General features: G+C 43.6%; 39 protein-coding genes and 1 other RNA gene (1 of these 40 running past the window's edge). 16 read left to right on the top strand and 24 right to left on the bottom strand.

Annotated elements, in window-relative coordinates:
* Positions 1-634: 634 nt before the first annotated feature.
* From ACTS60_RS04915 to ACTS60_RS04890, 6 genes are all read right to left on the bottom strand, one after another.
* Positions 635-2,194 carry an AbgT family transporter gene (locus ACTS60_RS04915; protein WP_440887349.1) on the bottom strand — a complete coding sequence of 520 codons (1,560 nt, stop codon included), beginning with the start codon at positions 2,192-2,194 and terminating at the stop codon, positions 635-637.
* A 78-nt stretch (positions 2,195-2,272) separates the two neighbouring features.
* On the bottom strand, positions 2,273-2,461 hold the full coding sequence (locus tag ACTS60_RS04910; protein WP_440887348.1) for a hypothetical protein: 189 nt from the start codon (positions 2,459-2,461) through the stop codon (positions 2,273-2,275).
* Positions 2,462-2,488: 27 nt separating this feature from the next.
* A complete protein-coding gene (locus ACTS60_RS04905; RefSeq protein WP_440887347.1) occupies positions 2,489-2,896 on the bottom strand; it encodes a type IV pilus modification PilV family protein in 408 nt (135 codons plus the stop codon).
* Positions 2,886-4,178 (bottom strand): hypothetical protein, encoded by a 1,293-nt coding sequence (locus tag ACTS60_RS04900; RefSeq protein WP_440887346.1) that lies wholly within the window; start codon positions 4,176-4,178, stop codon positions 2,886-2,888. The genes ACTS60_RS04905 and ACTS60_RS04900 overlap by 11 nt, the downstream gene beginning before the upstream one ends.
* Positions 4,175-4,816 carry a PilW family protein gene (locus ACTS60_RS04895; protein ID WP_440887345.1) on the bottom strand — a complete coding sequence of 214 codons (642 nt, stop codon included), beginning with the start codon at positions 4,814-4,816 and terminating at the stop codon, positions 4,175-4,177. Before ACTS60_RS04895 ends, ACTS60_RS04900 begins: the two co-directional genes overlap by 4 nt.
* Before the next feature lie 16 nt (positions 4,817-4,832).
* Positions 4,833-5,345, bottom strand: a complete 513-nt coding sequence (locus ACTS60_RS04890) for a pilus assembly FimT family protein (protein ID WP_440887344.1) — start codon at positions 5,343-5,345, stop codon at positions 4,833-4,835.
* A 102-nt stretch (positions 5,346-5,447) separates the two neighbouring features.
* On the opposite strand from ACTS60_RS04890, the gene ACTS60_RS04885 reads away from it, so the two are divergent.
* Positions 5,448-5,876, top strand: coding sequence for a type IV pilin protein (locus ACTS60_RS04885; protein ID WP_440887343.1), 429 nt, complete (start codon positions 5,448-5,450; stop codon positions 5,874-5,876).
* Positions 5,877-5,961: 85 nt separating this feature from the next.
* Here the strand turns inward: ACTS60_RS04885 and dnaJ are convergent, their stop codons facing one another.
* The 4 genes from dnaJ to grpE all read right to left on the bottom strand — a co-directional run bounded on the left by dnaJ (position 5,962) and on the right by grpE (position 11,839).
* The gene (gene dnaJ, locus ACTS60_RS04880) at positions 5,962-7,110 is read right to left on the bottom strand and encodes a molecular chaperone DnaJ (RefSeq protein ID WP_440887342.1); all 1,149 of its coding nucleotides are present in this window, start codon (positions 7,108-7,110) and stop codon (positions 5,962-5,964) included.
* A gap of 201 nt (positions 7,111-7,311) precedes the next feature.
* The gene (gene dnaK / locus ACTS60_RS04875; protein WP_440887341.1) at positions 7,312-9,228 is read right to left on the bottom strand and encodes a molecular chaperone DnaK; all 1,917 of its coding nucleotides are present in this window, start codon (positions 9,226-9,228) and stop codon (positions 7,312-7,314) included.
* Between the two features lie 318 nt (positions 9,229-9,546).
* Entirely contained in the window at positions 9,547-10,821 is a 1,275-nt protein-coding gene (locus ACTS60_RS04870) for a dicarboxylate/amino acid:cation symporter (protein WP_440887340.1), read from the bottom strand.
* A 421-nt stretch (positions 10,822-11,242) separates the two neighbouring features.
* Positions 11,243-11,839 (bottom strand): nucleotide exchange factor GrpE, encoded by a 597-nt coding sequence (gene grpE, locus ACTS60_RS04865; protein ID WP_440887339.1) that lies wholly within the window; start codon positions 11,837-11,839, stop codon positions 11,243-11,245.
* Between the two features lie 145 nt (positions 11,840-11,984).
* Here grpE and nadK point away from each other — a divergent pair, with 145 nt between their 5' ends.
* The 4 genes from nadK to bamE all read left to right on the top strand — a co-directional run bounded on the left by nadK (position 11,985) and on the right by bamE (position 16,740).
* On the top strand, positions 11,985-12,869 hold the full coding sequence (nadK, locus tag ACTS60_RS04860; RefSeq protein ID WP_440887338.1) for an NAD(+) kinase: 885 nt from the start codon (positions 11,985-11,987) through the stop codon (positions 12,867-12,869).
* Between the two features lie 246 nt (positions 12,870-13,115).
* Positions 13,116-14,297: a DUF3103 domain-containing protein gene (locus ACTS60_RS04855; RefSeq protein ID WP_440887337.1), complete on the top strand. Its 1,182-nt coding sequence runs from the start codon at positions 13,116-13,118 to the stop codon at positions 14,295-14,297.
* Positions 14,298-14,465: 168 nt separating this feature from the next.
* Positions 14,466-16,130: a DNA repair protein RecN gene (gene recN, locus ACTS60_RS04850; RefSeq protein WP_440887336.1), complete on the top strand. Its 1,665-nt coding sequence runs from the start codon at positions 14,466-14,468 to the stop codon at positions 16,128-16,130.
* Positions 16,131-16,380: 250 nt separating this feature from the next.
* Entirely contained in the window at positions 16,381-16,740 is a 360-nt protein-coding gene (gene bamE / locus ACTS60_RS04845; RefSeq protein ID WP_005391468.1) for an outer membrane protein assembly factor BamE, read from the top strand.
* Between the two features lie 60 nt (positions 16,741-16,800).
* Here the strand turns inward: bamE and ACTS60_RS04840 are convergent, their stop codons facing one another.
* Positions 16,801-17,157 carry an RnfH family protein gene (locus tag ACTS60_RS04840; protein ID WP_440887335.1) on the bottom strand — a complete coding sequence of 119 codons (357 nt, stop codon included), beginning with the start codon at positions 17,155-17,157 and terminating at the stop codon, positions 16,801-16,803.
* Positions 17,147-17,590, bottom strand: coding sequence for an SRPBCC family protein (locus ACTS60_RS04835; RefSeq protein ID WP_010446232.1), 444 nt, complete (start codon positions 17,588-17,590; stop codon positions 17,147-17,149). The genes ACTS60_RS04840 and ACTS60_RS04835 overlap by 11 nt, the downstream gene beginning before the upstream one ends.
* A 118-nt stretch (positions 17,591-17,708) precedes the next feature.
* Here ACTS60_RS04835 and smpB point away from each other — a divergent pair, with 118 nt between their 5' ends.
* The 5 genes from smpB to drt3b all read left to right on the top strand — a co-directional run bounded on the left by smpB (position 17,709) and on the right by drt3b (position 23,464).
* Positions 17,709-18,194 carry an SsrA-binding protein SmpB gene (smpB, locus tag ACTS60_RS04830; protein ID WP_005440253.1) on the top strand — a complete coding sequence of 162 codons (486 nt, stop codon included), beginning with the start codon at positions 17,709-17,711 and terminating at the stop codon, positions 18,192-18,194.
* A 68-nt stretch (positions 18,195-18,262) separates the two neighbouring features.
* Positions 18,263-18,630, top strand: a transfer-messenger RNA (tmRNA) gene (gene ssrA / locus ACTS60_RS04825).
* A gap of 190 nt (positions 18,631-18,820) precedes the next feature.
* Entirely contained in the window at positions 18,821-20,044 is a 1,224-nt protein-coding gene (locus ACTS60_RS04820) for an integrase domain-containing protein (protein WP_440887334.1), read from the top strand.
* Positions 20,045-20,349: 305 nt separating this feature from the next.
* On the top strand, positions 20,350-21,531 hold the full coding sequence (gene drt3a / locus ACTS60_RS04815) for an antiviral reverse transcriptase Drt3a (protein ID WP_440887333.1): 1,182 nt from the start codon (positions 20,350-20,352) through the stop codon (positions 21,529-21,531).
* The gene (gene drt3b, locus ACTS60_RS04810; RefSeq protein WP_440887332.1) at positions 21,524-23,464 is read left to right on the top strand and encodes an antiviral reverse transcriptase Drt3b; all 1,941 of its coding nucleotides are present in this window, start codon (positions 21,524-21,526) and stop codon (positions 23,462-23,464) included. Before drt3a ends, drt3b begins: the two co-directional genes overlap by 8 nt.
* A 1,334-nt stretch (positions 23,465-24,798) precedes the next feature.
* Here drt3b and ACTS60_RS04805 read toward each other — a convergent pair.
* Positions 24,799-25,029, bottom strand: a complete 231-nt coding sequence (locus ACTS60_RS04805; RefSeq protein WP_038890699.1) for a helix-turn-helix transcriptional regulator — start codon at positions 25,027-25,029, stop codon at positions 24,799-24,801.
* Positions 25,030-25,261: 232 nt separating this feature from the next.
* Between ACTS60_RS04805 and ACTS60_RS04800 the strand changes: the two genes are divergently transcribed.
* From ACTS60_RS04800 to ACTS60_RS04785, 4 genes are all read left to right on the top strand, one after another.
* A complete protein-coding gene (locus ACTS60_RS04800; protein WP_440887331.1) occupies positions 25,262-25,765 on the top strand; it encodes a hypothetical protein in 504 nt (167 codons plus the stop codon).
* Positions 25,766-26,063: 298 nt separating this feature from the next.
* The gene (locus tag ACTS60_RS04795; protein WP_440887330.1) at positions 26,064-26,963 is read left to right on the top strand and encodes a LysR family transcriptional regulator; all 900 of its coding nucleotides are present in this window, start codon (positions 26,064-26,066) and stop codon (positions 26,961-26,963) included.
* Between the two features lie 143 nt (positions 26,964-27,106).
* Positions 27,107-27,682: a DedA family protein gene (locus ACTS60_RS04790; protein WP_440887350.1), complete on the top strand. Its 576-nt coding sequence runs from the start codon at positions 27,107-27,109 to the stop codon at positions 27,680-27,682.
* 179 nt (positions 27,683-27,861) lie between these two features.
* Entirely contained in the window at positions 27,862-29,229 is a 1,368-nt protein-coding gene (locus ACTS60_RS04785; protein ID WP_440887329.1) for a Na+/H+ antiporter NhaC family protein, read from the top strand.
* Between the two features lie 48 nt (positions 29,230-29,277).
* Here ACTS60_RS04785 and ACTS60_RS04780 read toward each other — a convergent pair whose 3' ends face one another.
* The 6 genes from ACTS60_RS04780 to ACTS60_RS04755 form a co-directional block, all read right to left on the bottom strand.
* On the bottom strand, positions 29,278-30,114 hold the full coding sequence (locus ACTS60_RS04780; protein ID WP_440887328.1) for a 3-keto-5-aminohexanoate cleavage protein: 837 nt from the start codon (positions 30,112-30,114) through the stop codon (positions 29,278-29,280).
* Entirely contained in the window at positions 30,105-31,436 is a 1,332-nt protein-coding gene (locus ACTS60_RS04775) for an aspartate aminotransferase family protein (RefSeq protein WP_440887327.1), read from the bottom strand. Before ACTS60_RS04775 ends, ACTS60_RS04780 begins: the two co-directional genes overlap by 10 nt.
* A gap of 207 nt (positions 31,437-31,643) precedes the next feature.
* Entirely contained in the window at positions 31,644-32,912 is a 1,269-nt protein-coding gene (locus tag ACTS60_RS04770; RefSeq protein WP_440887326.1) for an O-acetylhomoserine aminocarboxypropyltransferase/cysteine synthase family protein, read from the bottom strand.
* A 165-nt stretch (positions 32,913-33,077) separates the two neighbouring features.
* Positions 33,078-34,214 (bottom strand): lipase family protein, encoded by a 1,137-nt coding sequence (locus ACTS60_RS04765; RefSeq protein WP_440887325.1) that lies wholly within the window; start codon positions 34,212-34,214, stop codon positions 33,078-33,080.
* Positions 34,214-34,801, bottom strand: coding sequence for a DUF6795 domain-containing protein (locus ACTS60_RS04760; protein WP_440887324.1), 588 nt, complete (start codon positions 34,799-34,801; stop codon positions 34,214-34,216). The genes ACTS60_RS04765 and ACTS60_RS04760 overlap by 1 nt, the downstream gene beginning before the upstream one ends.
* 164 nt (positions 34,802-34,965) lie before the next feature.
* Positions 34,966-35,868: a LysR substrate-binding domain-containing protein gene (locus ACTS60_RS04755; RefSeq protein ID WP_440887323.1), complete on the bottom strand. Its 903-nt coding sequence runs from the start codon at positions 35,866-35,868 to the stop codon at positions 34,966-34,968.
* 106 nt (positions 35,869-35,974) lie between these two features.
* On the opposite strand from ACTS60_RS04755, the gene ACTS60_RS04750 reads away from it, so the two are divergent.
* Positions 35,975-37,231, top strand: a complete 1,257-nt coding sequence (locus tag ACTS60_RS04750) for a D-amino acid dehydrogenase (protein ID WP_010446205.1) — start codon at positions 35,975-35,977, stop codon at positions 37,229-37,231.
* A 307-nt stretch (positions 37,232-37,538) separates the two neighbouring features.
* Positions 37,539-39,086 (top strand): alanine/glycine:cation symporter family protein, encoded by a 1,548-nt coding sequence (locus ACTS60_RS04745; protein WP_010446203.1) that lies wholly within the window; start codon positions 37,539-37,541, stop codon positions 39,084-39,086.
* Positions 39,087-39,214: 128 nt separating this feature from the next.
* Here the strand turns inward: ACTS60_RS04745 and ACTS60_RS04740 are convergent, their stop codons facing one another.
* From ACTS60_RS04740 to guaB, 5 genes are all read right to left on the bottom strand, one after another.
* A complete protein-coding gene (locus tag ACTS60_RS04740; RefSeq protein WP_010446201.1) occupies positions 39,215-39,808 on the bottom strand; it encodes an acetate uptake transporter in 594 nt (197 codons plus the stop codon).
* A gap of 182 nt (positions 39,809-39,990) precedes the next feature.
* The gene (locus tag ACTS60_RS04735) at positions 39,991-41,685 is read right to left on the bottom strand and encodes a chitinase (RefSeq protein WP_440887322.1); all 1,695 of its coding nucleotides are present in this window, start codon (positions 41,683-41,685) and stop codon (positions 39,991-39,993) included.
* 200 nt (positions 41,686-41,885) lie between these two features.
* Positions 41,886-43,409 (bottom strand): Na+/H+ antiporter NhaC family protein, encoded by a 1,524-nt coding sequence (locus ACTS60_RS04730; RefSeq protein WP_440887321.1) that lies wholly within the window; start codon positions 43,407-43,409, stop codon positions 41,886-41,888.
* Between the two features lie 301 nt (positions 43,410-43,710).
* Positions 43,711-45,264, bottom strand: coding sequence for a glutamine-hydrolyzing GMP synthase (gene guaA / locus ACTS60_RS04725; RefSeq protein ID WP_005447693.1), 1,554 nt, complete (start codon positions 45,262-45,264; stop codon positions 43,711-43,713).
* Between the two features lie 126 nt (positions 45,265-45,390).
* Positions 45,391-46,306, bottom strand: the 3' portion of a protein-coding gene (guaB, locus tag ACTS60_RS04720) for an IMP dehydrogenase (RefSeq protein ID WP_010446193.1). It continues 548 nt past the right edge of the window; only the last 916 of its 1,464 coding nucleotides appear in the window; the start codon falls outside the window, past its right edge; it ends in the stop codon at positions 45,391-45,393.

The following is a 46,306-nucleotide window of genomic DNA, read 5'->3' as shown; positions in this document are numbered from 1 at the left end:
AGAGACGAGAGACGAGAGACGAGAGACGAGAGACGAGAGACGAGAGACGAGAGACGAGAGACGAGAGACGAGAGACGAGAGACGAGAGACGAGAGACGAGAGACGAGAGACGAGAGACGAGAGACGAGAGACGATCTCATTATGCCTTTTAGGATACAAATTCTGTCAACGCTGTTTAATACCAATCCCATCAATTATCTGCTCATTCTTGCTGGTTATAATCACTTATAACGGTGTTAAAGATTTTGTAGATAGAGTAACTAGCTAGCTGCAATCTTTGCCTTGTTCTAAGTGATTTTACCGGCGCAATTTTTTGAACATCTAATTAACGGAATTGATATAAGCTGAGCTTCTTTTATCAACCTTCCAGCACACAGCTATCGTTTCCTAAAGCGAAGCGCACTCGAAACTCGAAGCGTTCTTTAGGACAAGGTCCGTTCCCGCCTCCCAAAACAAAAAAGCGCCAGTCTCTCGACCAGCGCTTTCGAATTACCAATACCTAAATAGTTGGTGTTGTAGCTAGGCAACAAGCAAGTTCAGCCCTATGAGCATAGAGGCTCTATGTGATTAGGGCGGCCGGCGCTCCGGTGAACTTGCGCAGTTAACAACGCTACAGCGCCAAATATGACGGTATTTACATTGTGTAAGTGTATGGCGCTTGGATACCTAGAGGAATGCCTAGCATCCAGTAAACCACTAGGAAGATAGACCAGCCGATTAGCATTGCAATCGAGAATGGCATCATTAGCGATGCTAGTGTACCGATACCTGTCGACTTCACGTAACGTTGACAGTAAACCACTACTAGAGGGAAGAATACCATCAGAGGTGAAATGATGTTCGATACAGAGTCACCTACACGGTAAGCCGCTTGAGATAGCTCAGGAGAGATACCAACAGCCATTAGCATAGGAACTAGGATTGGACCGATAAGAGCCCATTTCGCTGATGCAGAACCGATTAGAAGGTTTACAGAAGCCGTTAGAAGAATCATACCAATGATAGTCGCTTCACCTGGCAGGTTCATCGCTTTCAAACCTTCCGCACCGTATAGCGCTAGCATCGTACCGATGTTTGATTGTGCGAATGCAGATAGGAACTGTGCACAGAAGAACGACATTACGATGTATGCGCCCATAGTAGACATAGTATCCGCCATCGCTTTAATGATGTCGTTGCTCGTCTTGAACGTGCCAGAAACACGACCGTACACGTAACCCGGAATGATAAACAGGATGAAAATCAACGGAACGATAGACTTCATGATTGGCGCAGAGAACGCAGTGATTTCACCTTCAGGTGAACGCAGTGCAGAGTTTTCTGGAATAAGAGCCACAACAAGAAGAGCGATACCCGCCATCATTGCCCAACCAGCATAACGGAACGCTTTAGACTCAAGCTCAGAGAAAGAACCTAGATCTGGTGCTTTCTCTGCGTCTTCGTCGATTGGAGTGTTCTTTAGACGTGGTTCGATGATTTTCTCAGTTACGTACCAACCGATAGCAACAATGATTACTGAAGATAGACCAGTAAAGAAGATGTTCGCTAGTGGATTAACTACGTATTCAGGGTCTAGAACCTGAGCTGCTGTTTGAGTGAAACCAGCCAATAGAGGGTCGATACCTGAAGGGATAAAGTTTGCAGAGAAACCACCTGATACACCTGCGAACGCTGCCGCGATACCCGCTAGAGGGTGACGACCAGCCGCGTGGAAGATAATACCACCAAGAGGAATAACCAGAACGTAGCCCGCGTCCGCAGCAGTGTGCGATACGATTGCTACAAGAATTAGCATTGGTGTAAGAAGTTTTGCTGGCGTGAAGTTCAGCATCTTCTTCAGACCAGTAGTGATGAAGCCAGATGAATCAGCAACACCAACACCTAGCATTGCAACAAGAACGATACCAAGTGGTGCAAAGCCAGTGAACGTAGTCACCATGTTAGCAAGGAAACTTGCTAGTGCTTCGCCAGTTAGAAGGTTAGTAATAGTAAGAGCTTCGCCAGTTCGAGGGTTTAGAAGGTCGAAAGAAACATTCGACAAAAGTGCAGACGCAGCCCAAGTAATGATTAGTGCCCAGAAGAACAGAATCGCTGGATCAGGAATTTTATTACCTGCCTTTTCGATAAAGTTCAGAAAGCGATCCATACCGCTCGGCTTCGGTGACGGTGCCTTATTTACAGCTTGGTTACTCATGGTAACTCCATATGAATGATGTTGGTGTCATGGCCTATTTGAGTAATTATAATGGCCTATTTTCAACCGAGCATTCTATTAAATAGCAAATAAGAAAGCACAAGGTTCTGGCATTTTTTCCATATTTGGAGACATATTTTGCAAAATTACTATATCAATTAAACATAATAAAAACAGTTGCGCACCAGCAAAAACAACACCAACACAACATTCTATTAACCGCATGAATTTAAGATAAAAATCAGCAATTACAAGAGTTCCAAGCATTAATAACGCTAATAATTTTGCATCAAATCAGTCAAATTCACTATAACGCGAAATCATTGTTTGCAATTCAACACCTTGTGTATCTCCAGCCCTATCAAGCCAAGTTGCCTGTACCTTTACCACTTTCACATTCGCAATGGGCGCTGGTAGTAGATCCCACTGAACTGTATACGTACCATTCATTGAAGTACCTGCGATGATATCTGCATCGAAGTCAGCAACCACAATGTCAGACGAAGCGGAAGAAGCACCACGAGTTCTAAACCACTCCAGTTTCTCCTCCGCCAACTGCAAAGCCTCTAGACTGTTTAACGCGTATTCTGACTCCTTTTCCATGTAGACCTGAAGTTTGGTTAAACTCAAAACGCCACCAGCAATCAACATCACAGAGAACAGAACTTCTAACATACCCACACCACGTTGACTAAAAATCATGCCAAGATCCTTTTACCCATCGAACAGTGGTAGGAAACGAAAATGAGTTGATCACGTCTGCGTTAAATGCCAAGCGCAACGAATTATCAAATAAAGCCATTTGACCATCTGAATCAAATACTTGCCCGCCTGATAGAGAAAACGAGCCGCGCTGAAAATACGTCGCTAATAATGGAGAAACCGAGCTTGAGCTACCATACAACTTGTTGATGTAAGTCGAGAAGTTCGCATTCAAGTACGGTTTGATTTGTTTCAAGTCATTCCATTGTTCAAGTGTCGGTCTGTAGTCGTGATTCAGATGAAACAACATACCTTTGATAGTTCCGCTACCATTGATTCCTAGCACACCGTTGTTTACTAAGATGAACAAGTTCATTTTACTATTTTGGTTCTGAAGACTTTTCAACTTAGTCAATTGTGTATCGGTAATTTGGCATGAGCCATCAATCCAAATTTTATACGGCTTATTCTCTTTCAGTTTTCCGACAAATTTACTCACACAATCAATATCGCTCCCCCCTTTCATCGCAACAGGTATAAAATCATGCTCTTTGCTATCTCTGATCGACTTCCAATTGCTCTTTTCCGTTCCAAAGAAGTCATAAAATGGGTCTAGGTCGGCTTTCTGTTGAATATCCAACTTAATTGACTCTCTTTGATAAACTCCATTTTGATCATGCCAAATGCCCGCGTAAGATGAGGTTTGAGTTTGGTAGTTGCTGCCACAACTCTTTGATTGATCAAAACCGGCAGTAGGAGAAGGGATACCACCGCCTATACCTTGGTTGGTGATCCCAGAAGCGATAATCCGACGCTTCACCACAACACCAAGGCACTCATAGTAGTCTCTTTTGTTATACTTACCTGGATCTGGCGGTGCTATCAATGCCGAACCATGAGCGATCAAGTCAGCGGTTGAACGAATTGCTCCTGAGCCTCCACCTCCTAAGAACTGAATTTTCTTGGATACTTTTGCATAGCCCGTTTTTGCAACGAGGACATTGGGGTCTAAAGTTGAAGCTTTGAGTTCATCAATGGGATAAGAATGACATTGTGGCAGTAGATTAGCGGGGATGTAGTTTAAGTTAGAAGCAACAATATATGTAAAACCACATTCTAATGCCCCCTCCGCTTGCCAGTACTCTTTTCGAGCTTCAATTTGATTATTTGCTTGTTTTATTTTGAAAAACAGTGTCTTGTAACTACCCAGTATGACGATAAGAGCCGCAACTAAAAGTAAGCTAGTAATAAGAAGAGTAATCGCTCCTGAGTGCTGTCTCATTCCTGCCAATTCCTTTGTTTAATGGTGAAATCCTTAGTCACTTTCACATCAGAGTTGGACGCAAGCTCTGCACTAACATGGACGGTCAACAGAGCACTGGTAACGCCATGATTTTGAATCTTGTCCTCATGAATTTGAAACTGATTAACGTGCACCGTATTTGCATCAAAAAGGTTGTAGCACGCCCCACCAACTCGATTAGAAAAATCCTGAGCGTCTGCAATATCCATGACTCTATCAACCAATTCCTTTTCACAAACATAAAAAGAGTTGGGAAGATTGGTTGTCCGCTGATATACCACATTGTTATACGACGGGACGCCCCCGGACATGTCAGCCAGGTAGGCATAAGCAACTAGAGTTCTTGCTGCACTACTTACGGTAAATACAGTGTTAATTGCTCCTGATAACTTAATTGATCTCCCCTGCCCTCCATCAAACCCAGCCCTTTGAATATCGGCTCTCATCATTTGAACAACACTGGCCGTATTTTGTAACAGAACCAACTCTTGGGTTCTCTGCATAGCCGTTTTCTGCGCATGAATAAACACCGAAGTTATCGTACCAATGGTGATAACCCCCAACGACGAAGAGATAAGCAACTCTAAAAGGCTATTACCGGTTTGCTTTCTAAACATCATTTGCTTCCCAGCATTAGCAAGACACATAACCGAAAAACTGCTTAGTTGGATGATTACTACACACCCTGAACCGCGCAGAGCGATTAAATGACAAGACTTTTAACTCTTTACTTGAGTCTTCAATAGGGTGAAACCTTATGTGTCCGTTTGAGGGGCGGCCATGAATATCATCGAAAGAGATTTGTTGAGATGGATACTGTGGAGTTACGGTTAAGCCTGCGTATGGTTTTCCAGAAAAGGTCGCTAAAATCATCCCTATATAAGGTGTATTGCTATCCGTCAGTTCGATTTTCCACTCGCCCTGACTATTGCTGGCTCCCGACATAATGATATGAGCCCACAATCGTTGCCTTCTCAAAATAGATTCCGACTTCGCCTGTATAACAAACCCATGAAGTTCTCGCGCCAACCTCTGCATTTTGTTCGCCTGTAGCACTCCATTAAAGTTAGGAACAGCTATTGCCAACAACAAACACAAGATAAATACCGAAGCAATCAGTTCCAATAAAGTAAAGCCGCGATGCATTTCCCAAAATCCCGTGAAAGAACCAAATGTTCAAAAATCATTCTTGAACAGATGCTAACAGCTCATAAAAATAGGACGAAATGGGAGAAGGAACTACTCGTAATGATTCGTACAAATATTTGTAACAGCTACAAAATAGGATTAAAGGGGATGACATTGATCGAATTACTCATCGCGATGGGTATTGTTGCCGCCTTAACCGCAATTGCATACCCTGTTTTCACAAACCATATTTTGAAATCACACAGAACAAGCGCCATTAGCGATATTAGTCGTATTCAATTAGAACTCGAAGCAACCTATAACGGTAGCTATGATTGGAGTGGGATCATTTCTGGCGGTAGCTGCACTATTTGTGATTCTGATGCTGATAGATTTACATTCTCCGTAGCCAGTTCAGCAGTCGTGGCTTACACCATCACAGCAACAGCAAAGTTGGGACAAGATAAAGATCGCTGCTTTCCACAGGGCGTGAAAACAATTACGCTGACTTCAACCAACATCGAATCACCAAGTGCTTGTTGGGACTGAAACGCTTTTCTCCTGAAATGGACTAACAGACACAAAAAAAAGCCTGCATTAATGCAGGCTTCTGGGGATTTGATTAATTTGCTAACTAGCTAGTTAGATCATCAAAGAACTTCTTCACACCGTTGAAGAAACCTTCAGATTTTGGCTTATGTTTAGTTGCCGCATCGCCACCACAAGACTCATCAAACTCTTTAAGCAGTTCTTTTTGACGAGAGCTTAGGTTAACAGGTGTCTCAACCACTAGCTTAACAATTAGGTCACCGACACCGCCGCCGCGAACGCCTTTCACACCTTTACCACGCATACGGAACATACGACCTGTTTGCGTTTCTGTCGGTACTTTAAGGTTCACACGACCGTCTAGTGTCGGAACTTCAACTTCACCACCTAGCGCTGCCATCGCAAAGCTTACAGGTACTTCACAGTACAGGTTGTTGCCTTCACGCTCGAAGATATGGTGTTCTCTTACGTGAACTTGTACGTATAGGTCACCTGCTGGTGCGCCCATTTCTCCTGCTTCACCTTCGCCAGACAGACGGATGCGATCGCCAGTATCAACACCAGCTGGGATCTTAACGTTAAGTGTCTTAGTTTTTTGCTTGCGACCTTGACCATGACATTCGTTACATGGGTCTTTAATGATTTTGCCTTTACCATGACAGGTAGGACAGGTCTGTTGTACCGCGAAGAAGCCTTGACGCATCTGAACTTGACCGTGACCATGACACGTACCACACGTTTCAGCTGACGAGCCTTTCTTCGCGCCGCTACCATCACAGCTATCACAGTGAACAAGCGTAGGTACTTCGATCTCTTTTGATACGCCACGAACCGCCTCTTCTAGCGACAGTTCCATGTTGTAACGTAGGTCTGCGCCACGTTGCGCGCGTTGCTGACCACCGCCACGACGGCCGCCACCAAAGATATCACCAAACACATCGCCAAAGATGTCGCCGAAGTCAGCACCACCGCCACCAAAACCGCCGCCGCCGAAGCCGCCACCGCCTTGTTCAAAAGCAGCATGGCCGTACTGATCGTAAGCCGCTTTCTTTTGAGGGTCAGTTAGAATTTCGTACGCTTCTTTTACTTCTTTAAACTTGTCCGCAGCAGACTCATCACCCTGGTTACGGTCTGGGTGGAATTTCATCGCTAGACGCTTGTACGCCTTTTTGATATCGCGCTCAGAGGCATCACGGCCTACGCCTAATACTTCGTAAAAATCACGTTTTGACATGTTCTTCGTCACCAATTAATTACTGCAAACGGCATGATTTACCGCTTGGTGTTTGTATCGTTCTAGGTAAGTGCACTCATTGCAAAATACTTAACTAGAAAGACAGCTTTGACAAACAGACGGGCGTAAGAGTTACCCCAAACGCCCGCACACAAAAGTCTTATCGACTCTAGGCGACCATAAGTCGCCTAGTTAGAAATATTATTTCTTGTCGTCTTTAACTTCTTCGAACTCAGCATCAACTACGTCGTCTTCTTTAGACTGTTGAGCATCAGCGTCAGCACCTTGTGCTTGTTGCGCTTGAGCTTGTTGTTGAGCGATTTCCATTAGCTTTTGAGCTGCCGTCATTAGCGCTTGAACTTTAGCGTCGATCGCTTCTTTGTCATCGCCTTTACGTGCAGTTTCTAGCTCAGAGATAGCTGCTTCAATCTTCTCTTTCTCTTCTGCAGGTAGCGCTTCACCAGCTTCTTCTACTTGCTTACGAGTACCGTGAATCATTTGGTCAGCTTGGTTACGTGCAGTCGCTAGCTCTTCGAACTTTTTGTCCGCTTCTTTGTTAGCTTCTGCTTCTTGAACCATTTTCTCGATGTCGTCATCGCTTAGACCGCCAGAAGCTTGGATAGTGATCTTCTGCTCTTTACCAGTCTGCTTGTCTTTCGCCGAAACGTGTAGGATACCATCCGCATCTAGGTCGAAAGTAACTTCGATTTGTGGCATACCACGTGGTGCAGCTTGGATACCTTCTAGGTTGAATTGACCTAGTGATTTGTTGAAAGACGCTTGCTTACGCTCACCTTGAAGAACGTGGATAGTTACCGCGCTCTGGTTATCTTCTGCTGTAGAGAAAACTTGGTTCGCTTTAGTTGGGATAGTTGTGTTTTTCTCAACTAGCTTAGTCATTACGCCGCCCATTGTCTCGATACCTAGAGACAGTGGAGTAACGTCTAGTAGAAGTACGTCTTTCACTTCACCTGCAAGTACACCACCTTGAACTGCAGCACCCATTGCTACTGCTTCATCAGGGTTTACGTCGCGGCGAGCTTCTTTACCGAAGAACTCAGCAACTTTCGCTTGAACCATAGGCATACGAGTCTGACCACCAACTAGGATTACGTCAGTGATGTCGTTTACAGATAGGTCAGCGTCAGCTAGAGCAACTTTTAGTGGCTCAAGAGAACGTTGTACTAGGTCTTCAACTAGAGATTCTAGTTTCGCACGAGTCACTTTAACGTTCATGTGCTTAGGACCAGTCGCGTCTGCAGTAACGTAAGGTAGGTTTACGTCAGTTTGAGAAGTAGAAGAAAGCTCGATCTTCGCTTTTTCTGCTGCTTCTTTAACACGTTGCATCGCTAGTGGATCGTTCTTAAGGTTGATACCTTGCTCTTTGTTGAACTCGTCTACTAGGTAGTTGATTAGACGTGTATCAAAGTCTTCACCACCAAGGTGAGTGTCACCGTTAGTTGCTAGAACTTCGAAAGTTTTCTCGCCTTCAACTTCATCGATTTCGATGATAGAGATATCGAATGTACCACCACCAAGGTCGTATACCGCGATAGTGCGGTCGCCGCCTGACTTGTCTAGACCGTATGCTAGAGCCGCCGCTGTTGGTTCGTTGATGATACGTTTAACTTCTAGACCTGCGATACGGCCAGCGTCTTTTGTTGCTTGACGTTGAGCATCGTTAAAGTAAGCAGGAACTGTGATAACTGCGCCAGTTACTTCCTCACCTAGGAAGTCTTCAGCAGTTTTCTTCATTTTCTTCAGGATTTCAGCTGAAACTTGAGGAGCAGCCATTTTTTGGCCTTGCGCTTCTACCCAAGCATCACCGTTGTCAGCCTTAACGATTTTGTAAGGCATGATTTCGATGTCACGTTGAACTTCTTCGTCTTCAAAACGACGACCAATTAGACGCTTAATTGCAAATAGCGTGTTGGTTGGGTTTGTTACTGCTTGACGTTTAGCAGGTTGGCCTACTAGCGTTTCACCGTCTGTGTATGCAACAACAGATGCGGTTGTACGCTCGCCTTCTGCGTTTTCAATTACGCGTGGCTTGTCACCGTCTAGAACAGCAACACAAGAGTTAGTAGTACCTAAGTCAATACCAATGATTTTACCCATCAGGCTATCTCCGAATAAATTCTATTTTCGTTTTGCTATATCCCCTATGTGGGGACGTAGAATCGGGTTTCAACCCTTGCTCACAAACAAAAATAATTATGTTTGCTTCTCTTATGCCCAATAGATAAGGGCTGCAAATGGCTTTTCAAGGGAAAGAGCAAAAAAAATTGAAAAAAGTTGTGCAAAAGGCGAGATACGGGAATCTCGGAGCGCAGCGTTCCATAGGAAGAAGTCCGTTCCCGAAGCGAAGCGTCTCTAAAAAGAAAAAGCGAGGCCCTAAGACCTCACTTTGAATTCGATTAAGTGTGCAATTATCAATTATGCGCTTGCTTGTGCAGGCTCTGCGTCTACCACTTCTTCTTTGCCAATCTCGCCTTCAGACTTCGCAACAATGGTGTTTACTGCAGTATCACCAACCACGTTTGATGAAGTACAGAACATATCATTGATACGGTCTACTGCTGCGATGATTGCAAGACCTTCTGGTGGAAGCCCTAGTTGGTGCAATAGAACACCGACCATTACTACACCGCCACCTGGCACACCACCTGCACCGATAGACAGTAGCAAGATAGTCAAACCAAGAGTAAAGATATCAGCAGTATTGATCGGCTGACCAAACGCGTTTGCCACAAACATCGTTGCTAGTGCGATGTAGATAGAAACACCAGACATGTTCATTGTTGCGCCCAGTGGCACACCGAAACCAGCTACTGACTTAGAAACCTTCAGCTTATCAGTAAGCGTACGCATTGTTACAGGGATAGTTGCGTTCGAGCTTGCTGTTGATAGCGAGAATAAGATCTGCTCTCGAGTTGCACGTAGGAAAGTTTTTGGCGAAGTGCCCGTCGCAATACCTACTGCCATTGGGTAGAAGAAGAAAATCCAGAACACTAGCATTGCAACAACAAGCGCTACATAGCCAGCCACAGACATCAGTGTGTTTGCATCCAGTGTTGCACCTAGTTGAATCATCAGAGCAAATACACCGTAAGGCGCAAGGCTCATTACTAGACCTACCAGCTTCATCATGATTTCATTCGCCATCTTGAACGTACGAATGGCAGGTCCACCACGTGAGTCAAGAGCTTGAATAGCAAGACCTGTCAGGATTGCCATAAAGATGATTTGTAACATGTCGCCATTTGCAAACGCTTGTACTGGGTTGCTTGGAACAATGTTTACCACCAACGAGAAAATGTCAGGAGTTTCTGTGGTTGTTAGTTTAACGGTCTCTGAAATCGTACCCGCAAGATTTGCATCTGCCCCCGGTTGGAAAATAAGACCAACAGTAAGTGCCGCAGTAATCGCGATGATGGTGTTGATAATGTATAGAGCAAAGGTTTTACCACCAAGACGACCAAAAGCAGTGATGTCTTTCAGGTCAACGATACCGCATACGATAGATACGTAAACAAGAGGTACTACTAACAGCTTAATCAATGATACAAACATGCCACCAGCGCCTTCGGCTGCGCCAAGTAAATATGTATCAAAGAGAGCAACGCCACTAAAAAGATACTGAATTGCAGTACCAATCAGAAGACCCGCAAACAAGCCGATAAAAATCTTGCTAGAAAGCGATTTATCCATCATAAATCTCCAAAATGTTGTGTTTGCTATTTATACTTTTATAGTTACATCTGCTGATTTTTACGGCAGACCTCGCGAATAATACACGCCGCAGTTACAAAATAAAGACTTTCTTTACGAGATTGTTAATAAATAACATTAAAAGTAAATCACTGGATCCACATTCATATTCAGAATTAAATTTTGATTGCGAGTGATAACAGGCACTTATAGACACACCCATTCCATAAATAAGCAAGATAAAGAAAGGATATCCCTTATTGGAAAATTATTTACCAATAAGAAAAAATTTGAAGGGGATCAAATTTCATTTTGCACACATATTCAGAGAGATGAATATGTTGACGGTAATGTTTGAAACAAAAACGCCCGCTATTGAGTAGCGGGCGTTTTAATATATTTATATCAATGATTTAGTTAATTACTTAGCAACCATAACCATTGCAGGACGAACAACTCGACCGTTTAGCTCGTAGCCTTTTTGCATCACAAACATCACTGTGTTTGATTCGTGATCTGGGCTTTCTTGAATAGACATCGCTTGGTGGAATTCAGGGTTGAATGCTTCACCTTCTGGGTTGATCTCTTTCAAACCAAATTTCGATACTGCGTCTACAAACGTCTTGTGCGTTAGTTCAACACCTTCAAGAATTGGCTTAACTACCTCGTGCTCTGCATCTGCAGCTTGAATTGCACGCTCTAGGTTATCGATAACTGGAAGTAGTTCTTCAGCGAATTTGTTCAGAGCGTACTTACGAGCTTTATCGATTTCTTGCTCAGTACGACGACGCATGTTTTCTACTTCAGCTTTAGCGCGAAGAACCGCATCTTGCTGGTCTTTTACTTTTGTTTCGCTAGACAATAGTGCCGCTTCTAGTTGAGCAATCTTAGCGTCTTTCTCATCACCAATTTCTTCAAGTTCTGCTTCAGCCTCTTGAGCTGCCGCTTCTACTTTTTCAGCTTCTTCGATGATTTGATCTAGCTCAGCTTCTGTAACTTTGTTTTCTTCGTTGCTCATGATATCTCCAGAACTCAACTTAATGCCTTTAAAGCCATTCACATTTCGTGGGTTTCAAAGCCATAAAAATTCGCATATTTAGGTAACTTGCCATTATTATGGGGATGAAGATTCCTGATTCAAGCCTCTTTAATGCGGAAATGCTATGAAAAACCCATGTAACGTGATCGCGATTATCGGAAAACCACGAGATCAGCAGGCGATTCAAACTCATCGAGAGTTATACGAATGGCTGACATCCGAAGGTTACCAAGTGTTCATCGATGATCGCCTTGCTGCAATTTTAGACGAAATCCCGCAAAGCCAATTTGCTAGCTTAGTTGAACTAGGCAAAAACGCAGATCTTGCCATCGTTGTTGGTGGTGATGGCAACATGCTGGGTGCTGCTCGTATATTGTCACGCTTTGATGTTGCTGTGATTGGTGTAAATCGTGGCAATTTAGGTTTCCTAACCGACCTCAATCCAGACGATTTCAAAGAAGCATTAAAGGCTGTATTAAAAGGCGAATATATAGAAGAAGAGCGCTTCTTATTGGAAGCTGAGATCCATCGTCACGGTCAAATCAAGAGCCACAACGCGGCATTGAACGAAGCGGTTTTGCACCCAGGACAAGTGGCGCACATGATTGAGTTTGAAGTTTACATTGATGACAGCTTTGCGTTTTCGCTGCGTGCCGATGGTTTGATTGTTTCTACTCCGACGGGCTCTACCGCATATTCACTCTCAGGTGGTGGCCCTATTCTATCACCTAGTCTGAACGCGATTTCACTGGTACCAATGTTCCCGCATACACTTTCTAGCCGTCCTTTAGTTGTCGATGGAAAACGACGTATTAAGCTTATTGTTTCACCGGAAAATCGTGGTACCCAAGAAGTAAGCTGTGATGGACAAGTCTCCTTACCAGTATCGCCTGGTGATGAAGTACATATTTACCAGAGTCCAAATGTACTCAAGCTCATCCATCCAAAGGATTACAGCTACTATCACGTATTGCGAAACAAGCTTGGGTGGTCGAGCAAACTATTCTAAACAAAATAAAAAAGGTTGATTTTCTATCAACCTTTTTATTTTTCAGAGCACAAACTATCAACGCTAAAATCATTCACCACAATAATCACTCACCCCGCACACGTTACTAAAACAATAGAAAATTTGAAGCTCTGGGCAAAAACCACACGATTTTATAAAAGAAAATGGCTCATATGCCATTGAATGATATTCTGGTTTCGAATAGAGCAAAAACTCTACCAAATAATAATCAAAGAAGGACAAGCTATGAAAAAAACAATAATTCTGTCTGTTCTAAGTACATTAGCGATCGTTGGCTGCCAATCTGATGAGAACCAAGTGACAAGTATCTCAAACGATAAAGCGCAAGATATCAGCAACACCAAACGAGCGTTGGCTCTAGAACTTAGCCAAAACTACGCAGCATTAGAACCAATGCTACGCAAGGACATTACAGCACAACAAACCAACATTCCTGTTTCAAAGTTCATCGAACAAAACCCAACTTCTCCAATGAGCAAGCAACTGGTTCAAGCTGACGAGCAAATAAGAAACTGGAAGGGCGTATCTGAGTACTCAAATGAGTTACTTGAAGTACGTTTAGCTAACGATGCCATGTTACCGACTTGGCAAGCAGGTGATGTGAGTCCGCTATTTGCTTATGAACCTAGTGGTGATGATGAGCAGTGGCAATACATCGAAGCATTTGATGTATATGGGAATATTCACGAGTTAAACGTCTATGAACTACCTGACGTGCCTGTATTGGTGATTGACAACAACAGCACCGCAGAACTAAAAGCGGGTCTTCAGGCAATGCAAGCTGAAATGCAAAAGCTTGGTCAAGCAGCCATGATTCAACCTTACGCTGAAGGCAAAGTGCTACAAAGCATGGCACAACCGGAAGCCTCAGACGCACAACCGATCCAAACCACTCAGCTCAAAAAAATTCGTTTAGCGGATGACCAGGAACCGTGGATTTCAGGCAAAGCTGAAATTTATGCTTTGGTAACCGGCGTCAACCCAACACGAGATGAACCAACGCTGGACTTAGTTGAGATGCCATATTTGGATTACGACAACAAAGACTACTATCCGAACCAAATCATCATTCACTGGTCTCGTTACCGTTGGGGCGCAGCAGACATTGTTCTGATGGAGCAAGATGACGGTACGGATTACAAGCAGTTGGCAAAACTGTTAGTTCAAGTGGCTGAAGAGGTACTGAAGGCAATTCCAGATCCAGAGGTACAGGCATATGCCATCATTCCTCAGATCACCAACAAAATCATTGATGCAATTCCAGATGGCGTGCTCACCAATGATGATGATTTTGTCGATGTGTATTACACCCTGATGCAAGACACTTCTTATGTTGATCATCCAGGAGCTGGAGTCAATGCAGTGGTGACATTAGAGCCACTCACTATTAACCCGACACGTCCATAACTTCTTCAATTTAAATAGGTCGTTGCATTTTGCTCGGCCTATTTTTTCTTTCCCCATCACAAAAAGCCGCTTCTTTCATAAAAAGTTTTGCCTCCATCTTTACTGTATAAAGAAACAGTATATACTGTTTTCTTATACAGTATTGTTCAGTTATACAGGTAAATAAAAATGCTGGCTCATCTAAGTGTTAATAATTTTGCGATTGTTAAGTCTTTACAGCTCGAGCTTTCCAAGGGCATGACCACCATCACTGGTGAAACAGGTGCAGGTAAATCCATTGCAATTGATGCTTTAGGTCTTTGTTTAGGCGGACGAGCCGATGCAGGCATGGTACGTCAAGGCGAAGAGAAAACCGAAGTCAGCGCTGCCTTTTTACTGGAAAACAATCTACACGCAACACGCTGGCTCGAAGATAACGACCTACTGGACAGTAGTGAGTGTATCTTGCGTCGCATCATCACCAAAGAAGGCCGTTCAAGAGCCTTTATCAACGGCAGTCCTGTTCCTCTTTCACAACTCAAATCTCTTGGACAACTGTTGATCAATATCCATGGACAGCACGCACACCATCAATTGATGAAAAGCGAGTACCAAATGGCCATGCTTGACCAATATGCGGGACATCTAAACTTACTAAAGAGTACACGCAGTGCTTACCAACATTGGCGTCAGGCAGACAATAACCTTAAGCAACTAAAAGAGAACAGCCAGCAAAACCAGGCGCAAAAGCAGTTGCTTGAATACCAAATCAAAGAACTGAATGAGTTATCGCTAGGTGAAGAAGAATTCGCAGAGCTCGAGCAAGAGCACAAACGACTATCCAATAGTGGTGAACTCGCCACTACCTGTCAGCAAGCCATCGAACTTATTTACGAAGGTGAAGAAGTCAATGCGCTTGGTATTTTGCAATCGGCCAATCACTCCCTAATTCAATTAGCTGAATTAGATGAGAAGTTAGTAGAGCTACCAAACATGCTGGCTGAGGCAATGATCCAGCTAGAAGAAACCAAAAACGAACTTCGCAGCTACCTTGACGGTATTGATGTCGATCCGGGTCGCATGGCTTATGTCGAAGAACGTTTTTCTAAAGTGATGTCGATGGCTCGTAAGCATCACGTTATGCCTAATGAGTTATACCAACATCACCAAGATCTGCTGGCACAAATAGAAGCATTAGATTGCTCCGATGAACGCTTGGATGAATTAGCTCAAGAAGTCGAACAGAAATACCACAGCTTCTTAACTCAAGCGGAAAAACTGCACAAATCACGCAGTCGTTACGCCAAAGAGCTGAACAAGCTAATCACACAAAGCATGCACGAATTAAGCATGGAGAAAGCGGTATTCAGCATTGAGGTGAGCAACGAGCACACCCACCCGTCGCCATTGGGTATGGACAGCGTATGCTTCTTAGTTTCAACCAACCCTGGTCAACCGCTGCAACCTATTGCAAAAGTCGCATCGGGTGGTGAGCTATCACGTATCTCACTCGCGATCCAAGTGATCACCGCGCAGAAAGTCGATACACCAAGCTTGATCTTTGACGAAGTGGATGTAGGTATCAGTGGTCCAACAGCAGCTGTTGTCGGCAAGATGCTGCGCAAACTGGGCGAATCAACTCAAGTAATGTGTGTGACCCACTTACCTCAAGTTGCAGGTTGTGGTCACCAGCAAATGTTTGTCGCAAAACACACCAAAGGTGGTCAAACAGAAACTCAAATGCATGCATTAGATGAACAACAACGAGTAGCTGAGTTAGCACGTCTACTTGGTGGTAGCCAAATCACTGATTCAACATTAGCAAATGCCAAAGAATTACTGATTGCAGCTTAGTTAATAGTTTGGGCCACTAATAAATATCCTTCAGTGGCCTTAGCTTTCCCTACTGTTACTCATTTTTAGCCACTTATTTGATGGAATTAGTGCGTAGAGCCCGTTATTTACTACTCAAGATCAGTGAATAAATGCAACTCAACTCAAAAATCGTTGTCAGACTCCCTACCATACGACGCATAGCTTTTTACATCTGCGTCGAGCTTGTTTATTATCAGCGCAGTATTTTGAAGGTTACTAAGAAATTATTATGCAATTAAAGAAGTGGTTAGTTGCCGTACCATTAGCAATGACTTTGCTGACAGGATGTTCGGTATTGGAGAAACTGGTTTATCGCATTGATATCAACCAAGGCAACTATGTAGAACAAAGTGCGGTAGATAAATTGAAGTTTGGGATGACTAAAGCACAGGTTCGCTTCGTTCTTGGGTCACCAATGCTTATTGAAAATGGGTATCCAAACACATGGTATTATATTTACCATCACACGCCTGGACATGGTGATCCTGTACAGAAAGATCTGATCGTTAACTTTAATGATCAAGGAACACTTGCGGATATCAGTGGTGATTTTCCTAAGAGTGACGCTTTTTACGAGCAGATCCAATAATATCTTCTATAAAAAGAAAAACCTCCCAGCTGGGAGGTTTTTCTTTTTGACCATTTCAAGTTAGTCAGCAGCCTTTCGCAAGGAGTTAGGTTTACCACCTGTCACTGGATCCGCGCTACCAGAGACCTTTGCCTGCTCTGCACGTTTGCGGCGAATCTCTTTCGGGTCTGCCAATAGCGGGCGGTAAATCTCGATTCGATCTTTGTCGCGAACTGTCGCATCTAGTCGAACGTTGCGGCTGTAAACACCAACTTTGTTCTTTTTCAAGTCAATCTCAGAGTACAATTCAAGTACACCAGATTGGCGGATGATCTCTTCAACAGTCGCGTGGTTATTCACCACTAAATTGAACACTCGCTGCTCTTGAGGCAATGCATACACCACCTCAACGTGGATCATATCCGACTCAATACTCATAGCACTCGTACACCTGTTTCGCACGTTTCGTGAAAGCGTTAACCATGTTGTTGGTTAGTTCATTAAAAATCTTACCGAAAGCCATTTCGATCATCTTGCTAGAGAATTCAAACTCAAGCTTAAGCTCGACCTTACACGCCTGTTCATCTAAGGCCGTAAAAATCCAACCACCTCGTAGCGTCTTGAATGGGCCATCAACTAAGTTCATCATGATAGCTTGACCATGAACAAGCTCATTGGACGTCGTGAATGTCTTGCTGATGCCTGCTTTTGCTACATCGACAGAAGCCACCATACCACCGTCCGAAGACTCAATGACTCTTGAACCTGAACAACCAGGTAGAAACTCAGGATACTTAGAAACATCATTGACCAAGTCGAACATCTGTTCTGCACTAAAAGACACTAAAGCAGAACGGCTGATTTGCTTCATACACACTCCTATCGATACGCGTACATGTTTAAGGCTTGTGCCAATTTTACTTTTATTCCACGATAGCGCAAATAAAAGGATTTCCTAACCCATATCCAACCCGTATAATGAGGCCATTATGGTAAAGAAAAAATCAAAGCAAAAAGCGGGTAGCAATACTATCGCGCTTAATAAAAAAGCTCGCCACGAATACTTCATTGACGATGAAATTGAAGCCGGCTTGGAGCTACAAGGCTGGGAAGTAAAAGCACTTCGCCAAGGTAAAGCCAATATCGCTGAAAGCTACGTTTTCATGCGTGACGGAGAGGCTTTTGTCAGCGGAATGACCATCACTCCTCTTAATCAAGCATCAACTCATGTTGTCGCAAACCCTACACGTGTGCGCAAACTACTAATGAGTCGTCGTGAACTCGATAACCTACTTGGTCGCATTAATCGTGAAGGCATGACGCTAGCCGCGTTGTCGCTATACTGGTCTCGCTCTTGGGTGAAGATCAAAATCGGTGTTGCGAAAGGTAAAAAGCTTCACGATAAACGTACCGATCTAAAAGAAAAAGATTGGGCTCGTGAAAAAGCACGCGTAATGAAGAGCTCACTGCGCTAAACTTGACCACTTAAACGCATAGTACTGGACAGCCTAGGCTTTTCTGTTACTATGCGGATATTACCTCTGGGGCTGATTTAGGATTCGACGGGAATTCAGAAGTCTGAGGTGCATGCCGAGGTGCGGTAGGCCTCGTTAATAAACCGCAAAAAAATAGTCGCAAACGACGAAAACTACGCACTAGCAGCTTAATAACCTGCTCAGAGCTCTCTCGCCCTAGCTTCCGCACGTAAGACGGGGACCAACGAGGGATCAAACCCAAACGCGCTAGCCCGGATTCTCCCGCCTGAGAGATGAACGGCGAATTATAATTCAGGATAGTCATTTACTAGCGTGTCGGTTCGCAGGTGGGTGGTGAATTTAAAGATCGACTAAGCATGTAGTACCAATGATGAAAGGTTTTCGGACGCGGGTTCAACTCCCGCCAGCTCCACCAAACGTTTGGAAAAGGCCACCTTCGGGTGGCCTTTTTTGTATCTAAAAAACATACATTTCAATTAGTTACCTTTCTTTTCTGTCTTATTCTGTCTCATCGCGTCTCATACCTGCTCACGTTTTTAGTACCCAATAAATTACCCTATACTCGTATCCAAGATATTTTTGGGTACTAAATCGAGTATAAAGAAATGGCAAGACGCGTAGTTCCGCTAACAGATAAAAAAGTAAAAAGCCTTAAACCCGCTGGCAAAGAGACAATCGCCAGTGATGGGAAAGGACTTCAGCTTAGAATAATGCCAAATGGTACTAAGTCTTGGCGTTTTGTATACAAGAGTCCTGCTACGGGAAAACGTAGTAATATGACCTTAGGCAAATACCCAGAACTATCGATAGCTAATGCACGGAAAATAGTAGAAGGCTACCGTGAGCTCGTTGCACTAGAAATCGATCCAAAACACCACAGAAAAGAAGAGAAGGAAAAAAGCGAGGCTATACATCAGCACACACTATTCAATGTTTCACAGAAGTGGATGGAGCTGAAGAGAACAGAAGTCACCGAAGACTACGCGAAGGATATCTGGCGCTCATTTGAGCTTCATGTTTTCCCTACTTTAAGCTCAAAACCTATATCTATGATTACAGCACAGTCCGTAATCGAAACTCTAAAGGTAGTAGAAGCTAAAGGTTCACTGGAAACTGTTAAACGTCTAACACAACGCTTAAATGAAGTTATGGTCTATGCGATGAACTGCGGACTACTGCAAGCAAATCCGATTAGCAACATCCTAGCTGCTTTTAAAAAGCCCACAACGCAAAATATGAAGAAGCTCGAATCAAACGAACTTCCAGATCTAATGAATGCCCTCGCGAGCGCAAGCATTAAACGCTCTACACGTTGTCTTATTGAGTTTCAACTTCATACTATGACGAGACCAAATGAGGCAGCTGGTGCGAAATGGGACGAGTTTGACTTGCTAGAGCGCATATGGACCATTCCGAAAGAAAGAATGAAAAAACGAAAGGAGCATCGTATACCTCTAACTCAAGAAGTAGTTAACCTTTTAAAAACAATGAGATCAATGAGCGCAAATAGCGAGTATGTCTTCCCATCAATTAAAGATCCAAAAAAACCAATGCATAGCCAAACCGCAAATATGGCACTCAAACGAATGGGTTTTAAGGATCGCTTGGTATCTCACGGAATGAGAGCAATGGCTAGTACCATACTCAATGAAAATGGCCATGACTTCGTTTTGGTCGAAGCTGCGCTTGCTCATACCTTTGGTAACAAAACGCTGCGCTCATATAATCGCACGGACTATTTAGAACGACGAGTACCAATGATGGATTGGTGGAGCGAACATATTATTAAAGCTTCTAATGGCTCTCTATCGATGGCTATGGCTTCCTGACTCTCATATCATCATAGATGTCAGAAGACGCTCTTCATCTACTGAATTGAAACACCGACACATTTCTCCCCCAAAATGAGCTGTGGTTCGAGTTGGTATTTCAGTTTAACCATAAGTCCCTAACTACAAAAAGTACTGTGTAACAAAAGGCAAGACCTAATCCCGTAGGTTGTGATGTAGAGTTTGTTGAGGAGCTATATACCCAATTGCATATTCACATCAACCTTAGATATGGTATAACTTTCATAAATTTGAGTTTTCCGAGCACTCATTAGCAGTACTCTTTTTCATTTGGAAAAATACCAATGTTGAAACAAGTTTTTAGTAGAGAGCAGCTATCTAAAGTAGTTTCACCTACAGATGTACGGAGATGGAACCTGCTATCAGAGTTTGGCGATGTAGATACTGCATTGGAGCAAACGATCGGTTACTGGGAAGGTAGCGGACTCGCTCTATCACCTATCAATGCCAAACTGATAAATGGAAAAACAGTATATACACCGAGTAGAGTTGAAGATTCATTTGCAATCAAACTAGTCGATAGATTTGTACGAAGAATATACAAAGTAAGACAGTCTGATCGAAATAGAATTGTTAAGCAGGTTATTACTTTACTAAAGGACTCGGGAGATTATCACGTTCTTAGAGTAGATATAAAAAAATGTTATGAGAGCATTTTGTTCGATAATATTATTTCTAAACTCCAGAATGATCTTATCTTATCACCAGAATGCATGAATTTATTGAATGACATTAGTCGACAGCTAAAAGATAGATTTAATTTCACTGGTTTGCCTAGAGGTTTGTCAATAAGCCCAACTCTTGCAGAACTCTATCTCGAAGACTTCGATAAAAAAATAGCAGCAAGTAATGATGTTATATATAGTGCTAGGTATGTTGATGACATTATATTGATTACAACAGATAACAAAAAAAACATTGTCATAGATTTCTTAGTTGAAATTCTCTCGGAGATGGGACTAAAGCTAAATGGTGATGACAATAAAAATTTCTCAGGCTCATCTAGCAATGCTAACTTTGATTATTTGGGTTACTCAATCAGTGTAATACCTAAAAAAAACAAACCAAACCAAGTTAACGTGACAATTTCTGAATCAAAGTTAAAAAAATTAAAATCTAGAATAATAATATCTTTGCATGAGAATAGCAAAAACAAAGATATTAGTTTACTGAAAAGAAGGGTTGAATTCCTAAGCTTGTTGAAAACTGTAAAAAAAGGTAAGAATGGTAATCTATTAGCCGGAATAGCTCATAATTACCAATACACTACAGATAATTTTGAATGTTTAAAATCTATAGATGGATTTCTTATAAATCAGTTACAGAACCCGAGATTTGGACTCACTTTGCCAGAAGTTAATAAGATAAAAAGCATATCATTTTACGGAAATGCTGTTAAACGTAATATTGGCAAGTTTAGTAGAAAGAAAACAACAAAGATAATGCAGATTTGGAAAGATGTCTAAAATAATTAAAGTTAACACCAATGATAAGTATAGAGCATTATTGACGGATGTTCTTCCCTATGAACTACCACTATGGTATTCCAATTTTACGATGTATGAAAGATTCCATAATAAAACACATCGTAATTCCTATATTAATATATCTGGTCTTAATTTTGAAAATAACGCAGGCAACTATATTCCATTAGATTACTTGATCAGTCGTGGAGGAAATAAAAGCCCTCGTTCAATTTCGATAATGCACCCTGCTGCTCAATTAAAGGTATGCGAATTTTATGAGGAATATGGAGAACTGATAGAGTACTACTGTACTAAATCAAAATACTCACTAAGACACCCATATAGAAAAACCACTAAGTTTTATGGTAAAAGGCAGCAAGGTTCTAAAGTTTGCGATGGCGTAGAAGCTGAAAGTGAGGAGCGTATTGTTTCAAGCTCATATTTTAAGTATAAAACGTATCCCTTCTTATATCGATTTTTTGAATCATATGAATATCATAGACTTGAGAAAAAATTTCACAGCATGTTACAAGTTGATGTATCGAAGTGTTTTCCAAGTATATACACACACTCAATTGGCTGGGCAGTAAAAAGTAAACGATTAGCTAAATCTAAAGCTAAAGGTAGCTTCGATGGTGAATTTGATAACCTGATGCAGTTAACCAACTATCGCGAGACTAACGGTATATTGATTGGGCCAGAAGTTAGCAGAATATTTTCTGAGATCATATTACAAAAAATAGACCTTAATTTGATAGAAAAGATGCATGACAGTGGTTATACCATATCCAAAGATTATGAATTTAGGAGGTATGTTGATGATTACTTTATTTTCTATCGTTCAGATGATGTTAAAAATAGCATTATAAAAAATTTAGAGCATTGTCTGCTTGACTACAAGATGTACTTGAACGAAGCCAAAACATCAATAGCATCTAGACCATTTGCTACCAATATATCATTAACAAAATTTACACTAAGAAATACAGTAAATGATTTTTATTTTTCAAGGTATACTGAGACTTCAGAAAATAATAATGACCCAATCATAAAGTTAATGAGGCCAGATTCAAAAGCTAATAGAGCTATATCAGAAATAAAGATGGCCTTGGCTAATCATAAAGTTGAATATAGTTCTATTTCCAATTACTTGTTTAGTGCTATTACTAATAAAATTGACTCTTATATATCTCAACTATCTGATATCGATGCATTACAAAATCATCACATAAACTGGATTCTTGTTGATCTAGATGTACTATTTTTCATCCATGCTATGGACATTAGAATTAGACCTACAGATAGATTAGCAAGATTAATTAATGAGCTTATTGATAGAACTCGCGGTTGGTCACAAGAATTCCTTGACCTTATATATAAGAAAATATTTGATCATGTAAGGCAAGCTATAAATATTTACATTGATCACGCCAACGATATTATTGGCCTTGAGACTCTGAACTTATTAATGATTCTAACAATGTTACCTAAGGAATATCAGCTTCCTTCAAATAGATTAGACTCTTATATTGATTCCTTAAGTTTGAATTCAGAAACTAATGACTTTTATTTTCGCTGGATTACTTTCATGCTTTACATTGAAGAAAAACCTCAGTATCAAGGCATACATGATAAGCTAGTTGATTTAGCAGAACAATATTTACTCAATCATGATGATATGTTTATTGATACAGAGTACTTTATATTCTATTTCGATTATCTAGCATGTCCTCATATTGACGAATCTATCCGTAAGAAAATAATGGATGAAGTAAAAAAAATATCTTTTGATAGCAAGAAAAAACCTGTAACATTTGACTCGGCATATCAGGGCAGAACTGTTCTAAAGAATGATTTTTTGGTTGCTTGGCGTGACCCTGATTATTTGAAAGCTAGTCTAGAGAAAAAAGAGTATATTTTCTCATACAGTTAAATCTATGTCGCCTGCCTCCGTAGGCTTCTGCATTCACCTTAACAGTCAACCGTCTAATTCATGCCTTGGCATGCTGTTTTATGTGAGATTGTTCGGGTGTTTGTACGGACTGCAAGTAATTGTGGTCACACACACGATAGGAGGTGGGCGGCTACCCTTTGTTTAGTCCGAGATTCCGTGGCCAATTCAAGAATAAGTAGCTTCATCTAGCTGGCCAACAAGTTGAAGGAGCCAAATTTAGTACTTTGGGTACCTGTCATGAGACTTTGACCACCAAATTCGAACGTGCCGTCGAGGCTGAAGTGACTTTGTTTTTCAACATACTCGGAAAGAATGATCTGCTCCAGAAAAACTGAATATTAAGATATACGAGTGAGCCCGGTAACTAGAATGTGTACCAAACTCACTTAAGTGGAGTGCCTCATGAAATCAAGAAGCGCTCCACCCGTTAGATGTCGCACTGTAGTGTTCTTAGACAAGATACTTATATCAATATGAATGAGTTACAATGATGATAATTCAATAGGTCTATACTAAAGAGCACTTTCAAAACTCGGACACTTTGTACTACCAACCTCTCTCACCAAGACTAAATAGAAAAGCTCGTCTTCCCATTTTATCAATCCAACACAGATGCTCGCAGAACATTTTATCTAGCAGTCTTTGCTTGGTTGTTCTTCGTTTACCACTTCGAGAGCAGATGTAATCAACTACCTCCAAAGATACTAATTTGAAAGCATAGCTGGTTTGTGTAAATGGCTTCCTAAGCTTCTGAATTTTCGAGGGTCTAGCGTCTGGAGTTTTCTTAATGTGCTCCACTTGCAACCTTCTGAGTTTTCGACGCAATACGCGAACAGCTCGCTCGTTATTCTTCGTTGACTTGTAGATCAAGTGAAAATGAGGAAGCCAAAGTCCACAAATCCTGTGTCGGTCTAACTCTAGTGTTCCAAACATAGGTCCGTCAAAGCCACTTCGTCTGATCTGCTTTCTCATTCGATCTTTTGCTTTACGTAAATCAAAGTCAAAAAGGGCGTCATCATGAAATGCTCGGTTATAATCAATTATGGTAGCAGCAAACCACTGTCCTTTGTCACGTCGCATCTTAGCTACGAGTTCATCCACTCGTTTTATACGAAAATCCCGATTACAGATCTTACACGCGACACTATTGCACTTGTCTTGCAGCTCACAGCATCTAATAAGCTTGTCAGCTAAGGCGTTGTTCTCAAGACCGCCTACTCTTTGCAAGATGCTTACGCGTATATTGTTCTCCTCCAGAGCGTCATTGTACGACTCGAACTTAGGAAGATGTTTTAATGAGTAGTATCTAGCCATTACTTCAAAACCTCATTCATCAGTTTCTCGTGCTTTTTGTTTAAACCTTGAGTTCTTGGCCTAGACTTTATCCACTCTTTTATTTCATGTTCGTACCAAGCAACTCTGCCTTCCGAAACATCAATTGAGGAAGGAAAGGTGCCATCAGCCATCCAACGATAGATAGTGGCGCGCGACACACCGATGGCTTTCAAAATTTCGTTAATGCTTACCAGTTGTGGAAGAGACATCGTTTTTCTCCGTCTTGTATGAGTTCAAGACGGGATTTACAGTTTTCAATTCGTCCCTAATCTCCACAGCTACATCACATTCTTTTGTTGCAATTTCGTGAGGCTCACAAAAATTAAAACTTTATTAAAACAAGGACTTAATAATATTCTTCAGCCTTATCGTGAGCCTCACAAAACAAAATCGTTTGTCATGTTAGAATTCCAATATCAGTTTTTCATACGTAGATACGATATGGCTAAGTCACCAAAAGAAAGACAAAGAGATGTTGCATTGCGACGCAAAGAATCAGGGTTAGTACAGAAAAAATGCTATTTCACAGAGTTCACAACTGATGGTTTAGAGCAAGTTTCTGAACTACTTGGATACAGTCAGAAAGACCTTAATAGAGATGAGAATACTTCTTTCATTCTTGATTACTGCGTATCTGTAACTCTGAGTTTTCTTGAAGGCTACGATAGTGGAACTCTTCCTAAAACGAAGGAGGCACAGTATCTATTTAAGATGAAACAGATCGCTACTTTCAGACAAGACAGTGGTGACTCAGCTCAAGATGTTTTAGGGCACTTAATAAGGTGGAAATACAAAACACCTACAATAATGAAAAAAAGAAAAGACGGAAGTTATGTGCCTCGGCAGCGTATTAACTGGAGCATTGAAGGCGTAGAGCTACTCTTGAATGACAAGAAGTATGCTCGGCAAGTACAATTGTTGAATCAGCATTTTAATGTCGAGTAGTTGTGGTTCCGTCCAAGAATTGTGATGACAATCAAAACTAGAGAACAATTATGACATTTTGTTTTGTTACCCAAAGATTTACCCAAACATAACAGAACAAATCATTTAATAACTAAAAATCAATCATTTAGCTTGCAAGTTCAGATGCCGCCAGCACCAAACGTTTGGAAAGGGCCAACTCGAAAGGGTTGGCCCTTTTTGTATCTGCGATTTGTACCTCTCCCCTAAACTCACTACTTTGATTCGTAGCGAAAATCTCTTAGTCTGTGGTTAAGCATTCATCAATGGACATGAGTTTATGCTAAAAGGCAGTGAGTACCCTTCTATTCGTGCGCTTCGAACCTTTGTTGCGGTTGCCAACCATCTAAGTTTTTCTAAAGCAGCAGAGAGTTTGTGCGTGACCCAAGGTGCCGTGAGCAAACAGATTGCGACGTTAGAGCAACTGGTTGGGCTGCCTTTAATTCAGCGTGGTATCAATGGTATTGAGCTAACCGAAGAAGGGAAACGTTACTTACCCAAGGTGACCGAAGCGTTGGAGATCATCCAACATGCGACAGCAAGCTTGATTCAAACCGACACACAACAAGAATTACTGGTGGTCGATGTAACTCCTTCTTTTGCCAGTTTGTGGTTGATACCAAACATTGATGCATTTCATCAAATCCATCCTGATATCCGAGTTAAAGTTCGCACCAGTGATGGTCCAATAAATCAGTTAGACGTAGACAGCGACATCACCATCCGCTGCCTTCCTCTCTCCAGTCACTACGAACATGGTCGATTGTTGCGTCAAGAAACGCTGCTGCTAACGGGCTCATCAAGTTCTTCAACGTGTAACGACAAACAATCCATTACGGATTTCGCTTTTATTCCTCAAACGACGCGACCACAGTTGTGGGAACAGTTCAAACTAGAACAATCTCTGCAAAGCGCGATTCATTATCACCCTGTCGGTCATGAGCATTTCTATCTTTCCTATGAAGCGGTAAGGCTTGGCAAAGGGCTTGCTCTTCTGCCTGATTTTATGGTGCAACAGCCAATGTCGAGAGATGAGGTCTACCACATCCAGCAACTGAGTATGCTTAGCCATTATGGCTATTACGTATTTGTGCCGAACTACCGATTAGCAGCGAAAAAAGTCTCACTATTCAATGAATGGCTCTTTTCACTGCTTGGTAAAACAAACCTGAATGGCTAAATACGCAACACTATTATCAAGACCTTGTTAGATTTAAACGACTTCGAGCTCTACGGATTGACCATACTTACTAACAGGAGTATCACTCTAACTTCGTTCCACTTTGTCGAGGAAAGCGTTTGGAACACATAAATGATCTACTGATGGCGATGAAGCCGCTGCTTGAGCAATACGGTTACCTCGCGCTTGTCATCAGCATATTTCTTGAAGGTCTTGGTATTCCGATGCCTGGCCAATCAATGATGATAGCAGCATCGATAATCTCATCTGAGCATGTCATGAATCTCAGTTTGGTGATGATCGTGTCTTGGCTAAGCTGTTTTTTTGGCAACACTTGTGGCTACCTGATTGGTTATTACTTTGAAGGCTGGTTAGATAAAAAAGGCTACATATCTGGCCCTAAAATGCAGAAGTTACAAAGTTCAATTCAAAGGTACGGTCCCGCTTGTTTAGTCGTCAGTCGTTTTGTTGAAGGAATGAAGCAGTTTATGCCACTTGCTTGTGGCATTGCCAAGATGCCACGTAAAGAGTTCCTATTAGGAAACGCTCTCGCAACGACCATTTGGGTTGCCGTGTTCAGTTTGCTCACTAACTTTGCGTTTGAGCACTTAAGCGTTCTCAGCCAATTCTACACCGAGCATCGTTACCTGATTTGGTCGAGTGCAGCGTTACTGTTTTCACTGATGATCATCGCGCTTCTCAAGCGTAAAAAAGCATAAACACTCGATACAAGAAAAATTCTACAAAGGCTCACGGTATCAATAAGATATGTTATGTGAGCCTTTTTTGTTGGTCTTTTTGATTAAAAATAACCAGCCATTTAGACGTCTAGACGTTGACAAGTCTTTGGTGTCCTATTAGTCTGCTCGCCTTATTTGTTGATTATGTTGTCGTTCACATGTCTGGTTCTAAAAATTCTAATAAAGCAATCGCACCATCAGCAATTGCACTTCTACCTTTAGTACTGTTCCTTGCGCTATTTATTGGCGTAGGTACTTATTTATCTTTGCAAGGTGTAGATTTCGCATTCTACCAACTGCCAGCGCCAATCGCGGTTTTGCCAGCAATTATTCTTGCGCTAATTTTGAGCAAAGATAAGTTAAATCGTTCTATCGAACACTTTATGCGTGGCGTGGGTCATCAAGACATCATCGCGATGTGTATGATCTATCTACTTGCCGGTGCCTTTGCTGCGGTTGCAAAAGCGTCTGGCGGTGTGGATGCGACGGTCAACCTTGGTCTATCTGCAATTCCAACTAGCATGATCTTACCAGGCATCTTCCTGATTTCTGCATTTATCGCTACAGCAATGGGGACCTCAATGGGTACCATCGCTGCAGTCGCACCTGTTGCCCTGGGCATTGCTCAATCGGCAGGTATGAGTCTGCCACTGACTGCGGGCGTAGTACTAAGCGGCGCAATGTTTGGCGATAACCTTTCGATCATCTCTGACACCACAATCGCAGCTACTCGTTCACAAGGCTGTGAGATGAAGGATAAGTTCAAAGAGAACATCCGTATCGCTCTACCAGCAGCGTTAGTAGCCCTTGCGATCTTTGCCTTCAACAGCACCGCGACTCAAGTGCCAGAAACCGGCCCGATCGAGTGGTTAAAAGTACTGCCTTACGTAACGATTCTTATCCTTGCTGTCTCAGGCATGAACGTATTTGTCGTACTCAGCATTGGTATCGTCCTCGCGGGAGGCGTGAGCTTGTCTTCTATCGACAATTACGGTCTGACCAACTTCGCACAAGACGTCTACTCTGGCTTTGGCAACATGCAAGAGATCTTCCTACTATCCATGCTAATTGGTGGTCTAAGTGAGCTTATGCGTCGTCAAGGTGGTCTAGCGTTCCTAACTAACCTAGTGAGCGGCATCATCCGTACGTTTGGCTCTAGCCACTCGAAACAAGCAAATAGTCGTGCGAGTGAGTTAGGTATTGCAGGTCTGGTTTCTATGGTAAATACCTGTACCGCAAATAACACGGTTGCCATCATCGTATCAGGTAGCGTGGCTCGCCAACTGGCAGAAGAAAACAACGTATCACCACGTCGCTCTGCTAGTTTATTGGATATCTTCTCGTGCGTTATCCAAGGCGTCTTGCCATACGGTGCTCAGGTTCTGCTATTGGGCTCGGTATTTAACCTTTCTCCTTTAGACGTGGTTGCGAACTCTTACTACTGTTTCGCTCTGGCAATTGCGGCGGTCGTCGCGGTGTTTATCAAACACCCAGCGCGCCAGCCTGTACCTCAGACTGAAAGCTAAAATTAAATATGAATAAGGCTCCGTTTGGAGCCTTTTTTGTATCCGTTACTAAATGGATTCTCGAAAACTTTCCGCATCATGCAACGGCACTCCGAGCAACTCACTGAGATTTTTCAATCGTTGCACTTGCTCAGCATTGTTTTTCGCGAGTTGACCATTCGAACTCAAATGGTTGTTCTCAAAGCCTACCCGAACATCCAATCCCAATAGCATTGCATGGGTTAAACAGTCTTGCTCTCTCGCGCCAAATGCACACACGGCGCACCTAACGTCTTCCTGAATAAAGCGCTCTAAATGCAGAGCCCGTAAATCCCACGGCGAAGATTGTTGAGTCTCATGATATCGACCAAGTACCACTAACGCGTGTTGGTTGTGCTTTGATAAAACGCCACGGTCTTTCAGGGAGAAATAGCGTCCGATGTCTGCCTGATCATACAAAATGATTTGACTAAGAATGCCCTGATTAGCGACCCAATCAAAAAAGGCAAAACCTTGCTCCTCGCTCTGCTGATCTGGAATCAGTTCACGTAAGGCAAAAGAGGCGGCTTCCGGTTTTACCGCTTTGATCAGCGCGATTTGCTGTGGTGGTGAATACATGCCAACAGCCTCCGTGGTGAGTTGGACAATCATCGAATCCCCGACTGCTGTTTTCACCGCGTGGTAGATTTCTAAGTTGTCGGTAACCTCTAGAGAATGTCTGCCTTGTGTATCTCTCGCGTGCAAATGGACCATGGCTGCCCCTGCCGTTTGACACGCTTTCGCTTCGGAAACCAATTCTTCAATATTCATAGGTAATTGAGCATGGTCTTGCTTGGTTTTTCTCGCCCCATTGGGCGCAACAATAATCGCAATTCGGGATCTTTCAGTTGGGGGATTCATTGCCATGTCTGCGACACCTCTTTGAGTGTGCGAGTGAGCTTTTCCACCAGCTCATCAACATGATTTTGTTCAATGATAAAAGGCGGGGCGAGAAGAATATGGTGCCCGTTTACGCCATCAATCGTGCCGCCCATTGGGTAGCACATCAGTCCATTTGCCATCGCTTGTTGTTTGATACGCTTGTCTGCCAAGGTCGAGTTGCACAACGGTGCTTTACTCAGTTTATCTGCTACAAGCTCAATGCCAATAAACAGCCCTTTACCACGAATATCCCCGATATACGGGAAATCTGAAAGCGCCGACTCGAGCTCGCTTTTTAACTGTGCCCCTTGCCGGCTAACAGCTTGCAAGAGCTTTTGATCGCCGATGGCCTGAATGGTCGCAACGGCGGCTGCGCACGCAACAGGATGCGCCATAAAAGTATGCCCATGTTGAAAGAAGCCACTACCAAACGCGATTGCTTGATAGACTTTGTCATTGGCAACAACGGCACCGATAGGTTGATAACCCGCCCCTAACCCTTTCGCCATACAGACTAAGTCTGGGACGGCTTGCTCTTGTTCAAAAGCAAAAAAGCTACCGCTGCGTCCGACACCACACATCACCTCATCCATGATCAGCAGCACATCATAGCGATCGCAAATCTCCCGAATTCGCTTGAAGTAACCTTGAGTGGCAGTCAATGCACCAGCCGTTGCGCCAACAATCGGTTCCGCAACGAATGCCATCACGTTATCTGCGCCCAGCTCTATAATTTTAGCTTCAAGTTCATTGGCAGCTCTCAGTGAATAGTCGAGTTCTGATTCATCTTCTTTTTGATGTCGATAGGCATAACACGGCGCTATGTGATGGCTTGGATGCAAAATGGGTTTAAAGGGTTCTCGGCGCCACTCATTCCCTCCAACAGCCAGCGCTCCAAGCGTATTTCCATGGAAGCTTTGCTGCCGAGCAATAAACTGCTTTTTCTCAGGCTTGCCACATTCCACAAAGTATTGCCTTGCCATTTTGAGTGCAGATTCAACCGCTTCAGAACCCCCGCTGACTAAGTAAACGTGATTGAAATGCGATGGCATTTGCTGGCAAATCAGCTCTGCTAATTGCTCTCCAACCTCACTGGTAAAAAAGCCAGTATGAGCAAAAGGCACTTTTTCTATTTGGTCTAGCATGGCTTGTTTAACGGCTTGGTGGCTGTGACCAAGGTTTGACACCGCCGCTCCACCACAAGCATCAAGGTATTGATTACCTTGGCTATCGAACAAGTAAACCCCTTCCCCTCTGGCGATAGTAGGTAATTGGGTGTGGCAATGACGGTGAAAGATATAAGACATAAGTGCCTCTTCCTTGTGAATCTTTGCTAAGCATAATCAGGAAGATATGACGTCTACGCAAGGTAAGAAAAGTACACCACCATGAGCATTTGGAATACCACAGGCCAAATACTAAAAAAGCATTACAAATAAGTACGTTAGAAAAATAAGACCAGCTTTTAGCAAGGCTGGCCTATGGGTAACCCAAAACTCTATTGAAAAATACAATTACGCGTTCAGCGCTTGTTCTAAGTCAGCCAAAATATCATCGATATGTTCAATGCCAACAGACAAACGAATCATCTCTGGAGACACGCCCGCTTGCTTTTGCTCCGCCTCACTCAATTGACGGTGCGTAGTTGATGCAGGATGACAAGCAAGCGACTTCGCATCACCAATGTTCACCAGTCGCTTGAAGATCTTAAGCGCATCGTAAAAACGCACACCTGCCTCATAACCGTCTTTTAAACCAAACGACAAAATCGCCGACGGCTTACCTTGCATGTATTTCTCTGCCAATGGATAGAACTCAGAATCTGGCAAGCCTGCGTAGCTTACCCAACTCACTTTCTCGTGCTGGCTTAAGTATTCCGCGACTTTGAGTGCGTTTTCGGTATGTCGCTCCATACGCAGCGATAATGTCTCCAACCCTTGCATCAACATAAACGCATTCATTGGTGACAAAGCAGAACCGGTATTACGCAAAGGGACAGTACGAGCACGACCAATAAATGCTGCCTCTCCAAATGCCTCGGTATAAACCACGCCGTGGTAAGAAGGCTCCGGCTGATTAAATACTGGGAAACGATCTTTGTGTTGCGCCCAAGGAAACTTGCCCGAATCAATGATGATGCCACCCAATGTCGTACCGTGACCACCAACATATTTAGTGAGCGAGTGAACCACAATATCTGCACCAAATTCGATTGGTTTGCATAGCACAGGCGTTGCGACCGTATTGTCTACAATCACAGGCACTCCCTGCGCATGAGCCAAGTCAGCAACACGCTCAAGATCGATAATATTGCCAGCCGGATTACCAATGCTTTCACAGTAAACCGCTTTGGTATTCTCATCGATAAGCTCAGCGAGGCTCTCTGGTTTATCATCCTTGGCAAAACGCACCTCAATGCCTTGGTTCGGCAGCATATGCGCAAACAAAGTGTAAGTACCACCATATAACTGAGGAGTCGAAACGATGTTATCCCCGATTTGGGCAAGGGTCAGTATCGCGTAGTTGATTGCCGCACTACCAGCACTCACGACAAGACCCGCAATACCGCCTTCTAGTGCTGCCATACGTTTTTCCAACACGTCATTGGTTGGGTTCATAATGCGCGTATAAATATTGCCTGGCACTTCCAGATTAAAGAGATCGGCACCATGTTGAGCGTTATCAAACTCATACGCGACGGTCTGGTAAATCGGTGTCGCAACAGATTTGGTTGTTGGGTCTGTTTCGTAGCCAAAATGGATCGAGAGTGTTTCGTCTTTCATGCATCTTCCCTGAACTATTGAGTGAATGGTTATTCTTTTATATTGCCGATTTTTTCAGCAAAGAAATACTGCTTTAGTCACAGCGATGGGGTTAGGTTTCGGAAAGACCTTGTTGAGGGGTTGCTAACATAAAAGACCGCCTCGATTGAGACGGTTTATAGATGATTAAAAAGTCGTTTTAAGTGCAGCTTTAACCGCCTGATTCAATTTGCTTAAAACCAGTTCAAATACCCAGCGGATAAATGAATAGGTAAACTTAATCGCAATCTGAGCACCTTTACCGGCAAATACCAGCATATGGCCAAGTAAGCCTTTTACGCGATCGGCAAACTCACTGGAAAGTTCTGAGATTTTTATCATAGAGCGAGCCACAACATCGTAGATGGTTGCAATAGAAGCACCACCACTTTGCAATGCAAAGACCGTCGCAGCATAAGTACCATCGACAAGCAGCGTCAAGATTGCCGCAGAAATCTTGTCTGACCAATCAGCAGACGGTTTCGCCTGAAGTCGATTCTCGTAATTCAAAACTACTCGTTTAAAAGTTGAATTTGCTTTTTGAAAACCTAAACTATCCCAAGTTTCTTTTTGTGTGTGGGAGCTATACTCCGCCATAAAGTGCGCTTTAGGATGAAAACCTTGGGCACGATTCAGTATGTATTCAGAACCATCATAAGGCACGTGATAAAAAGGCCACACTGGAGCTTTCGTAACTGGATCGGCACCATTCACGCAACGAAAATGCGACGATATACGCGACGATGAGTTAACCGAAAACGACTTCATTCCCACTCTTGGTGATCCAAAGGTATACAGATTCACCTTTCCTTTAAACTCAGGAGAAGCCGATATCCAGTTCGCAGCCAAAGTGGCTAATGCGCCGCCTAAACTATGTCCGACACAATGAATAGTGCCATTACCAATAACCGGATTATCACGCAAAAAACGAGTAAGTCCCTTTTTCATTGAATAGAAAGTCGTTTGAAAGCCAGTGTGCACGATTTCTCCTGTCCCCGTTCCCTTTCCACTGCACGTTAAGTCAGTAATTCCATCCGCTAACCCCGCAGTGCCTCTAAAAGCTAAAACAAGGTCGTTCTTATGGCGCTGACTTTTGCCTTTTCCTAATAGAGCAAACCCCGTTTCAGGGCGAAAGAAAAAACCACCAGATGTACCTACTTCTACTTTCGAAAAACTAAAGTGATTATCAACAATGGCAGACAGCTTCACACGTTCAAGATTATGCTTTACCTCATAGGCTGTAATGCTTAGTTCACTAGCCATTATAGGAGAAATAGTGCTCATTAATTACTCTTCCTTGGTCTGTTTTTCAACATGTGGGTATCTGTACTTTCATCATATTCGTATGTATCAATTTTCTGATTGTGCCAATCACATACAGAATGAACAGGAGTACGCCTATTATTACTTTCTGAAGATATTTCAACTTCATGAATTCGCTTACTGTTTGATAACTCACAGTCTATATTCATTAGCATCCAACGCAGTGATTCCGCCCCTTCAGTTGGCACCCATGCACCCCAAATTTCTTTCTTTTCAGAGTCACTATCGACACAGATGTTTTGATAGACCTTCAAACTACCTCCAAAGAGATCTCCAGGAGCACTGGAACGTACAATGATGCGTTCGAAAGAAAACTCTCCTCGCTCATTGGTCTGAACTTCGTCTGATAAGGTTTTTCCTTTTTTGTACCCTTCATAATAAACCTCCCGATAAACCGTTAACCCCGCTTGTGGCACACCATCAAGTGTGATGACACCGCGAACTTCTGGAGACATTTCCACATCGTATTTTTTAAACGGCCAAAACATTGCACTTGCTCCTACCGAAAATAGAGCTAAGGCTAATACAAGAGAGATTTTTTTAGCCATAGTCTTTCTCATCCATTGATTAATTCTTGGATGATATGGAAAAAGAGGACGGAGTGAGAGGAGTTAATAAACGGAAGACAATTTGTGGGAAGCAATTCGAAGTATCATGTAATTAAGAAATTTATTTTTATTATTTCTTAAACACTTGTACCAATTAGCTCTCTCTACATTGATGATTGGACTTGCTGTAAGAGCCAACGTCTAAATCGCGCTGTAGGCTCGCTTTTTGTATTAATAATCAGATAATAACCAGCGTTGGCATCAACGGGGGAAAATGGCGAAACCAAGCAACCAGTTTTGAGCTCATCTTCCACCAGTGCCATGCGTGCCATCGCAATGCCCACTCCAGCTTCGGCCGCTGACATTGCCATATCAGTACGATTGAAGAAGTGTCCTAAATCCGTTTTGAAATCTAGCCCCATACTTGATGCCCAATAAAGCCATTCGTAGTCACGCGGAGCTTTACCCCACGGCATAGCATCGTGCAGTAACGTCGCGCCTAGCCATTGTTCTGGTCTCGCTTTAGGAGTTTTTAGCCACCCATGATCCTCAAGGTATTTTGGACTCATCACTGGCAAAAGTTGCTCATCGAGAATCCGCTCTGCGCTTTTATCTCGATAGGGGTGAGAACCGTAATCTATCGCAACGTCGTAGTCTTTTAGCTCGCTATTCACCAACGCCCCCTCTGCAAAAATCTGCACTTGGAGATCGGGATTTTCGAGGTGGAAACTTTCAAGGCGTGGAACCAACCATTTAAATGCAAAAGAAGGCGTCAGTTTGAGTCGAATTTCATTGTGGAGCTTTTCAGCTTGTAGCTCTTCAAGCGTTTTTCCTAGCTCTGAGAAGTGAAATTGTGTGGATTGAGATAGCTGCATTCCTTTGGGCGTCAATCGAATTCCTCGCGAATGGCGTTCAAACAAAGTAAAACCAAGCAGCTCTTCTAACTGGATGATTTGCTGACTAATTGCGCCCGTCGTCAGGTGCAATGCCTTTGCTGCACTGGTAAAACTGCTGTGTTCTGCCACTTGGCTGAATAACCACAATCCGCTAACGACACTACTTTTCATCCTTGAGCCTATAGTTTTTCTAAACACTGGATGTAATTTATATCGATTGTTAATAAAAGGTAAAGAATACACACTGCGCAACATTGAAAATGTGTGGAGCGCATCAATGGAAGTCATCGTAGTCGGCAGTGGTGTTATCGGTTTGACCTCAGCTTGGTACTTATCTCAGGCAGGTTATCAGGTTACCGTGATTGATCGCCAACCAAGCAGTGCTATGGAAACCAGCTTCGCCAACGCCGGACAAATATCTTACGGTTACTCCTCGCCGTGGGCTGCCCCGGGTATCCCGCTCAAAGCCATAAAGTGGCTCACTGAAGAGCATGCACCACTCAAGATAAAGCCGTCTCTCAGCCCAGAGCTTATCCGCTGGGCAACGCAAATGGTGTCGAACTGCACCTTATCTCGCTATCAGATCAACAAAGCAAGAATGCTATCTATTGCCAATCATAGCCGAGCCTGTCTAGAGCAGCTAAGACGTGATCATGCCATTGAATACCAAGGTCGTCAGTTAGGTACCTTACAAGTATTTCGCTCTCAACAGCAGCTCGATGCCATAGAAAAAGACCTCAAGTTGTTAGAGCAAAGCGGTACACGCTTTCAGTTAATGGATGTCGAGCACTGCATCAAACAAGAACCAGGGTTGGCATTAGTGAAAGAAAAACTGGTCGGTGGGTTATACCTACCTGATGACGAAACCGGAGATTGCTTCCAGTTCTGTCAGCAGTTAACTGAGCTAGCGAAAGCTCATGGTGTCAGGTTTGAATTCAATACTGAGGTGAGCAATTGGGTTACTGTAGGCAAAAAGATCATGGGTGTCCAAACGGACCGTGGTTTGTTTAAAGCTGACCAGTTTGTGCTTGCTTCGGGCAGTTATTCGACGGCATTGCTCAAGCAGCTTGAAATCGATATTCCGGTCTATCCCGTCAAAGGCTATTCACTGACGGTTCCGATTGAATGTGAGCAATTTGCACCGCGGTCTACCGTCATGGATGAAACCTACAAAGTAGCCATGACACGCTTTGACGATCGCATCCGAGTTGCGGGAACTGCAGAGCTTGCTGGCTTTGATCCTTCGTTACCACAAAAACGCAAAAAGACGATTGAAATGGTGATTCGTGATTTGTTTCCACAAAGTGCCGATTTCACTCAAGCCGAATTTTGGACCGGTTTTCGCCCTATGACCCCAGATGGCACGCCAGTTATTGGGGCGACACCCTACGAGAATTTGTTCACTAATACAGGACATGGAACGCTCGGTTGGACCATGGCTTGCGGATCAGGGCAGATACTTGCAGACGTCATGATGAACACAAATGCCAAAGTAACAAATCACTCAGAATTAAGCTTGAGCCGTTACGCTTAAACAACTGCAAACCATTTCAAACAGTACATTACTCCACAAGTTGAATAACAACCAGAAGATACAACTTCCAGCTCTTGCAGCACATTTTCATGACAATGTGCTGCATATTCAATCAATTTATTGCCAATTCCAATAAAAACCACTCAGATACATAACAAGAACCAATTTTTAACAATATTTAAGCATTCTGTGTTCACCATCACGCTACAAAGGATTTTTAGTTAAAAAGATTAACAATTGCATTACAAAAAAGGGTAATGTGTTGTACGAAAAACAACCACAACCATAACAAACAGGGAAAATACTCATGCAGTCATTAGTTGATTTTCTGAATGGAATTATCTGGAGTCCGGTACTGATTTATTTGTGCCTTGGCGCTGGTTTGTTCTACTCGATCATGACGCGCTTTGTGCAGATTCGTCACTTCTTTGAAATGTGGCGCTTGCTACTTAATGGTAAGAGTTCAACCAAGGGGATTTCATCATTTCAGGCTTTGGCCGTTTCACTATCTGGCCGTGTAGGTACAGGTAACATTGCCGGTGTTGCAGCCGCTATCGGTTTCGGTGGTCCGGGTGCCGTTTTCTGGATGTGGGTCGTTGCCTTCTTTGGCGCAGCAACCGCATACGCAGAATCAACACTAGCACAAATTTATAAAGAAGAAGACGAAGGCGAATTCCGCGGCGGTCCAGCTTACTATATTGAAAAAGCAATGGGTCAGAAGTGGTACGCATGGATCTTTGCTATCGCAACCATCTTTGCATGTGGTGTTCTACTTCCAGGTGTTCAATCGAACAGTATTGGTAACGCAGTAGAAGCAGCATTTGGCTCAGGTGACATGATTGAAACCGCTATTGGTACCTTCAGTTTCGCTAAAATTTTCACTGGTACGGTTGTCTGTGTCATTCTCGCTTTCATCATCTTTGGTGGCGTAAAACGCATCGCGAACTTCACTCAGATTGTCGTTCCTTTCATGGCATTGGCTTACATCATCACAGCGTTCGTTATCATCCTGCTTAACATCGGTGAAATCCCACGTATCGTTGGTATGATCCTTGGTGATGCATTTACACCAATGGCTGGTATCGGTGCTGCGATTGGCTGGGGTGTAAAACGTGGTGTTTACTCTAACGAAGCAGGCCAAGGTACAGGCCCTCATGCAGCGGCGGCGGCAAGTGTTGATCACCCTGCACAACAAGGTCTGGTTCAGTCGTTCTCTATCTACATTGATACACTACTAGTATGTTCTGCAACCGCGTTTATGATTCTTATCACTGGTGCGTACAACGTACAAGGTGCGGTGGAAGGAACATTCCTTGTACAAAACCTACCAGCAGATATCGGCGCGAATGGCCCTGTATTTACTCAGATGGCGATTGAGAGTGCACTTCCTGGTGTTGGTAAGCCATTCATTGCTGTTGCATTGTTCTTCTTCGCTTTCACAACAATCCTAGCGTACTACTACATTGCAGAAACCAACATCGCGTACATCCGTCGTACTTTCAAAGTAAACGGTTTGATGTTTGTTCTGAAAGTCATTCTTATCACAGCCGTTTTCTACGGTACGGTTAAGACAGCCAATCTTGCATGGGCAATGGGTGACGTAGGTGTAGGTTTGATGGCTTGGCTGAACATCGTCGGTATTCTGATCATCTTCTTCATGTCAAAGCCGGCTCTAAAAGCACTGGCCGATTATGAAGAACAACAAAAACGCGGTGTGACTGAATACACATTTAACCCTGTAGCGTTAGGCATTAAAGGCGCGGATTACTGGGAAGAGAAGTACAAACGCAAGACAGGAAAAGCACCAACTGCAGATAGCGATACGCTAGAGACGGTAGAACAGCCATCTACCTAACGCTTCACTTAGCATCCTCCCCTAACGGGTTGGCAGGTATATAAGAAAAAGCAGTGGTCCAAATAATGGGCATTAAAAAAGGGTTAGCCAGTGGCTAACCCTTTTCTTTTGCATTCAACTCAGAGCGATTAAGCTGCGATTTCTTGCGTAGCAATTTGTGGCTTTTGCTTTTCGCCGATAGGAAGCACTGTACGACCGTACTCATTGTTAAGTACTTGAGCCATTGCGAAGTAGATTGCGCTTGCGCCACAGAAGATACCTTCGAAGCCTGCAATAGTACCGATAAGCTCGCTACCAGTGAAGTCACGTGCCGCTAGTAGGAAGAACAGAATAGTAAGAGAACCAAATACAACTTGCTTCGCTACTGGGTAACATAGAGAACCGATAAACATGAAGCCAGTGAAGATGCCCCATAGTAGTAGGTACCAACCCATGAAGTGTGCAGGGCTAGCTGGTAGACCCATGTAAGGCATTACGATTAGACCAACCAATGTTAGCCAGAATAGACCGTAAGAAGTAAATGCAGTCGTTCCGAAAGTATCACCACGTTTAAAGCACATCATGCCAACAAGAACTTGGCTAAGACCACCGTAGAAGATACCCATTGCTAGGATCATAGAGTCAATTGGGAAGAATCCTGCGTTATGGATGTTAAGCAGAATCGTGGTCATACCGAAACCCATTAGGCCTAGCGGCGCTGGGTTAGCCAGTTTAGTAGACATGTAAGCGTACCTGTTTTCAAAAATGTTGATAAAAATTGCGCGCGAATTTTAATGGACTAAAAAACAAAAGAGAAAAGACGTTATTGAAAACTTAGATTGCACAAATAAGCAATTGAGTGAATAAAAAAAGACCCTGCTAAAAAGCAGAGTCTTTATAGATAATTAGACTATTTATTGCTCAATTACTGGCAAGAGATCTCATCCCAGAACCAGTTGCTCTGGGTTGGCGTTTCCCATACTCCCGGGCCATTTTTCGCAATAAAACACTTACCTTGATAAGTCACTTTGTCGCCATTCGCCACTTGAGTCACACCCGGTTCCCATGCAATGAAATCTCCTGATACTGGAGGTTCCGTCACAGGTGGTTCAGTTACTGGAGGCTCGGTTACTGGTGGTTCTGTAACAGGAGGCTCTGTCGTTGGCGGCTCAGTTGGTGTACCTGAAACCAGCTTCCATGGATCACCTTTGGTTGGCTCATTGCCTTGTGACCACCATTTCGCTTCATAAACGGCACCTTGGTAAGAAACTTGGTCGCCAGCGTTGTACACTTTGCCAGCATCCCAAGCGGCAATACCGTCTACAGGAGGATCTACCGGATCGACTGGGTCTAATTTTTCCACGACACTAACTTCAGGCCAGCCCGCATGAGATTGGTAGAAGTTAGTAACACACTTCTCGTAATCACCAGCAACCAGCGCGGAATACGCAGTTTGGAAACCAACCAACTCACACTCAAATGAGTGACCGCCCGGGCGATCTGAGTAGTATTTCCAGTTACCATCCCAGTTGGTGTAAAGCACGTCAGTCGCGCCGTTAAGGTTTAAGCTACCGTAAGGCGTTTGTTGCCAACAGGTATTGGTTTCATCAGCTTCGATAGGAATTTGATAGTGCGCCGCTAGACCTTCCCAGTAACGAATGCGGTTAACTGGCTGGCCTTTGTCTTTGTTCTGCTCACCACACTCAATACCGCCGTTGATGACGTTGATGGTAGTACCAAAGCCGTAACCAATGCCCGCATCGATTTCACGTTGCGATGGTACCCAAGTACGATCAATCACGTGCAGCATTGCTGGTTTTGGCGCTTGAGGGGTTAAGAAGAACCAAATTGCAGAAGCCAAATTCAACCATGAATCAGCGACTAAGCCTGGATTCTTCAACAGTACCGATGCATCACCATCAAACATCACTTCAGAGAACGCGCCGTAGTTAAAGTGGTAAGAAAGCTGTTTTGCACCACGACCAAAATACCCCTGACCAGGCTCGCAAGGCCAACGCTTGTTTTGCCAATCGTTTTGACCACAGCCTGTTGTGTAGCCTTCTTGACCTTCAGACCACCCCATTTCACGTACGTGAACAAGTGCCTGCTGCCACTCTTCCAGTGCTAGCGGATTGTCCGATACGTTATCCACCGCAATATGGCCACCTGTTTCTTGAGCGAAATGCGCGAATGCTGTCACGATGGATTTCTTACAGATTGCATCTGAATCACGCCCGTCTGTGTACTCATCACAGAATGCAGGGAACTTACCAATCGCGCGCAGGAAACGAGTATATGTGTACTCTGGTGCAGCCATCTGAGTTAAGAAGTCCCACTCAGATTCAGGGAAAACACGCTCAACACGTTGAACGTTTTCTGGGTTACTTGCAGCTCCTGGAACGATCGCTTCAACCACTGTATTTGGACGAGTTTCTAACGCTTGTGCCCAGATGGCGTACATAGGGTCAGAAGTTTTGCTTTGTTCCACAGTCTGAATGTCGCCACGAGCAATCACGTAGCCATTTGGATTTTGTGGATCAGGTTGGATATTCATACTGGCATTAGCTTGTGCAGCGAGTACACAACCTAATGCAAGAGGCAGATGTTTGAGTGCAAACATGTCTAATCTCCGTATTTAACAATACAATATACAAGGAATAACTAGACACATAGTGGATCATGTAGGAAAAGAGCAGAGTGAAGCCCATTCATTCTGCGACGCAAAGTTTATAAATAAACACTGTTACACAGCGAGTATCACAAAAACTGTTACCTCGACTCAAAAGAAAACGGGGGATAATCCCCCGCTCTCATTTATTGCTATTGCTCTGCTATTACTTGCTCTGACATTGGTGAAGATTGCTGCTTAGAGAGCACCAAATAAATGGCAAACTGCGCCACTATTGCCACCAGCACAATCAAAGGAGAAGCCATTACTCCCGCAACAAGGAAGCTTGTCAGGGCGATAGCGCCGTTGAGTACCGCATAAGGCAACTGGGTTCTAAAGTGCTCATACTGCTCACAACCCGCACCAGTCGAAGACAAAATAGTGGTCTCTGAAATTGGAGAGCAGTGATCACCGAACAAACCACCAGACAGCACCGCACCAATACACACCAACAATGGCGCATCAATCGCGACAGCGGTTGGAATGACCAATGGCATCATGATGGCAAAAGTCCCCCACGACGACCCTGTGGCAAAAGAGATAATACCCGCTAATAGAAAAGCCACGGCAGGCAATAACCAGTATGGGAAGCCAGCTTGTGCTTGCTCTGCAATGTAAGCCGCAGCGCCAAGCTCTTTACCGACAGAACTCAGTGACCAAGCGAGAACTAAAATCACCGCAACGGACATCATGTTCGACATCCCTTTTAGGTAAACCTGAATGCCATCTGAAAGCTTTCTCACACCATAAAACGCCATCAAACTAATTAGGGTAATTGCAGCAAAGAAATACGCCGACGACAATGCAGCACGGAAGGTGGAGCCTGCTACTTTCTGAAATGGAAAACCATGAGGCACTAGAATCGAGCAAAGCACCACAAGCATGACGAGCAGTGGCGCCCAAACAAAACTTGTTTTTGCATTTTTATGCTCAAACACATTTAATGAATCTTGCACTTTTCCAAAATCAGAACCCTGCTCTGCAAGCTGCTCCGCTTTCGCCATCGGTCCAAAATCCAGTTTGAAGCAAGAGACAATCGGCACAATTGCGATCGCTAAAAAGGCATAAAACTGGTAAGGAATCGCGCCAATAAAGGCATCCCAATCACTGATACCCACATCCAGTGCAGCAAACTCTTTTTGAATCAGGCTCATGATGTAAACGCCCCAACCGATGAAAGGGATCAAAATAGCCACTGGGGATGAAGTTGAATCGATAATAAACGCAAGCTTCTGACGGGAGACTTTCAACTTATCAAATAGAGGGCGAAAGACAGGGCCAACAATTAACGGTGTACCAAGGTCTGAAAAGAAAATAACAACGCCGCCAAACCAAGCAGAAAGCTGCGCTTGGCATTTGCTTGCAACCCACTGAGTGACCTTTTTAGCGAACGCCACGCCACCGCCAGATTTCTCCATCAAGGCGACAAAACCACCAATGAAAACCAAAAGAAGGATGACGCCCGCGTTGTAACTGTCAGTCAGTTGCGGCAACAGGTAACTCTTCATCAGTGCGCTAAACGAATCGAGCGGACCTTTGTCGACGAATGTGCCTTCAAGCATAGCCACACCACTGACGACGCCGGCAAAAAGACCGACGACAACGTTTCTTGTAGTTAGCGCGAGGACTAACGTAATAATGATGGGGATGAGGGAGGTAACTTCTGCCTGTTCCATAGCAATACCAACTTTAATATTTAAACACCAAAAATGAATATACATTCAACAATCGCGCATGTATATATCTGCTAATAAAAAAGTTGAGACCTACGTTCACACTTTTCAGGCATAAAAAAACCAGCCCGAAGGCTGGTTTTACTATTTTAATCTTTACGTCAAATACTCCAACTAATTCCCAAAATAGTTGGAGTTGCAACTAGGCGACAAGCCATTTCAGCCCTATGAGCATAGGTTTACTATGTGATTAGGGTGAAATGGAGAAGTCAACAACGTTGCTACTTCAAATATGAAGGGAATATTATTCCCATTCGATTGTCGCTGGTGGCTTACCTGAGATGTCGTAAACCACACGAGAGATACCGTCAACTTCGTTGATAATGCGGTTAGAAACCTTACCTAGGAAGTCGTATGGTAGGTGCGCCCAGTGTGCAGTCATAAAGTCGATAGTTTCTACCGCACGTAGAGAGACAACCCAATCGTACTTACGACCGTCGCCCATTACACCTACAGAACGAACTGGTAGGAATACCGTGAACGCTTGAGATACTTTGTTGTATAGGTCTGCAGCGTGTAGCTCTTCAATGAAGATAGCGTCTGCACGACGTAGCAAGTCACAGTACTCTTTCTTGATTTCACCAAGAACACGAACACCTAGACCAGGACCTGGGAATGGGTGGCGGTAAAGCATGTTGTACGGAAGACCAAGCTCTAGGCCGATCTTACGAACTTCATCTTTAAACAGCTCACGTAGTGGCTCAACAAGACCCATCTCCATGTCATCTGGAAGGCCGCCCACGTTGTGGTGTGATTTGATCACGTGCGCTTTACCAGTCTTAGATGCAGCAGATTCGATAACGTCTGGGTAAATCGTTCCTTGAGCTAGCCATTTCGCGTTTTTCAGCTTCTTAGACTCTTCATCAAATACGTCTACGAATACGTGACCGATTGTCTTACGCTTCTCTTCTGGATCCGATTTGCCTTCAAGTGCTTTTAGGAAACGTTCTTCAGCGTCAACTTTGATGATGTTCAAACCAAATTGGTCGCCGAACATATCCATTACTTGTTGACCTTCGTTTAGACGAAGCAGACCGTTATCTACAAATACACACGTTAGCTTGTCGCCGATTGCACGGTGAACTAGCATCGCTACTACCGATGAATCCACGCCACCAGATAGACCTAGGATAACTTCGTCGTCACCCACTTGCTCTTTAATACGAGCAACCGCGTCTTCGATGATAGATTCAGAAGTCCATAGACGCTCACAGCCACATACGCCAAGAACGAAGTTCTCTAGCATTTGTAGGCCGCCTTTCGTGTGCGTTACTTCTGGGTGGAACTGTACGCCGTAGTACTTCTTCTCTTCGTTCGCCATCGCAGCGTACGGACATGTGTCTGTCTCACCGACTTTCACGAAGTCAGCAGGAATTTCTACTACTTTGTCACCGTGGCTCATCCACACATCTTGAGTTAGCTCAAGATCTTTAAACAGTGCAGATTCACCAGAAACTTTAACTTGTGCGTAGCCGAATTCACGTTCAGTAGAACCCGCTACTTTACCACCTAGCTGCTCAGCCATAGTTTGCATGCCGTAACATACACCTAGTACTGGCACACCAGAGTCAAATACGTATTGAGGAGCGCGTGGAGAGTTGTCTTCCGTTACGCTTTCTGGGCCACCAGATAGGATGATACCGTCTGGATTGAATTCACGAATATCCGCTTCTTCAACGTCCCAGCTCCACAGTTCACAGTAAACACCGATTTCACGTACACGGCGCGCTACTAGCTGAGTGTACTGAGAACCGAAGTCCAAGATCAGAATACGTTGGTCATGAATATTTTTAGTCATTTTGAGCAGTCTTATAAGCTAGGTTATTAAAACGGAGGCGAGTGTACTCGCCTCTTATTAATGCTTCAAGGAAAAAAGCAAACGTTTACGTCGAGTGTATAGGTTTTATTTTTACAACAGTAAAAATTAACCGCGACGGTAGTTTGGCGCTTCCTTAGTGATTTGAACGTCGTGTACGTGTGATTCAGCCATGCCCGCACCTGAGATACGAACAAATTCAGCTTTAGTACGCATATCTTCAATCGTTGCAGAGCCAGTAAGACCCATGCTTGAACGTAGACCACCCATTTGTTGGTGAACGATTTCTTTTAGACGACCTTTGTATGCGATACGACCTTCGATACCTTCTGGTACTAGCTTGTCTGCTGCATTGTCAGACTGGAAGTAACGGTCAGATGAACCTTGAGACATCGCGCCAAGAGAGCCCATGCCACGGTAAGACTTGTAAGAACGACCGTTGTAAAGAATCACTTCACCCGGTGCTTCTTCTGTACCTGCGAACATTGAACCAACCATCACACAAGATGCGCCTGCTACGATTGCTTTACAGATATCACCAGAGAAACGGATACCGCCGTCAGCGATAACTGGAATGCCGAATGAGTTCGCCACTTCTGCTGCGTCTGCGATTGCTGTTACTTGAGGAACACCAACACCTGTTACGATACGAGTTGTACAGATTGAACCAGGGCCGATACCCACTTTAACTGCGCTAACACCCGCTTCGATAAGTGCTTTAGCACCAGCACCTGTCGCAACGTTACCGCCGATGATGTCTAGATCTGGGTAAGCAGCGCGAGTTTCGCGGATGCGGTTTAGTACACCTTCAGAGTGACCGTGTGAAGAGTCGATAAGTAGAACGTCAACACCCGCTTCAACTAGAGCAGCAACACGCTCTTCGTTACCAGCACCAGCACCAACGGCTGCGCCAACACGTAGACGACCGCGCTCATCTTTACATGCGTTTGGTTTACGTTCTGCTTTGTGGAAGTCTTTCGCAGTGATCATACCGGTTAGTTGGAACTCATCGTTCACAACCAAT

Source organism: Vibrio sp. WZ-1, assembly GCF_052037695.1.
Taxonomy (GTDB): domain Bacteria; phylum Pseudomonadota; class Gammaproteobacteria; order Enterobacterales; family Vibrionaceae; genus Vibrio.
This window is presented reverse-complemented; position numbering and strand designations above follow the sequence as displayed.

What these genes read in the sequence shown, in the direction of transcription:
- ACTS60_RS04915 (WP_440887349.1), bottom strand. Translation starts at nt 2,194, where the DNA reads ATGAGTAACCAAGCTGTAAATAAGGCACCGTCACCGAAGCCGAGCGGT.
- ACTS60_RS04910 (WP_440887348.1), bottom strand. Translation starts at nt 2,461, where the DNA reads ATGCTTGGAACTCTTGTAATTGCTGATTTTTATCTTAAATTCATGCGG.
- ACTS60_RS04905 (WP_440887347.1), bottom strand. Translation starts at nt 2,896, where the DNA reads ATGATTTTTAGTCAACGTGGTGTGGGTATGTTAGAAGTTCTGTTCTCT.
- ACTS60_RS04900 (WP_440887346.1), bottom strand. Translation starts at nt 4,178, where the DNA reads ATGAGACAGCACTCAGGAGCGATTACTCTTCTTATTACTAGCTTACTT.
- ACTS60_RS04895 (WP_440887345.1), bottom strand. Translation starts at nt 4,816, where the DNA reads ATGTTTAGAAAGCAAACCGGTAATAGCCTTTTAGAGTTGCTTATCTCT.
- ACTS60_RS04890 (WP_440887344.1), bottom strand. Translation starts at nt 5,345, where the DNA reads ATGCATCGCGGCTTTACTTTATTGGAACTGATTGCTTCGGTATTTATC.
- ACTS60_RS04885 (WP_440887343.1), top strand. Translation starts at nt 5,448, where the DNA reads ATGATTCGTACAAATATTTGTAACAGCTACAAAATAGGATTAAAGGGG.
- dnaJ (WP_440887342.1), bottom strand. Translation starts at nt 7,110, where the DNA reads ATGTCAAAACGTGATTTTTACGAAGTATTAGGCGTAGGCCGTGATGCC.
- dnaK (WP_440887341.1), bottom strand. Translation starts at nt 9,228, where the DNA reads ATGGGTAAAATCATTGGTATTGACTTAGGTACTACTAACTCTTGTGTT.
- ACTS60_RS04870 (WP_440887340.1), bottom strand. Translation starts at nt 10,821, where the DNA reads ATGGATAAATCGCTTTCTAGCAAGATTTTTATCGGCTTGTTTGCGGGT.
- grpE (WP_440887339.1), bottom strand. Translation starts at nt 11,839, where the DNA reads ATGAGCAACGAAGAAAACAAAGTTACAGAAGCTGAGCTAGATCAAATC.
- nadK (WP_440887338.1), top strand. Translation starts at nt 11,985, where the DNA reads ATGAAAAACCCATGTAACGTGATCGCGATTATCGGAAAACCACGAGAT.
- ACTS60_RS04855 (WP_440887337.1), top strand. Translation starts at nt 13,116, where the DNA reads ATGAAAAAAACAATAATTCTGTCTGTTCTAAGTACATTAGCGATCGTT.
- recN (WP_440887336.1), top strand. Translation starts at nt 14,466, where the DNA reads ATGCTGGCTCATCTAAGTGTTAATAATTTTGCGATTGTTAAGTCTTTA.
- bamE (WP_005391468.1), top strand. Translation starts at nt 16,381, where the DNA reads ATGCAATTAAAGAAGTGGTTAGTTGCCGTACCATTAGCAATGACTTTG.
- ACTS60_RS04840 (WP_440887335.1), bottom strand. Translation starts at nt 17,157, where the DNA reads ATGAGTATTGAGTCGGATATGATCCACGTTGAGGTGGTGTATGCATTG.
- ACTS60_RS04835 (WP_010446232.1), bottom strand. Translation starts at nt 17,590, where the DNA reads ATGAAGCAAATCAGCCGTTCTGCTTTAGTGTCTTTTAGTGCAGAACAG.
- smpB (WP_005440253.1), top strand. Translation starts at nt 17,709, where the DNA reads ATGGTAAAGAAAAAATCAAAGCAAAAAGCGGGTAGCAATACTATCGCG.
- ACTS60_RS04820 (WP_440887334.1), top strand. Translation starts at nt 18,821, where the DNA reads ATGGCAAGACGCGTAGTTCCGCTAACAGATAAAAAAGTAAAAAGCCTT.
- drt3a (WP_440887333.1), top strand. Translation starts at nt 20,350, where the DNA reads ATGTTGAAACAAGTTTTTAGTAGAGAGCAGCTATCTAAAGTAGTTTCA.
- drt3b (WP_440887332.1), top strand. Translation starts at nt 21,524, where the DNA reads ATGTCTAAAATAATTAAAGTTAACACCAATGATAAGTATAGAGCATTA.
- ACTS60_RS04805 (WP_038890699.1), bottom strand. Translation starts at nt 25,029, where the DNA reads ATGTCTCTTCCACAACTGGTAAGCATTAACGAAATTTTGAAAGCCATC.
- ACTS60_RS04800 (WP_440887331.1), top strand. Translation starts at nt 25,262, where the DNA reads ATGGCTAAGTCACCAAAAGAAAGACAAAGAGATGTTGCATTGCGACGC.
- ACTS60_RS04795 (WP_440887330.1), top strand. Translation starts at nt 26,064, where the DNA reads ATGCTAAAAGGCAGTGAGTACCCTTCTATTCGTGCGCTTCGAACCTTT.
- ACTS60_RS04790 (WP_440887350.1), top strand. Translation starts at nt 27,107, where the DNA reads ATGGCGATGAAGCCGCTGCTTGAGCAATACGGTTACCTCGCGCTTGTC.
- ACTS60_RS04785 (WP_440887329.1), top strand. Translation starts at nt 27,862, where the DNA reads ATGTCTGGTTCTAAAAATTCTAATAAAGCAATCGCACCATCAGCAATT.
- ACTS60_RS04780 (WP_440887328.1), bottom strand. Translation starts at nt 30,114, where the DNA reads ATGGCAATGAATCCCCCAACTGAAAGATCCCGAATTGCGATTATTGTT.
- ACTS60_RS04775 (WP_440887327.1), bottom strand. Translation starts at nt 31,436, where the DNA reads ATGTCTTATATCTTTCACCGTCATTGCCACACCCAATTACCTACTATC.
- ACTS60_RS04770 (WP_440887326.1), bottom strand. Translation starts at nt 32,912, where the DNA reads ATGAAAGACGAAACACTCTCGATCCATTTTGGCTACGAAACAGACCCA.
- ACTS60_RS04765 (WP_440887325.1), bottom strand. Translation starts at nt 34,214, where the DNA reads ATGAGCACTATTTCTCCTATAATGGCTAGTGAACTAAGCATTACAGCC.
- ACTS60_RS04760 (WP_440887324.1), bottom strand. Translation starts at nt 34,801, where the DNA reads ATGGCTAAAAAAATCTCTCTTGTATTAGCCTTAGCTCTATTTTCGGTA.
- ACTS60_RS04755 (WP_440887323.1), bottom strand. Translation starts at nt 35,868, where the DNA reads ATGAAAAGTAGTGTCGTTAGCGGATTGTGGTTATTCAGCCAAGTGGCA.
- ACTS60_RS04750 (WP_010446205.1), top strand. Translation starts at nt 35,975, where the DNA reads ATGGAAGTCATCGTAGTCGGCAGTGGTGTTATCGGTTTGACCTCAGCT.
- ACTS60_RS04745 (WP_010446203.1), top strand. Translation starts at nt 37,539, where the DNA reads ATGCAGTCATTAGTTGATTTTCTGAATGGAATTATCTGGAGTCCGGTA.
- ACTS60_RS04740 (WP_010446201.1), bottom strand. Translation starts at nt 39,808, where the DNA reads ATGTCTACTAAACTGGCTAACCCAGCGCCGCTAGGCCTAATGGGTTTC.
- ACTS60_RS04735 (WP_440887322.1), bottom strand. Translation starts at nt 41,685, where the DNA reads ATGTTTGCACTCAAACATCTGCCTCTTGCATTAGGTTGTGTACTCGCT.
- ACTS60_RS04730 (WP_440887321.1), bottom strand. Translation starts at nt 43,409, where the DNA reads ATGGAACAGGCAGAAGTTACCTCCCTCATCCCCATCATTATTACGTTA.
- guaA (WP_005447693.1), bottom strand. Translation starts at nt 45,264, where the DNA reads ATGACTAAAAATATTCATGACCAACGTATTCTGATCTTGGACTTCGGT.